At 64.7% G+C, this 57671-nt stretch carries 49 protein-coding genes and 1 pseudogene (2 of these 50 only partly in view); 35 read left to right on the top strand and 15 right to left on the bottom strand.

What is annotated here, in order from left to right:
- On the top strand, nucleotides 1-429 hold the 3' portion of the coding sequence (locus C1A35_RS20785) for a phosphatase PAP2 family protein (protein ID WP_104666135.1). Its footprint begins 369 nt before the window's first position; the window shows 429 of its 798 coding nt (coding positions 370-798); the start codon falls outside the window, past its left edge; it ends in the stop codon at nucleotides 427-429.
- Between the two features lie 24 nt (nucleotides 430-453).
- Here the strand turns inward: C1A35_RS20785 and C1A35_RS20780 are convergent, their stop codons facing one another.
- Both C1A35_RS20780 and C1A35_RS20775 read right to left on the bottom strand, forming a co-directional pair.
- Complete coding sequence (locus tag C1A35_RS20780; RefSeq protein ID WP_104666134.1) at nucleotides 454-2547, bottom strand: two-component system sensor histidine kinase NtrB; 2094 nt, start codon at nucleotides 2545-2547, stop codon at nucleotides 454-456.
- On the bottom strand, nucleotides 2544-3284 hold the full coding sequence (locus C1A35_RS20775; protein WP_104666133.1) for a response regulator: 741 nt from the start codon (nucleotides 3282-3284) through the stop codon (nucleotides 2544-2546). Before C1A35_RS20775 ends, C1A35_RS20780 begins: the two co-directional genes overlap by 4 nt.
- Nucleotides 3285-3501: 217 nt before the next feature.
- Between C1A35_RS20775 and C1A35_RS20770 the strand changes: the two genes are divergently transcribed.
- The 5 genes from C1A35_RS20770 (at nucleotide 3502) to C1A35_RS20750 (ending at nucleotide 9966) form a co-directional block, all read left to right on the top strand.
- On the top strand, nucleotides 3502-4524 hold the full coding sequence (locus C1A35_RS20770; RefSeq protein WP_104666132.1) for an ABC transporter substrate-binding protein: 1023 nt from the start codon (nucleotides 3502-3504) through the stop codon (nucleotides 4522-4524).
- Nucleotides 4525-4652: 128 nt separating this feature from the next.
- Complete coding sequence (locus C1A35_RS20765; RefSeq protein WP_104666131.1) at nucleotides 4653-5678, top strand: ABC transporter substrate-binding protein; 1026 nt, start codon at nucleotides 4653-4655, stop codon at nucleotides 5676-5678.
- 138 nt (nucleotides 5679-5816) lie between these two features.
- Entirely contained in the window at nucleotides 5817-8054 is a 2238-nt protein-coding gene (locus C1A35_RS20760; protein WP_104666130.1) for an ABC transporter permease, read from the top strand.
- A complete protein-coding gene (locus C1A35_RS20755) occupies nucleotides 8051-9124 on the top strand; it encodes an ABC transporter ATP-binding protein (protein ID WP_104666129.1) in 1074 nt (357 codons plus the stop codon). The genes C1A35_RS20760 and C1A35_RS20755 overlap by 4 nt, the downstream gene beginning before the upstream one ends.
- Nucleotides 9125-9156: 32 nt before the next feature.
- On the top strand, nucleotides 9157-9966 hold the full coding sequence (locus C1A35_RS20750; RefSeq protein ID WP_104666128.1) for an inositol monophosphatase family protein: 810 nt from the start codon (nucleotides 9157-9159) through the stop codon (nucleotides 9964-9966).
- Here C1A35_RS20750 and C1A35_RS20745 read toward each other — a convergent pair whose 3' ends face one another.
- Both C1A35_RS20745 and C1A35_RS20740 read right to left on the bottom strand, forming a co-directional pair.
- A complete protein-coding gene (locus tag C1A35_RS20745; protein WP_104666191.1) occupies nucleotides 9967-10752 on the bottom strand; it encodes a slipin family protein in 786 nt (261 codons plus the stop codon).
- A gap of 40 nt (nucleotides 10753-10792) precedes the next feature.
- Nucleotides 10793-12136: an NfeD family protein gene (locus tag C1A35_RS20740; protein ID WP_104666127.1), complete on the bottom strand. Its 1344-nt coding sequence runs from the start codon at nucleotides 12134-12136 to the stop codon at nucleotides 10793-10795.
- A 371-nt stretch (nucleotides 12137-12507) separates the two neighbouring features.
- On the opposite strand from C1A35_RS20740, the gene C1A35_RS20735 reads away from it, so the two are divergent.
- The 9 genes from C1A35_RS20735 (at nucleotide 12508) to C1A35_RS20695 (ending at nucleotide 21056) form a co-directional block, all read left to right on the top strand.
- Nucleotides 12508-13197 carry a DUF2161 domain-containing phosphodiesterase gene (locus C1A35_RS20735; RefSeq protein WP_104666126.1) on the top strand — a complete coding sequence of 230 codons (690 nt, stop codon included), beginning with the start codon at nucleotides 12508-12510 and terminating at the stop codon, nucleotides 13195-13197.
- A 19-nt stretch (nucleotides 13198-13216) separates the two neighbouring features.
- On the top strand, nucleotides 13217-13585 hold the full coding sequence (locus C1A35_RS20730) for a YbaN family protein (RefSeq protein WP_104666125.1): 369 nt from the start codon (nucleotides 13217-13219) through the stop codon (nucleotides 13583-13585).
- A gap of 476 nt (nucleotides 13586-14061) precedes the next feature.
- Entirely contained in the window at nucleotides 14062-14541 is a 480-nt protein-coding gene (locus C1A35_RS20725; RefSeq protein ID WP_104666124.1) for a GNAT family N-acetyltransferase, read from the top strand.
- A gap of 23 nt (nucleotides 14542-14564) precedes the next feature.
- Complete coding sequence (locus C1A35_RS20720; protein ID WP_104666123.1) at nucleotides 14565-15587, top strand: glycoside hydrolase family 3 N-terminal domain-containing protein; 1023 nt, start codon at nucleotides 14565-14567, stop codon at nucleotides 15585-15587.
- Nucleotides 15588-15627: 40 nt separating this feature from the next.
- A complete protein-coding gene (locus C1A35_RS20715; protein WP_104666122.1) occupies nucleotides 15628-17277 on the top strand; it encodes an ABC transporter substrate-binding protein in 1650 nt (549 codons plus the stop codon).
- Nucleotides 17278-17463: 186 nt separating this feature from the next.
- Complete coding sequence (locus tag C1A35_RS20710) at nucleotides 17464-18441, top strand: ABC transporter permease (RefSeq protein ID WP_104666190.1); 978 nt, start codon at nucleotides 17464-17466, stop codon at nucleotides 18439-18441.
- Nucleotide 18442: 1 nt separating this feature from the next.
- Nucleotides 18443-19333 (top strand): ABC transporter permease, encoded by an 891-nt coding sequence (locus tag C1A35_RS20705; protein ID WP_104666121.1) that lies wholly within the window; start codon nucleotides 18443-18445, stop codon nucleotides 19331-19333.
- Nucleotides 19330-20133, top strand: a complete 804-nt coding sequence (locus C1A35_RS20700; protein ID WP_104666120.1) for an ABC transporter ATP-binding protein — start codon at nucleotides 19330-19332, stop codon at nucleotides 20131-20133. The genes C1A35_RS20705 and C1A35_RS20700 overlap by 4 nt, the downstream gene beginning before the upstream one ends.
- On the top strand, nucleotides 20130-21056 hold the full coding sequence (locus C1A35_RS20695) for an ABC transporter ATP-binding protein (protein WP_104666119.1): 927 nt from the start codon (nucleotides 20130-20132) through the stop codon (nucleotides 21054-21056). The genes C1A35_RS20700 and C1A35_RS20695 overlap by 4 nt, the downstream gene beginning before the upstream one ends.
- Before the next feature lie 120 nt (nucleotides 21057-21176).
- Here C1A35_RS20695 and C1A35_RS20690 read toward each other — a convergent pair whose 3' ends face one another.
- Nucleotides 21177-22217, bottom strand: coding sequence for a glutamine synthetase beta-grasp domain-containing protein (locus tag C1A35_RS20690; RefSeq protein WP_104666118.1), 1041 nt, complete (start codon nucleotides 22215-22217; stop codon nucleotides 21177-21179).
- Between the two features lie 333 nt (nucleotides 22218-22550).
- A complete protein-coding gene (locus tag C1A35_RS20685; protein ID WP_104666117.1) occupies nucleotides 22551-23972 on the bottom strand; it encodes an aminotransferase-like domain-containing protein in 1422 nt (473 codons plus the stop codon).
- Between the two features lie 101 nt (nucleotides 23973-24073).
- Here C1A35_RS20685 and C1A35_RS20680 point away from each other — a divergent pair, with 101 nt between their 5' ends.
- Nucleotides 24074-24937, top strand: a complete 864-nt coding sequence (locus tag C1A35_RS20680) for a DMT family transporter (protein ID WP_104666116.1) — start codon at nucleotides 24074-24076, stop codon at nucleotides 24935-24937.
- Nucleotides 24938-24988: 51 nt separating this feature from the next.
- On the opposite strand, the gene C1A35_RS20675 is transcribed toward C1A35_RS20680, so the two are convergent.
- The gene (locus C1A35_RS20675) at nucleotides 24989-25882 is read right to left on the bottom strand and encodes a LysR family transcriptional regulator (RefSeq protein WP_104666115.1); all 894 of its coding nucleotides are present in this window, start codon (nucleotides 25880-25882) and stop codon (nucleotides 24989-24991) included.
- 111 nt (nucleotides 25883-25993) lie between these two features.
- Between C1A35_RS20675 and C1A35_RS20670 the strand changes: the two genes are divergently transcribed.
- The 9 genes and pseudogenes from C1A35_RS20670 to C1A35_RS20625 all read left to right on the top strand — a co-directional run bounded on the left by C1A35_RS20670 (nucleotide 25994) and on the right by C1A35_RS20625 (nucleotide 34936).
- Nucleotides 25994-26863: an NmrA family NAD(P)-binding protein gene (locus C1A35_RS20670; RefSeq protein ID WP_104666114.1), complete on the top strand. Its 870-nt coding sequence runs from the start codon at nucleotides 25994-25996 to the stop codon at nucleotides 26861-26863.
- A gap of 70 nt (nucleotides 26864-26933) precedes the next feature.
- Nucleotides 26934-27182 (top strand): DUF2798 domain-containing protein, encoded by a 249-nt coding sequence (locus C1A35_RS20665; RefSeq protein WP_104666113.1) that lies wholly within the window; start codon nucleotides 26934-26936, stop codon nucleotides 27180-27182.
- A 163-nt stretch (nucleotides 27183-27345) separates the two neighbouring features.
- Nucleotides 27346-28041 (top strand): helix-turn-helix domain-containing protein, encoded by a 696-nt coding sequence (locus C1A35_RS20660; protein ID WP_199772986.1) that lies wholly within the window; start codon nucleotides 27346-27348, stop codon nucleotides 28039-28041.
- Between the two features lie 158 nt (nucleotides 28042-28199).
- Complete coding sequence (locus tag C1A35_RS20655) at nucleotides 28200-28946, top strand: GntR family transcriptional regulator (protein WP_104666112.1); 747 nt, start codon at nucleotides 28200-28202, stop codon at nucleotides 28944-28946.
- Between the two features lie 138 nt (nucleotides 28947-29084).
- Nucleotides 29085-30577 (top strand): annotated as a pseudogene (locus C1A35_RS37355) (putative N-acetylmannosamine-6-phosphate 2-epimerase).
- Nucleotides 30574-31908 (top strand): ABC transporter substrate-binding protein, encoded by a 1335-nt coding sequence (locus tag C1A35_RS20640; RefSeq protein WP_104666110.1) that lies wholly within the window; start codon nucleotides 30574-30576, stop codon nucleotides 31906-31908. Before C1A35_RS37355 ends, C1A35_RS20640 begins: the two are co-directional and overlap by 4 nt.
- 237 nt (nucleotides 31909-32145) lie before the next feature.
- Nucleotides 32146-33033 carry a carbohydrate ABC transporter permease gene (locus C1A35_RS20635; RefSeq protein ID WP_104666109.1) on the top strand — a complete coding sequence of 296 codons (888 nt, stop codon included), beginning with the start codon at nucleotides 32146-32148 and terminating at the stop codon, nucleotides 33031-33033.
- Nucleotides 33030-33851: a carbohydrate ABC transporter permease gene (locus tag C1A35_RS20630; protein WP_104666108.1), complete on the top strand. Its 822-nt coding sequence runs from the start codon at nucleotides 33030-33032 to the stop codon at nucleotides 33849-33851. The genes C1A35_RS20635 and C1A35_RS20630 overlap by 4 nt, the downstream gene beginning before the upstream one ends.
- 17 nt (nucleotides 33852-33868) lie before the next feature.
- Nucleotides 33869-34936 (top strand): ABC transporter ATP-binding protein, encoded by a 1068-nt coding sequence (locus C1A35_RS20625; RefSeq protein WP_104666107.1) that lies wholly within the window; start codon nucleotides 33869-33871, stop codon nucleotides 34934-34936.
- A gap of 40 nt (nucleotides 34937-34976) precedes the next feature.
- Here the strand turns inward: C1A35_RS20625 and C1A35_RS20620 are convergent, their stop codons facing one another.
- Nucleotides 34977-35948 (bottom strand): quinone oxidoreductase family protein, encoded by a 972-nt coding sequence (locus C1A35_RS20620; protein ID WP_104666106.1) that lies wholly within the window; start codon nucleotides 35946-35948, stop codon nucleotides 34977-34979.
- Nucleotides 35949-36123: 175 nt separating this feature from the next.
- On the opposite strand from C1A35_RS20620, the gene C1A35_RS20615 reads away from it, so the two are divergent.
- On the top strand, nucleotides 36124-36993 hold the full coding sequence (locus tag C1A35_RS20615) for a LysR substrate-binding domain-containing protein (RefSeq protein WP_104666105.1): 870 nt from the start codon (nucleotides 36124-36126) through the stop codon (nucleotides 36991-36993).
- A gap of 51 nt (nucleotides 36994-37044) precedes the next feature.
- Here C1A35_RS20615 and C1A35_RS20610 read toward each other — a convergent pair whose 3' ends face one another.
- Nucleotides 37045-38085 carry a dipeptidase gene (locus C1A35_RS20610; protein WP_104666104.1) on the bottom strand — a complete coding sequence of 347 codons (1041 nt, stop codon included), beginning with the start codon at nucleotides 38083-38085 and terminating at the stop codon, nucleotides 37045-37047.
- Between the two features lie 241 nt (nucleotides 38086-38326).
- On the opposite strand from C1A35_RS20610, the gene C1A35_RS20605 reads away from it, so the two are divergent.
- The 4 genes from C1A35_RS20605 to C1A35_RS20590 all read left to right on the top strand — a co-directional run bounded on the left by C1A35_RS20605 (nucleotide 38327) and on the right by C1A35_RS20590 (nucleotide 42298).
- A complete protein-coding gene (locus C1A35_RS20605) occupies nucleotides 38327-39847 on the top strand; it encodes a serine hydrolase domain-containing protein (RefSeq protein ID WP_104666187.1) in 1521 nt (506 codons plus the stop codon).
- Nucleotides 39848-39935: 88 nt separating this feature from the next.
- Complete coding sequence (locus C1A35_RS20600; RefSeq protein WP_199772985.1) at nucleotides 39936-40835, top strand: LysR family transcriptional regulator; 900 nt, start codon at nucleotides 39936-39938, stop codon at nucleotides 40833-40835.
- Between the two features lie 135 nt (nucleotides 40836-40970).
- Complete coding sequence (locus tag C1A35_RS20595; protein ID WP_104666186.1) at nucleotides 40971-41441, top strand: carboxymuconolactone decarboxylase family protein; 471 nt, start codon at nucleotides 40971-40973, stop codon at nucleotides 41439-41441.
- A complete protein-coding gene (locus C1A35_RS20590) occupies nucleotides 41438-42298 on the top strand; it encodes a sigma-70 family RNA polymerase sigma factor (protein ID WP_104666102.1) in 861 nt (286 codons plus the stop codon). Before C1A35_RS20595 ends, C1A35_RS20590 begins: the two co-directional genes overlap by 4 nt.
- On the opposite strand, the gene C1A35_RS20585 is transcribed toward C1A35_RS20590, so the two are convergent.
- Both C1A35_RS20585 and C1A35_RS20580 read right to left on the bottom strand, forming a co-directional pair.
- The gene (locus tag C1A35_RS20585; protein WP_104666101.1) at nucleotides 42295-43161 is read right to left on the bottom strand and encodes a D-amino-acid transaminase; all 867 of its coding nucleotides are present in this window, start codon (nucleotides 43159-43161) and stop codon (nucleotides 42295-42297) included. The genes C1A35_RS20590 and C1A35_RS20585 overlap by 4 nt on opposite strands.
- Before the next feature lie 68 nt (nucleotides 43162-43229).
- Complete coding sequence (locus C1A35_RS20580; protein ID WP_104666100.1) at nucleotides 43230-44288, bottom strand: P1 family peptidase; 1059 nt, start codon at nucleotides 44286-44288, stop codon at nucleotides 43230-43232.
- Nucleotides 44289-44578: 290 nt separating this feature from the next.
- Here C1A35_RS20580 and C1A35_RS20575 point away from each other — a divergent pair, with 290 nt between their 5' ends.
- Genes C1A35_RS20575 through adiC form a run of 3 tightly spaced genes read left to right on the top strand, consistent with a single transcriptional unit; the run spans nucleotide 44579 to nucleotide 49906 of the window.
- On the top strand, nucleotides 44579-45961 hold the full coding sequence (locus C1A35_RS20575; RefSeq protein WP_104666099.1) for an amino acid permease: 1383 nt from the start codon (nucleotides 44579-44581) through the stop codon (nucleotides 45959-45961).
- Nucleotides 45962-46017: 56 nt separating this feature from the next.
- Nucleotides 46018-48318 (top strand): Orn/Lys/Arg decarboxylase N-terminal domain-containing protein, encoded by a 2301-nt coding sequence (locus tag C1A35_RS20570; RefSeq protein ID WP_104666098.1) that lies wholly within the window; start codon nucleotides 46018-46020, stop codon nucleotides 48316-48318.
- A gap of 22 nt (nucleotides 48319-48340) precedes the next feature.
- Complete coding sequence (adiC, locus tag C1A35_RS20565; RefSeq protein WP_104666097.1) at nucleotides 48341-49906, top strand: arginine/agmatine antiporter; 1566 nt, start codon at nucleotides 48341-48343, stop codon at nucleotides 49904-49906.
- Nucleotides 49907-49972: 66 nt separating this feature from the next.
- Here adiC and C1A35_RS20560 read toward each other — a convergent pair whose 3' ends face one another.
- Both C1A35_RS20560 and C1A35_RS37095 read right to left on the bottom strand, forming a co-directional pair.
- The gene (locus tag C1A35_RS20560; protein ID WP_104666096.1) at nucleotides 49973-50299 is read right to left on the bottom strand and encodes a hypothetical protein; all 327 of its coding nucleotides are present in this window, start codon (nucleotides 50297-50299) and stop codon (nucleotides 49973-49975) included.
- A gap of 127 nt (nucleotides 50300-50426) precedes the next feature.
- Complete coding sequence (locus tag C1A35_RS37095) at nucleotides 50427-51137, bottom strand: helix-turn-helix transcriptional regulator (protein WP_158665111.1); 711 nt, start codon at nucleotides 51135-51137, stop codon at nucleotides 50427-50429.
- Nucleotides 51138-51470: 333 nt separating this feature from the next.
- Here C1A35_RS37095 and C1A35_RS20550 point away from each other — a divergent pair, with 333 nt between their 5' ends.
- Complete coding sequence (locus tag C1A35_RS20550; RefSeq protein WP_158665110.1) at nucleotides 51471-54245, top strand: autotransporter domain-containing protein; 2775 nt, start codon at nucleotides 51471-51473, stop codon at nucleotides 54243-54245.
- 70 nt (nucleotides 54246-54315) lie between these two features.
- Here the strand turns inward: C1A35_RS20550 and C1A35_RS20545 are convergent, their stop codons facing one another.
- Nucleotides 54316-55254: an AraC family transcriptional regulator gene (locus tag C1A35_RS20545; protein ID WP_104666093.1), complete on the bottom strand. Its 939-nt coding sequence runs from the start codon at nucleotides 55252-55254 to the stop codon at nucleotides 54316-54318.
- Nucleotides 55255-55362: 108 nt separating this feature from the next.
- On the opposite strand from C1A35_RS20545, the gene C1A35_RS20540 reads away from it, so the two are divergent.
- A complete protein-coding gene (locus tag C1A35_RS20540) occupies nucleotides 55363-56565 on the top strand; it encodes an MFS transporter (RefSeq protein WP_104666092.1) in 1203 nt (400 codons plus the stop codon).
- Nucleotides 56566-56743: 178 nt separating this feature from the next.
- On the opposite strand, the gene C1A35_RS20535 is transcribed toward C1A35_RS20540, so the two are convergent.
- On the bottom strand, nucleotides 56744-57671 hold the 3' portion of the coding sequence (locus C1A35_RS20535) for a DUF930 domain-containing protein (protein ID WP_104666185.1). Its footprint extends 185 nt past the window's final position; the window shows 928 of its 1113 coding nt (coding positions 186-1113); the start codon falls outside the window, past its right edge — the gene reads right to left on this strand; it ends in the stop codon at nucleotides 56744-56746.

The following is a 57671-nucleotide window of genomic DNA, read 5'->3' as shown; positions in this document are numbered from 1 at the left end:
CTGACCTTCTTTGCCCTCGGTCCGGGGCTGCTCATTCAGGCGCTGAAGCGGCTGATCGGACGGGCGCGCCCCAATGAGATCACGGATTTCGGCGGCAGCATGCCCTTCACGCCGGCCTTTCAGGTCTCAGACGCCTGCTCGCGCAGCTGTTCCTTTGCGTCAGGCGAATCCGCAACCGCGATCGCGCTGGTGGCACTCACACTGCTATTGCCCGTTCAATGGCGGCGAACCGCGATCATCACACTCGTGCCCCTGGTCCTTGCCTTTTCGCTGAACCGCATCGTCTTCGGCGCGCATTTTCTGTCCGATGTCGTGCTTGCGTGGTGCCTGATGCTGTGGCTGATGGCGTGGCTCTGGGCCGTGTTTACCGACAACGGCGAGCGGATCGATGCCGCCCTGCTGCGCCTTTCGCGCCGAAGCACGCCATAAGCCGCTCAAGAAGCGGGCGCCGGTTCAGCGCGGAAAGACGAGTTCGACCGTCGTTCCGCGCCCCGGTTGCGAGACTATTCGGGCATCGCCGCCGCTTTGGCGGACGAAGCCATAGACGACGGCCAGACCGAGGCCGGCGCCGCCCTCCTCGTCGCGCGTGGTGAAATAGGGCTCGAACGCCTTGTCCACCGCCTCCGGCGACATGCCGATCCCCGCATCCGTCACGGAGACGACGACATCGGCCTCGAGGCTGCCGGCGCGGATCAGGATGGTTCCGCCAAGAGGCATGGCCGCGGCGGCGTTGAGGCAGAGATTGAGGATTGCCTGCTCGAAAAGGGCGGCATCGAGATGCACGTTGGGCAAGCCATCGGCGATCTCGAAGACGAGCCGGCATTTTTCGCCCACGGCGATTTCCAGCACGTCGGCCATGCCGCGCAGCACCGCGCCGATTTCGAGCGCACCCGGCTGCAGCGGATGCTGGCTGCCGACGGACAGCATGCTCGAGGCCAGCGAGCGCCCGCGATCGGCCGCCTTGCGGATGCGGGCAATGTGCCTTTTCTGCCGGTCGCTGAAGCCTGTTTCGCGCTCCAGCAGCCCGAGGCTGCCGGTGATGATGCCGATCATGTTGCCCACCTCGTGGCTGACCTGGTGCGTCATGCGCATGATCCCGTCCAGCCGCTGCGCCTTGGCCGCCTCGGCCTCCTGCCGGTCGATCTCCGTCACGTCCCGCGCCAGAAGCACGATGCCGCGATCCGGCTGCCGCGACAGGGAGACCTCTGTCACCCGACCCGCGTCGGATCGATGGCGCAGCACGAGCCTGTCGTCGAGCGATCCCGCGTCATGATCGGCGGGCAGGAGGGACGGGTCGATCTCCGGCATCGGGCTGACGAAACGGCGCAGCGGCAGCTTCCGCGCCGAGCCCGGCCAGCCGACGAGCTCCATGACGCGCCGGTTCATCGTGATCGGCCTGCCGCCCGGGTCGAAGAGCGCGATGCCCTCGTTCATGTTGCGGAAGGTCGAGCGAATCGTGCGCGCCGCCGCCTCGGCGGTGCGGCGCAGCCGCGATACGCGCTCGACACTTTCGCGGAACGCGCTGAAGGCTTCGAGCAGCCGGAGGAATTCCGTTTCCGTGCCCTTGTAGCTCGGCGTATCGACGTCACGGCGCCCCTGCGCGAGCGCGTTCATGCCCTTGGAGAGCGAGACGATGCCGCGCGACACCCGCATGACGGAGCGGATGGAGAAGATCGCCATGACGAGCACAAGCAACGCGGAGACCGCGACGATGACGAGCAGGCGGCTCAATGCGTCGGAGGTCGAGGCGAGATCCTCGTTAAGCCCGCGGGCGACGGCCTCGCTTTGTGTTTCCGTGGCGTGGGAAAGATCGCGCGAGACCGTGTGCAGCCGCGCCACCGCGGCGCGGATGGCGAACATTTCCAGAAGATAGTGGGTCTGCGCTTCGAACACCCGTTCATAGGGCGTCAGCTCGGCTGCCGAAATCCGGCTATCCGGCTCGGCGGGCGCCAGCCGGGGCGTCGTTACGGCAACGTAGCGGCGGCGCAGTTCGCCGAGCTGGAACAGGCTGTCGGAATTGGATGCCGATTGCACGATCGCGTTGAGGCTCTGGCGAATCCCGGCGTCCGCGATGCCGTTGCCGGTGGCGATCTCTCCGAGGGCTGCTGCCGCATCGGCCTTGTACTGCTGAGCCGAATCGGCGTCGGCCGCGAGCGTCACCGTCTGTGTGCGGATCGCGTCCAGCAACTCGACGATGTGGGCGCTGGCAAAGCCCTCGACCGCCGTCTTGCCGGTCTCCGGCGCCATGGTCTGAAGCAGGGCGTCGACCTGCGCGACGACCGAGCGGCTTTCGCTCGATACCCGATAGGGCGAGGTCGCATTCATCAGGAACGGCGCGCTCGAAACGAGATCGGAAACCTGGCGCGAAACCAGGGAGGCCTTGGCGAGGCTGGAAAAGGCCTGCAGCCCGTAGGCCGCCATTTCGTCACGCGCCCTTTGCAGCCCGAATACGGCAACCGTTGCCAGGCTGAAGACGAGCACGCAGATGAAAACGATCGCAAACGGCAGGCGGAAGGCAATCGACGAAAGGAACGGGCGGCTGATCACGGCCGGGCCTCGCCGTCGTCGGTATCCAGCACATAGCCCTTGCCGCGCCGCGTCTTGATGTGGCGCGGCAGGTCCGGATTGCGCTCGATCTTGCGCCGCAGGCGCAGCACGAGCACATCGACGTTGCGGTCGATGTAGCGATCGCTTTCGGCCCCCAGCCGGTCCAGGATATGCGCGCGGCTGACCGGCGCATTCGGCGTTTCCGCGAGGATTTCGAGCAGCGCGAACTCGGCGCTGGTGAGTGACCTGGTCGCGTCGGAAAGGCAGACCGCGCGCCGGCTCTTGAGGTCGATCGACCAGTCGCCGAGCTTCAGCGCGGCGGGCTCATGCGCGCGCTCTGCCTCCCGCTCCGGCTTCAGCGACGGGTAGGTGCGTCGAAGCACCGCCTTGATCCGGGCCGTCAGCTCGATCGGCTCGAACGGCTTGACGACATAGTCGTCGGCCGCCGTCTCCAGGCCCAGCACCCGGTCGGCCGCACTGCCGGCCGCCGTGACCATGACGATGCCGATATTGGTGCGCGCCCGCAGTCGCTGCGCAAAGGTCCGGCCCGAAGTTCCGGGCAGGTTGTGGTCGACGAGCACCAGGTGCACCGTTTCCCGCTCAAGGACGACGGCGGCCGCCTCCGCCGAAGGCGCCGTCAGCGGCATCCAGCCTTCGGCCTCCACCAGATCGGAAACGAGTTCCGCCATGTCCGGATCGTCCTCGACGATCAGAATCCGTATTCTCTCACTCAGCATGCAGGTCCTCCCGCCGCCATCATAGGCGGCGCTGGCTTAATGATCAAAGCGGCTCGCGTTATCCGCGTTGTCACATTTGTAATCTTTGTAATCTTGAAACGGCAAAGCCGCACCGGGACTGTAAGAACGGTAACCATTCTTCGATTGCGAGTGGCAGGGAATACCGACATCCTGACTGTGGAGATTGGGGCGGCAGCGCTCCAAATGGGAGGACATCGTGAGAGGCATCACCGCTATCGGCGCGGGCGTAGCCCTGTGGCTGTGCGCCGCCACGTCAGGCATGGCGGCACCGGCGCTCACCGTATTGTGCGGTGTCGACGAAGCATGGTGCGCGACGATGAAGGCCGCCTTCGAGGCGAAGTCCGGCATCGAGGTCGCCATGACCCGAAAGAGCAACGGCGATATCCTCACCCAGATCCGCACCGAAAAGGACGCCCCGACCGTCGATGTGTGGTGGGGCGGGACCGGCGACACCCATCTACAGGCCGGATCGGAAAACCTGCTTCAGCCCTACCGCCCGGCGCATGAGCGCGACATGCTGCCCTGGGCGCAGAATTTCTTCGCCATATCCGGTGGCCGCTCGGCGGGCATCTATGCCGGAGCGCTGGGCTTTGCCTACAATTCGGACCTTCTGCGTGCGCTGAAGCTGCCAGCTCCGACCTGCTGGAAGGATCTCGCCGACGGCGCCTATCGCGGCCGCATCCGCAGCGGCAATCCGAACTCGTCCGGGACCGCCTTCACCACGCTTGCGACGCTGGTGCAGCTCTTCGGCGAAGACGAGGCCTTCCGGTTCGTGGCGGCGCTCAACCGCAACATCGACCAGTACACCACGGCCGGCTCGGCGCCGGTCAAGGCGGCAGCGCGCGGGGAAACCCTGATCGGCATTTCCTTCATGCATGACGCGGTCACGCAGAAGCAGGCCGGCTCTCCGCTCGTCATCGTCGCGCCGTGCGAAGGAACCGGCTACGAAATCGGCGCCGTCAGCATCGTCAAGGGCGCGCGCCATCTGGAAAACGCCAAAAACTTCGTCGATTTCGCGCTCACTCCGGAAGGCCAGGCCACGGGTGCGGCCGCCGGCCAGAACCAGGTCCCATCCAACGCCCGCGCCGACCTGCCGCCCGGCGCGCCCGACATCTCGCTGATCAAGATGGTCGATTTCGACTTCGCCACCTTCGGTTCGCCGGACGAACGAAGTCGATTGCTCAAACGGTTCGACGCGGAGATCGCCGCCACGAACTGAAAGCTCCGCAGCAAGCTGGAAGAACCCGAAATTCCGAAATCGTGAACGTGCCGCCCGGCGGGCAGGCCGATGGCCGCGCCATGCCCGTTCACGCCCAAGTTTCACACAGGCAACAGGAGGATGCCCCAATGAAAACAACGACGCTTTCCCTCATGCTCTTTGCCGGCACGGCGCTTGCCGCCCTGCCCGCCCAGGCTGCCGGCAGCCTCAATCTCATCTGCTCGGCCGACGTGGTGATCTGCGAACAGATGACCGGCGACTTCCAGAAGGAAACCGGCATCAAGGTCAACATGGTTCGCCTGTCTTCGGGCGAAACCTACGCCAAGATCCGCGCCGAGGCGCGCAACCCGAAGACCGACCTCTGGTGGGGCGGCACCGGCGATCCGCACCTGCAGGCGGCCTCCGACGGGCTGACGCTCGAATACAAGTCGCCGATGCTCGACCAGCTTCAGGATTGGGCAAAGAAGCAGGCGGAAGGTTCCGGTTACCGCACCGTCGGCATCTATGCCGGCGCGCTCGGCTGGGGCTACAACACCGAGATCTTCTCCAAGAAGGGCCTGAAGGAGCCGAAGTGCTGGGCAGACCTGCTCGACGCCTCGCTCAAGGGCGAGATCCAGATGGCCAACCCGAACTCGTCGGGTACCGCCTATACGGCGCTTGCCTCCCTGGTACAGATCATGGGCGAGGACCAGGCCTTTGACTACCTGAAGAAGCTCAATGGCAACATCGCGCAATACACCAAGTCCGGTTCCGCGCCGGTGAAGGCCGCGGCACGCGGCGAGGCCGGCCTCGGTATCGTCTTCATGCATGACGCGGTATCGCAGACCGCCGAAGGCTTCCCGGTCAAGGCGATCGCGCCTTGCGAAGGCACCGGCTACGAGATCGGCTCGATGTCGATCGTGCGCGGCGCCAAGAACCTCGACAGTGCCAAGGCCTGGTACGACTGGGCGCTGAAGCCGGAAGTGCAGTCGCGCATGAAGGACGCCAAGTCCTTCCAGCTGCCGTCCAACAAGTCGGCCGAGGTGCCGAAGGAAGCGCCGCGCTTCGAGGACATCAAGCTGATCGACTACGATTTTGCCACCTTTGGTGACGCCGAGAAGCGCAAGTCGCTGCTCGAGCGCTGGGATCGCGAAGTCGGCGCCAGCGCCAACTGATAGCCACCGCCTCAAGCCGGTCGGACAACGGATCCGGCCGGCCTGAGCCCCGGCATCGACACCCGTTCGCCGTCTCCGATCAATGACCGGAGCGGCGCGACATCACATCGTTTCATTCCAAATCACGCGAGGGCCGTCATGGAACATCGCAACCGCAGGCTCGACCTCACGCTCGGGCTCGGGCTGGCCGCATTCTTGGCTGTCCCCTGGTATCGCATCGAAGGTGGTTTCTTCGGGCTCGGCTGGCTGGCCGATTTCCCATCCGACCCGGCCGTCGCCCCCGGCCTGATGCAGATTTTCGCCCATGGCCGGCCATGGCTGGTCGTCGCGCTGGCGTTGCTCGGCATCTGCGCGGCTGCGCGCTTTGTCCGCGACCCGGCCCGTCGCGGGCTTCTGCTTGCCGTCGCCGGCGCAACGGGCATCCTTTTCCTCGCCCTGCAAGGGCTGGCGATCGGTTTTTCCGGCTGGACCTGGACGATCAGCGAGACCCTGTTCGGTCCGCTCTCGGACGGTCAACCGTCGATGGGCGCCGGTGCCGTCCTTGCGGCACTCACCTTCGTTCTTCTGTTCGCCTTCGGGCTCGCCGAGCGCGGCGTGCTCAAGGGCGACGCCTTCATCGTCGCGGCGATTTCCCTGCTCGTGACCCTTGTCATCGTCTTCGTCTTCTATCCGGTCGGCAGCATGTTCGCAGCCTCCGTCCAGGATTTCGACGGCTCGTTCAAGCCGGACGGTTTTATCCGCAACATCCAGGACGCCTCGATCTGGAGCCTGAGCTGCGTCGTCGGCGAGGGCCGCTGCGGCGTCGCCTGGCGCACCCTGTGGCTGGCGCTGATGACCGCATTGGGCTCGACGCTGCTCGGCCTCGCCTTCGCGCTCGTCGCCACCCGCACGCGCTTTCCCTTCAAGAAGGGCATGCGGCTCTTGACGGTGCTGCCGATCATCACGCCGCCCTTCGTCATCGGCCTAGCGCTCACCCTGCTCTTCGGTCGCGCCGGCGTCGTCACCGAGTTTCTCTCCGATGCCTTCGGCGTCGAACCCGGACGCTGGCTCTATGGCCTCACCGGCATCTGGATCGCCCAGGTCCTTTCCTTCACGCCGATCTCCTTCCTGGTGCTGATCGGCGTCGTCGAAGGCGTCAGCCCCTCGATGGAAGAGGCATCGCAGACGCTCAGGGCGGACCGCTGGCGCACCTTCTGGACCGTCTCGCTGCCGCTGATGAAGCCTGGCCTCGCCAACGCCTTTTTGATCGGCTTCATCGAAAGCATGGCCGATTTCGGCAACCCGCTGGTGCTCGGCGGCAGCCATGGGGTGCTTTCGACCGAGATCTTCTTCGCCGTCGTCGGCGCGCAGAACGATCCGTCCCGCGCGGCAGTTCTCGCCATCATCCTGCTCTGCTTCACGCTCACCGCCTTCCTGGCGCAACGCTACTGGCTCGCCGGCAAGAACTATTCGACCGTGACCGGCAAGGGCGATTCCGGCGCCCACAGCGCGCTGCCTCGCTCCATTTCGATCGCGGTACATGCGGTCGTCATCCCCTGGATGGTCTTCACCGTCGTCGTCTACGGCATGATCCTCTTCGGCGGCTTCGTGAAGACCTGGGGTCTCGACAACTCGCTGACCTTCGACCACTACGCCAAGGCCTTCTCCGTCTCCTTTGCCGACGGAGCGATCGCCTGGACCGGCGTTGCCTGGAACTCGTTCTGGACGACCATGGAGATCTCGCTGATCGCAGCGCCACTGACCGCTATGGTCGGCCTGCTCACCGCCTATCTCATCGTGCGCCAGCGTTTTGCCGGCCGTGACGTCTTCGAGTTCGCGCTGATGCTGAGCTTTGCCATTCCCGGCACGGTCATCGGCATCAGCTACATCATCGCCTTCAACCTGCCGCCGCTCGAAATGACCGGCACGGCGCTGATCCTCGTCGCCTGCTTCGTCTTCCGCAACATGCCGGTCGGCGTGCGCGGCGGCATCGCGGCGATGAGCCAGCTCGACAAGAGCCTCGACGAAGCGTCGCTGACGCTTCGGGCAACGAGCTTCCGCACCTTGCGCAAGGTCATCCTGCCGCTGCTCAGGCCGGCGATCGTCGCAGCACTCGTCTATTCCTTCGTCCGGGCGATCACTTCGATCAGCGCCGTCGTCTTCCTCGTCAGCGCCGAATACAACATGGCCACCGCCTATATCGTCGGCCTTGTCGAGAACGGCGAGTTCGGCGTGGCGATTGCCTACTCCTCCGCCCTCATCCTGGTGATGATCACCGTCATCACCGGCCTGCAACTCCTCGTCGGCGAGCGCCGCCTGCGGCGGGAAAACCGCGTTCTCGGTGCCGCACCCGCTCGCCCGGCCGCCACCACCATCTCCCAGGAGAAAACCGCATGAGCACCCAAACCCAAACTCCGCGCACCGGCTCGGTCGTTTTCCAGAACGTGCGCAAGCAGTTCGGCGCCTTCACCGCCATCCACGACCTGTCGCTGACCATTGAACCCGGTACGCTGGTGACCCTGCTCGGCCCTTCCGGGTGCGGCAAGACGACGACACTGCGCATGCTGGCCGGGCTCGAGCATCCTTCCGCCGGCCGGATCCTCATCGGCGGCAAGGACGTCACCATGCTGCCGGCCAACGAGCGCGACGTCTCCATGGTGTTCCAGTCCTACGCGCTTTTCCCGCACATGTCGGCACTCGACAACGTCGCCTATGGGCTCGAATCCTCCGGCATCAAGAAGAAGGAGGCGCGTGAGCGCGCCGAAGAGGGCCTGCAGCTCGTCGGTCTCGGCGGCCTCGGCCAGCGACTTCCAGCCGAGCTCTCGGGTGGCCAGCAGCAGCGTGTGGCGGTTGCCCGGGCGCTGGTGCTCGAACCACAGGTGCTGCTGCTCGACGAACCGCTCTCCAACCTCGATGCGCGCCTGCGCCGCCGGGTGCGCACCGAGATCCGCGAACTGCAGCAGCGGCTCGGCTTCACCGCCGTCTACGTCACCCACGACCAGGACGAGGCGCTTGCCGTTTCCGATCGCATCATCGTCATGAAGGATGGTGCGATCGCCCAGCAAGGCGCACCGCGCGACCTCTACGAGCAGCCGGCCTCAACCTTCATCGCCGATTTCATGGGCGAGGCCAACGTGCTGCCCTGCGAGGTGACGGCAAGCGACGCCGGCCAGGCGACGATCCGCATCGGCGGCCTCGAGCATCGCCTGCCCTCCAAGGGCGCCCGACCCGGCCCGTCGAAACTGGCCGTAAGACCGAACGCGGTGACGCTGACGCCGGCCAAGGGGGCTGCCCTTGCCGGCACGATCAGCAGCGCCGCCTATCTCGGCGGCCACGTCGAATACGAAGTCGAAACGCCGGCGGGCCTCCTGTTTGTTGTCGATCAGGCGGTCGAGGAAATGTTATCTCCAGCCACAGAGGTCGCCATCGGCTTTCGCAACCGCGGCCTCGCTTTGATTGACGGATGATTTTTATAGCTGGATACGAGAAGGACACTTGCATGACTGCTGAAATTGCCGGCCTCGACGCCCGGTTCGCGCTTGCCAAATCCATGGCCGAGGAGGCCGGCCGGGTCGCCTATGATTATTTCCTGAAGCGGGACACGCTCGTCATCGAAACCAAGCGCGATGCCCACGACGTCGTGTCGATCGCCGACCGCAACGTCGAGACCCTGATCCGCGACAAGATTGCGGCCGCCTTTCCTGACGATGGCGTGCTTGGCGAAGAGCATGGTCTCCTTGCCGGCACGTCCGGCTTCACCTGGGTGCTCGACCCGATCGACGGCACCACGCCCTTCGTCAACGGCATGCCGAACTGGTGCGTCTCGATCGCCGTCGTGCATGCGGAAAAGCCGGTGATCGGCGTCATCCACGCACCCTGCCACGAGGAAACCTATGCAGCGGCAACCGGCCGGGGCGCGACGCTGAACGGAAAACCGCTTCGCCTCGACGGCACGCGCACGATCCGCAACGCCGTCACCGGGCTCGGCGCCAACGACAAGGTGAAACCCGGCGAGATGGGCGCGATCGTCGAGCGTCTGCTTTCGAATGGCGGCAACTTCATGCGCAACGGCTCCGGCGCGCTGATGATCGCCTATGTCGCCGCCGGCCGGCTCGTCGGATATTACGAGCCCTACATGCATGCCTGGGATTGCCTTGGCGGCTATTGCCTGGTGAACGAGGCCGGTGGCTGGACCTTGCCCTTTCCGGTGCGCGGCGAGGCTCTCACCGACTGGGCGCCGGTCGTGGCGGCCGCACCCGGTGCTGTCGACGACCTGCTGAAAGTCGCCAGGCTCGACAAGGCGGCCTGATCAGCCCTGCGGCTCACCGGCGGGCTTGTCGGCCTTGAGGCCGAAGAGCCCGCCGATTTCCATCGGGAACGGGAAGACGATGGTCGAGTTCTTCTCGCCGGCAATGACGTTGAGCGTGCTGAGATAACGCAATTGCATGGCCTGGGGCTGCTGCGACAGGATTTCGGCGGCCTCGAGCAGCTTTGCGGCCGCCTGCTGTTCGCCTTCGGCATTGATCACCTTGGCGCGCCGCTCGCGCTCGGCTTCAGCCTGCCGGGCGATCGCGCGGATCATGCTCTCATTGATGTCGACATGCTTGATTTCAACGGTTGCGACCTTGATGCCCCAGGCGTCCGTCTGGCTGTCGAGGATCTTCTGGATGTCCTCGTTCAGCCGGTCGCGCTCGGCCAGCATCTCGTCGAGGTCGTGTTTGCCGAGCACAGAGCGCAGCGTCGTCTGCGCCAGCTGGCTGGTCGCCATCATGAAATCCTCGACCTGGATCGTCGACTTCTCAGCGTCGATCACCCGGAAATAGATGACGGCGCTGACACGCACGGACACGTTGTCATGGGAGATGACGTCCTGGCTCGGCACATCCAGCACACGGGTACGGAGATCGACCCGCACCATCTGCTGGACATAGGGAACGAGGAGAATCAGGCCGGGCCCCTTGACCCCGGTGAAACGGCCGAGCGTGAAGACCACGCCGCGTTCGTATTCGCGCAAAATGCGGATCGAATAGGCGATGACGAGAATGATAAGCACCAGCAACGCGGCAAAAGGAGCAAGGCTCCCGAACATGTCCATGATCATTCCTCCATTCCGCTCGTCCACGCCGCTCCGGCTTCTACCCGTCGCGGATCACTTCGAGCGTCAGTCCGTTCCGCCCGATGACCTTTACAGCCTCGCCCTTCGACAGCGTCTCCGCACTGACGGCCTGCCAGCGCTCGCCATGGGCAATTACGTAGCCGGCCGCCCCCGTCCAGCTCTCGACCTTGCCGGCAAGGCCGATCATCTGTTCTCCGCCGGTCACCACCGCATGATGGCGTGAACTGAAGGCGAGGCGCGCGACGAGCAGGCTGAAGCCGAGGCTTGCGGCGGCAAGCGTCGCCAGCACGGACCAGGAGACCTCAAGGCCCGGCGTATCCGTGTCGAAGAGGATTGCGGCGCCAAGCACGAGCGCAATGCTGCCGCCGGCGCCGAGCACGCCGAAGGTTGGCGAATGCGCCTCGGCGACCATCAATCCGATCCCGAGCAGGATCAGGCCGATGCCGGCGTAGCTGACGGGCAGCACCGAGAGCGCATAAAGCCCGAGCAGCAGGCAGATGCCGCCGACGGTGCCCGGCGCAACCGACCCCGGTGACAGGAACTCGAAGATCAGGCCGTAAATGCCGATCATCATCAGGATCACCGCGATGTTGGGATCGGTGATCACCGACAGAAGCCGGGTGCGCCAGTCGGGCACGAAGTCTTCGGCGACAAGCCCTGTCGTATCGAGCGCGACGTCGTGCTGCCCGACGCGCACCGTCCTGCCGTTCGCCTGTTTCAGGAGATCGGCGACATCCGCTGCAGTGAAATCGACGACCTTCTCACGGATCGCTGCTTCGGCCGAAAGGCTTGCGGCCTCGCGCACCGCTTTTTCGGCCCAATCGACGTTGCGCCCGCGCAACTCCGCCAGCCCGCGGATATAGGCCACGGCATCATTGACAAGCTTCGCCTCGGCGGCGCTTTGCGCCGGCGGTTGTTTGCCGCCGTCCTTGCCGGTATCGCCGTCCTTACCCGGGCCGAACATGTCGCCGCCGATCGCAATCGGCGTCGCCGCCCCGAGATTGGTTCCCGGCGCCATGGCGGCCACGTGGCTGGCATAGAGGATATAGGTGCCGGCGCTCGCCGCCCGCGCCCCGCTCGGCGCGACATAGCTGGCAACGGGCACGGGGGAGCCAAGGATCGCGCGGATGATCTCGCGCATCGAGGTGTCGAGACCGCCGGGCGTATCCATCTGCAGGATGACCAGTGGAAGGCGGCGCTGCTCCGCCCTTGTCAGGCCGCGCCGCACATATTCGGCGGTCGCCGGACCGATGGCGCCGTTGACATGCAGCACCAAGGCGACGCGATCGTTTTCGGCCCGCGGCGAAGCTGGAAACGCGAAGAACGAGATCAACACAAGCAACAGCGTGAGGGTTCGCAACATCCGTCGTCAGAACCTCGCATGCCCGACGCCTCTCGAAAGAAGGCCTCTCGACGGATAGTATAGCACAACACAAGGTTAGGACGAAGCAAAGGCTGCTACTGTGTCCGCGGACCGGCTAGTCCGGGAACCACCAGATGTCGATGATTTCAACCCACCGGCAAAACCAGTCGAGGGCCCAGGAGGCCTTCCGCAGCCATGTCGCCGCCTACGATTTCTCGCTGATGTCCGCAGGCACGGCCTAGCGGCGCTGCGACGTGATGACAACGCCGGCGATCGGCATTATCTGCTAGTCCTATCCGCCAAGGTGCGTCGCCACCGATTTGAGCAGCCGTTGCCGCCACTCGCTTTCGACAAGGACAGGATCCACAGGTTTGGAGACGACCCTCTATCAGCCGATCAAGAACTTCCTCGAAACCCGCGGCTATAGCGTCAAGGGCGAGATCGGCGGCTGCGATATCGTCGCGCTCAGCGATGACGAACCGCCGCTGGTGGTCGTGTGCGAGCTGAAGCTGACCTTCAATCTCGAACTGATCCTCCAGGCGGTCGACCGGGCCAGCGCCGGTGACGAAGTATGGGTCGCCGCCCGCGTCTCGGCCAAGGGAAAGGGGCGCGAGAGCGACCGCCGTTTCCGCGATCTCTGCCGGCGGCTCGGATTCGGCATGCTTTCGGTCGCCGACAACGGCATGGTCGACGTCATCCTCGCGGCCTCCGCCATAATGCCGCGCAAGAACAACCGGAAGCGGGCGCGCCTGATCAGCGAGCATCGCCGCCGCAAGGGCGATCCGACCGCGGGCGGTGCCACCCGCACGCCGATCATGACCGCCTATCGGCAGCAGGCACTTGCCTGCGCTGCCGCCCTGCAAGCGGGCCAGCAGCGCCCACGCGACCTGCGCCCGATCGCGCCGGATGCCGCCAGGATCCTGCTCAGCAACGTCTACGGCTGGTTCGACAAGATCGACCGCGGCGTCTACGCGCTGTCGGAACAGGGCGCCGAAGCGCTTCGCCGCTGGCCGCCAATGGAGGTGGCAACGGGCACAGCCGTCGAGGCATCCGAAGCATGACGCAACCTGGAGCCGTCCGGTGAACCCAGCGCTTCGCCTACTCTACCTTTGCCTCGCATGGCTGATGGTCGGCCTCGGCGTCATCGGCGCCTTCCTTCCGATCCTGCCGACGACACCGTTCCTGCTGCTGGCAGCCGGGCTTTTTGCCCGCGCCTCGCCGCGGCTCGAGCAATGGCTGCTCAACCACCGCGTCTTCGGCGCTTCCTTGCGGCTCTGGCGTGAAAAGGGAGCGATCTCCCGGCGGGCCAAGACCACCGCCGTGAGCCTGATGGCCGCTAGCTTCGGCCTCTTCCTCTTCTTCGGCAATCCGGGCTTCTCGCTCGCCGCGATCGTCGCCGCCGCGATGGCGCTTCCCGCCGTCTTCGTTCTGACGCGCCCGGCTGAGTAGCCGGTCGGCACGGACGAACAAACCAGGCTCGCCCGAGCGGGAAACGATACTTTTATTCTCAAGAAATACTTGATCGCGCTCCAAATAGTCGAAATATTCTCGGCGTTCACACGCTATGAGCGCATCCATCGATAGTTAGTGTTTTTGTAAATCAAAATATACTTCGAACAACTCAAGAACAAAGCTGTACAAATGTGCAATTTCTGCGTCCGGGGCACCTGCTCGCTCGTTTGCCCGGCCGTCTTCCCGGCCCGACCCGCGATCCCGCGATCCCGCGATCCCGCGATGCGCAATCCTATGGTTTCGCACAGCGGCAACGGCGCCGGAAACGTTTCGCGGGCCCGATACACCCGGCTGCGAAACGCAGATAGCCCCCCAAATCTGACGATTGGCGATTGACAAGCCGGTCCCGTTGCCTCCATCTATTGCATTACAAAGGCAGCAATTCCTTAATAAAGGAATATGTGGAGGAGCATATGCCTGACATGCTGGTGAGCTTGTATGCGCCGATCCTCGGCGAACTCAAGCGCAGAACCGAAACCGACAAGGTGACGATCCGTCCTGCCTTGCCGCCGGAAATGGGCCTGGTCGTCGGCTGGGTTCGGGAGAATTTCAGCGAGAACTGGGCGAGCGAGGTGGCTGTCGCCTTCACGCGCCGGCCGGTCGCCTGCCTGATTGCCGTCGACGACGGCAAGCTCCTCGGCTTTGCCTGCTACGATACGACCGCGCCCGGCTTCTTCGGCCCGACCGGCGTCGACCCCGCAGCCCGTGGCAAGGGCATCGGCGTCGCCCTGCTTTCCGGCTGCCTCGACACCATGAAGACGCTTGGCCACGCCTACGCCTTCATCGGCGATGCCGGCCCCGTCGATTTCTACGCAAAGACCGTCGGCGCCGTGCCGATCCCCGCCCCGGACAAGGGGATCTACCAGGGCATGCTGCGCCGCCCTTCCAAATAATTCCCATTATCGGAGCCTCCCAAATGTCATCGACACCCCTCGCCCTTTTTGTCGGCCTTCCGAACCCTACGCTTTCGGACGACGAGTTCGCCCTATTTCGCGAAACCAACCCGCTCGGCCTCTTCGTCGGCCGCCGCAACCTGCGTGATCCGCACCAGGCGAAGGTCCTGATCGAACGCTTCCGCGAAGCGGTCGGCCGCGAAGACGCCCCCGTCTTCACCGACCAGGAAGGCGGACGCGTCCAGCATCTGGACGCCGGCCCCTGGCCGCTGTTCCGCTCCTTCGGCGAATTCGCCGAACTGGCACGCCACGACTTCGCCCTCGGCAAGAAGGCGCTGCGCCTGTCGAGCCAGGCCATGGGCACGATGATGACCGATCTTGGTCTGACGAGCGGCTGCTCGCCGGTGCTCGACCTCGTTTTCGCGACGACGAGCTCCGTCATCGGCGCCCGCGCCTTCGGCGCCGACCCGGACTTCATCGCGGCGCTCGGCCGCGAAGTGATCGACGGCCTGCTCGAGACCGGCAACATGCCTGTGATGAAGCACATTCCCGGCCATGGCCGCGCGACGCTCGATTCGCACAAGGAGCGCCCGGTCGTCGACGCCTCGCGCGAATTGCTGACCTCCACCGACTTCAAGCCCTTCGTCGCCCTGCGCGACACGCCGTGGGCCATGGTCGCCCACGTCGTATACTCGGCCTTCGACAAGGAACTACCCGCGTCGATCTCGCCGGTCATGCACGACGTCATCCGCAACAACATGGGCTATGACGGCGTGCTCGTCTCCGACTGCATCTTCATGGAATCGCTGCGCGGCACCCTGCCGGAGCGTGTTCGCCAGGTGCTCGATGCCGGTTTCGACATCGCGCTCCACAGCCATGGCGATCTCGCCGGAAGCGAAGCGGCGGCCAAGGCCGCAAGCCCGCTGACCGCCGCCGCCCAGAAACGCATCGACGCCGCCAACGCCCGGCTCGGCACGCTCAAGGTCGACGTGCGCGCCGTGCATGCGGAAGTCGAGGACATATTCAACAGCGCCCTCGTTGCCTGACCGAAACAAGAAATCCTAGCGATCTAAAAGGGGAACTACCGTGAAAAAATCGCTTCTCGGCGCAGCCACCGCGCTCGCCCTTCTCGCCGGCCCGGCCGCGGCACAGACGGTGCTGACGGCGAACATCGAACCGGCGACCACCTGGGTTCGCAACTTCAACCCGTTCAACCAGACCTCGGCGCGCCAGAGCACGCTCGATTTCATCTACGAGCCGCTCGTCGTCTTCAACCGCTTCGACGGCAACAAGCCGGTCTTCCGTCTTGCCGAAAGCTTCAAGCTCGCCGACGACCTGAAGTCGATCGAAATCAAGCTCCGTCCGAACCTGAAATGGTCGGACGGCAAGCCGCTGACGGCAACCGACGTCAAGTTCACCTATGACTACCTGAAGAAATTCCCGGCGCTCGACTTCGTCAGCATCTGGACCTTCATCACCGGCGTCGAGGCCGTGGATGGCCAGACCGTCCGCTTCACGCTCGCCAATCCGAGCTCGCTTGCGGCCGAACAGCTGGCACAGCTGCCGATCGTGCCGGAGCACGTCTGGAAGGACATCGCCGAGCCGGTGACCTTCGCCAACGAAACGCCCGTCGGCAGCGGTCCGCTGACGGAAATTCCGCGCTTCACCGGCCAGACCTACGACCAGTGCCGCAACCCGCACTACTGGGACGCAGCCACGCTGAAGGTCGACTGCGTACGCTTCCCGCAGCTTGCCGACAACAACCAGATCCTGACGGCGACCGCGTCGGGCACGCTCGACTGGGGCGTCTCCTTCATCCCCGATATCGAGAACGTCTACGTCGCCAAGGACCCGGAGCACTTCCACTTCTGGTATTCGCCGAGCAGCATGGTCGCCTTCCTGTTCAACCAGGAAACCGCGAACGAAAACAACCGCAAGGCCTTCAATGACGTGAAGTTCCGCCGTGCCGCCTCCATGGCGCTCGATCGCGGCACCATGGTCGACGTTGCCGGCTACGGCTACCCGACGCTCAACGAGGACCCCGCCGGCATGGGCGAGCTCTACAAGAGCTGGGCCGATCCGTCGGTTGCCGCCGATTTCGGCAAATACGGCAAGTACGACGCGGATGCCGCCAAGGCGCTGCTCGACGAGGCCGGCTACGTCGACAAGGACGGCGACGGTTTCCGTGACAATCCGGACGGCAGCAAGATCTCCTTCTCGATCATCGTTCCGAGTTCCTGGACCGACTGGATCGACACCGTGACGATCGCCGTCGAGGGCCTGCAGGCCGTTGGCCTCGATGCCAAGATCGAAACGCCCGAGGAAGCGGTCTGGACCGGCAACCTCATCAACGGCACTTTCGACGCGGCGATCAACAGCCTGCCGGCGTCGGCCTCGCCCTACTACCCCTACAAGCGCGCCTTCAGCGCGTCGGACAAGGGCAAGACCCGCTTCACCTCGCAGCGCTGGTTCAATCCGGAAGTCGAAGCGCTTCTGACCGAGTTCACCCAGACCGCCGACCCTGCCAAGCAGAAGGAAGCGATGAACAAGGCGCAGCGCATCGTCGCCGAAAACATGCCCATGATGCCGGTGTTCAACAACCCGAACTGGTACCAGTACAACACCAAGCGCTTCAAAGGCTGGGCGACGGCGGAAAACCCCTTCGTCAACCCGTCGATCACCCGCAACAACCCGGCGCGTCTCCTGCACCTGCTGGCGCTTGAACCGGTGAAGTAATCCCTGATCGAAGGCGCGGCGCCCTCGCGGACGACGATCCGCGAGGGCGCCGCGTCTCGCAACAGTGGCGGGCGGCCTTCGTCCGCCACGCGATCGTCCTGGCCCTTGCACGGCCGGCCGATCCGACAAGAAGACAGCCCTGCCGCCTGACGCCACACGTGGCGGCCGCAGTCGATGGAGTTCCCGATGGCCTTTCTGCTACGCCGCCTGTGCTTCTACCTGGCGGCCTTCGTCGCGGCTGCGACGATCAATTTCTTCCTGCCGCGGCTGATGCCCGGCGATCCGGTGCAGATCATGTTTTCGAGCGCCGGCGCCGAGCTGCCGCCCGAAAGCCTGCAGGCCCTGAAACTCACCTTCGGCTTCGTCGACGGCCCGCTCTGGCAGCAGTACCTCACCTATCTCGGCAGCATCTTCAGCGGCGATCTTGGCCGCTCGATCAAATATTTCCCGCTGCCGGTGACCACGGTGCTCGGCAATGCGCTCGTCTGGACCGTCGGCCTGATGGGCACCGCCACCATCGTCAGCTTCGCGCTCGGCACCTTCCTCGGCATTCTCGCCGCCTGGCGGCGCGGCAGCCTGTTCGACGTCATCGTTTCCGTCGGCGCGATATTCGCGACCTCGGTTCCGGCCGTCGTCACCTCGCTGATCGTCGTCTTCACCTTCGGCTTCACGCTTGGCTGGTTCCCGACCGGCTATTCCGCCGACCCGGCGCTCGACCCGGCCTTCACCTTCGAATATCTGGGCAGCGTGCTTTATCACGGCATCCTGCCGATGCTGACGCTCTGCGCCGTTCTGACCGGCGGCTTCGCCGTGACCATGCGCAACAACATGATCAATCTGCTTGGCGAGGACTACATCGTCATGGCCCGCGCCAAGGGGCTCTCCGACACCCGCGTCATGCTCTGGTACGCCGCGCGAAACGCGCTGCTGCCGACCGTGTCGAGCCTTGCGATCGCCATTGGCACCGTGCTCGGCGGCTCGCTGGTGACCGAGGTGGTGTTCAACTATCCGGGTCTCGGCAACATCCTCTACCAGGCGATCCTCGCCCGCGATTACCCCGTCATCCAGGGACAGCTCTTGATCATGACCGCCACCATGCTCATCGCCAACTTCGTCGTCGATGTCAGCTACGTGCTGCTCGACCCGCGACTGAAGAGGGCGTGATATGAAGACTTCCTCCTTCCCGCTCATCCATAACCGCAAGGCCATGGTCGGGGCGCTGATCGTCGCCTTCATCTTGGCTGTGGCGATCGCAGCACCTCTCTTGACCTCCTACGATCCGAGCGCCCGTGTCGGACGGCCGCACCAGGCGCCGTCGCTCGAACACTGGCTCGGCACCACCCGCATCGGCCAGGATGTCTTTGCCCGTCTCGTCTACGGCGCCCGCACCTCGCTTGCCGTCGGCTTCGGCGCCGGGCTGCTGATCACGATCGTGGGCACGGCGCTCGGCATCATCGCCGGCTATCGCGGCGGCAAGATCGACGAGATCATCAGCTTCTTCACCAACATGGTGCTCGTTGTGCCGAACCTGCCGCTGCTGCTGGTGCTTGCCGCCTTCATCGGCCAGGCAAGCCCCTGGGTGATCGCCCTCATTCTCGGCTGCACGTCCTGGGCCTGGGGCGCTCGCGTCACCCGCGCCGAGACGCTTTCGGTCAAGCAGAAGGACTATGTGAAATCGGCCGAAATGATGGGCGAGCCGCGCTGGCGCATCATGACCTTCGAGATCTTCCCCAACCTGATCTCGATCGTCGGCATCAACTTCATCGGCAGCGTGATCTTTGCGATCATCACCCAGGCGACGCTCGAGTTCCTCGGCCTCGGCGACCCCAAGGTCGTCTCCTGGGGCACCATGCTCTACGCGGCGCAGAAGGCGTCCGCCCTTTCCGTCGGCGCCTGGTGGGACATTCTGACACCCTGCTTCGCGCTTGCCTTCCTCGGCATCGGCCTGTCGCTGCTCAACTTTGCCGTCGACGAAATCGCCAATCCGCGACTTCGCACCGGCAACCGGCTCGGCCGCTGGTCCGCGCTCATCCGCTCCGGGGAGGGCCGCCTGTGACCGCACCTCTGCTTTCCGTCAAGAACCTGACCATTGATTACATTGGCGAGACCAACGATTTCCGCGCCGTCGACAATGTCAGCTTCGACGTTGCACCCGGCGAAGTCTTCGGCCTCGCCGGTGAGAGCGGCTGTGGCAAGAGCACGATCGCCTTTGCCATCAGCCGCCTGCACAAGCCGCCGGCGCTGATCCGCAAGCACAGCGCCATCCTGCTCGATGGCCGCAACGTGCTCGATCTCGATCAGAAGGATCTCGCCGACTTCCGCTGGCGCGAAGTGGCAATGGTGTTCCAGAGCGCGATGAATTCGCTGAACCCGGTCCTGCGCATCGAGCAGCAGTTCTACGACGTATTGAGAACGCACAAGCGCATCACCCGCGCGCAGGCGCGCGACCGCACCGCCGAGATGCTCAGGCTCGTCGATATTTCGCCGGACCGGATGCGCGACTATCCGCACCAGTTTTCCGGCGGCATGCGCCAGCGCATCGTCATTGCCATCTGCCTGGCGCTCGATCCGCGGCTGATCGTCATGGACGAGCCGACGACGGCGCTCGACGTGGTCGTGCAGCGCGAGATCCTGCAGCGGATCAACGAACTCCGGCGCAAGCTCGGCTTTGCCGTGCTCTTCATCACCCACGACCTCGGGCTGATGGTGCAGTTCTGCGACCGCATCGGCATCATGCTCGGCGGCAAGCTGGTCGAACAGGGCACCGCCGACGCCATCTACCGGACACCCGAGCACGACTATACCAAGAAGCTCTGGGCCTCCTTCCCCTCGCTGCACGGAGGCGTTCTTCGATGACCGGTCCATCCGCACCCACCCTGACCCTGGACCCCATCCTCACCCTGGACAAGGTCAGCAAGACCTTCGGCAACGGACCGGGCGCCGTGCGCGCCGCACGGTCCATCTCGTTCTCTCTGCATGCGGGACGAGCACTCGCCGTCGTCGGCGAATCCGGCAGCGGCAAGACCACCTGCGCCCGCATCGCGATGCGCGAATACGAGCCGAGCGAAGGACGGCTGCTCTACAAAGGCAGGCCTGTCGATGCCGCCGGCGCCAGGGAAATCGCCGACTATCGCCGCTCGGTGCAGATGATCTTCCAGGATCCCTTCGCCTCGCTCAATCCGGCCCACACGATCGCCTACCACCTGAAGCGGCCGCTGATGCTGCATCGTCCTGACATCAAGGGTGCGGCCGTCGCCGAGGAGATCAAGGCGCTGCTGAGGCAGGTGAAGCTCGATCCTGACATCGTCGCGCCGAAGTATCCGCACGAACTCTCCGGCGGCCAGCGCCAACGTGTCAACATCGCCCGGGCGCTCGCCGCCAAGCCCGAGGTCATCGTCGCCGACGAGCCCACCTCGATGCTCGATGTGTCCGTGCGGCTCGGCGTGCTCAATCTCTTGAGTGAAATGAAGCGCGAGATGAACCTCGGCCTGCTCTACATCACCCACGACATCGCGACCGCCCGCTACGTCGCCGAGGACATCGCGGTGATGTACGCCGGGCAGATCGTCGAATGGGGCAACACCGGCAAGGTCATCGACAATCCGGCCCATCCCTACACCAAGCTGCTGCTCTCGGCCGTACCGGACCCGGACATCCGCTTCGACGACCCGAACGCCCACGTGAGTTCAGCGCACGCGGATGAAACGCGCCGCCGGTCGGCCGCAGATCAGGCGACGATCCGCGAGGTGGAACCCGACCACTTCGTGCGCGCGGCCTGAACGCTCGCCGATAGGACCAACAAAAAACGCCCCGCAAGCCGCGGGGCGTTTTTTGTTGGTCGCGAAAAGCGCAACCCCGTCGATTTGGCCCGGCGCACGCAGGCGCGCCGGGCCATAAAATCAGGCGGCTTCGCGCTTTTCGACGTCGGTCGGAACCGTCGAGATCGTCTTCAGGATCTGCGAGGCGATCTGGTAGGGGTCGCCCTTGGAGTTCGGGCGGCGATCTTCGAGGTAACCCTTGTAGTCGTTGTTGACGAAGCTGTGCGGAACGCGGATCGACGCGCCGCGGTCGGCCACACCGTAGCTGAACTGGTGGATCGAGGCGGTTTCGTGCTTGCCGGTCAGGCGCATGTGGTTATCAGGACCGTAGACGGCGATGTGATCGGCGCGAGCCTCGGCAAAGGCAGCCATCAGCTCTTCGAAGTATTCCTTGCCACCGACTTCGCGCATGTAGGCGGTCGAGAAGTTGGCATGCATGCCCGAGCCGTTCCAGTCGGTGTCGCCGAGCGGCTTGCAGTGGTATTCGACGTCGATGCCGTACTTTTCCGTCAGGCGCTGCAAGAGGTAGCGGGCAAGCCAGATCTCGTCGGCAGCCTTGCGCGAGCCCTTACCGAACACCTGGAATTCCCACTGGCCCTTGGCGACTTCGGCATTGATGCCTTCATGGTTGATGCCCGCAGCCAGGCAGATGTCGAGGTGCTCTTCGACGATCTTGCGAGCCACGTCGCCAACGTTGCTGAAGCCGACGCCGCAGTAATAGGGGCCCTGCGGCGCGGGGTAGCCGGCGTCCGGGAAGCCGAGCGGGCGGCCGTTCTGGTAGAAGAAGTATTCCTGTTCGAAGCCGAACCAGGCGCCATCGTCTTCAAGGACCGTAGCGCGGGTGTTGGACGGATGCGGCGTCTTGGCATCCGGCATCATGACTTCGCAGAGAACCAGAACGCCGTTCTTGCGCTCCGGATCCGGGTAGACGGCGACCGGCTTCAGCACGCAGTCCGAGCTGCTGCCTTCGGCCTGCATCGTGGAGGAACCGTCAAAGCCCCAAAGCGGCAGCTGCTCAAGCTGCGGAAAAGCGTCGAATTCCTTGATCAGGGTCTTGCCGCGCAGGTTCGGGGTGGGCTTGTAACCGTCGAGCCAGATGTATTCGAGCTTAAACTTTGTCATTTCGTTCTCTCACATGACGCCAGGAATGGCTTGGTTCCGAAGCGGCTGGGCAATCCAGAGTGGCTGCCCGACGACCGTTGTCAGTTAAGAAGCATTAATCGTGCCAAGTCGGATTCACGGCCGAGAATCCACGAAAACTGCCTTTGCCCGTAGGCAAGCGCGCCGGCGGACAGCTGCGATAGCGCAAGGAAGAAGCGTGTTGCGCAAAAAATAGGCAAAACCTGCCCGACTCCGCGGCACAACAGATCGGCGAGGCTCGGATCAACCTCCCCTTCTCCACAATGGCCGGAGATTGCCTCCAAAACGTGCAATCGCCATCAGCGGCCGATCCGCTCAGCCCAGCCGCGCGACACCGCATTGGCGCATGATCGAAGGCAGAAGCTTGAAGAGCCTTTCGTCATCGCATTGGGAAACGTTGAAGCGCATGAAGCCGTTGGCCGTGCCGGCATGGGAAAAGACGTTTCCGGGCGCCAACACGATCTCCTGCTGCAGCGCTTTTTGCGCCACGTCGGCGGCATCGATACCACCAGGCAGGCGACACCAGAGAAACATGCCGGCCTGTGGCTCGATCCATGGCGTGATGCCGAGGTCGCCGAGCCGCGCCGTAGTCTCGCTCATCGCCCGCGCCAGGCGCTGGCGCAGCGCCTCCATATGCTTGCGATAGCTGCCGTCCTTGAGCATCACGTAGACGAGTTCGGCCGAAAGGCTCGGCCCGCCGAAGGTGGTGGCGATTTTCAGGTCGATGAGCCCCTCGATCCAGTCTCGCGGTGCGGCGATGAAGCCGCAGCGGATCGAGGCCGAAAGGGTCTTTGAAAAGCTGCCGATCTGCACGACACGATCGAGCCCGTCGAAGGCGGCAAGCCGCGGCGCCGGCGCATGTTCGAAATCGGCGAAGATGTCATCCTCGACGATCGTCAGCCCGGCCTGTTCGGCAAGCTTCAGCAGGCGGTGAGCGACGACAGGCGAGAGCGTGGCGCTCGTCGGATTGTGAAGGCCGGAGTTGGTGATGTAGAGGCGCGGCCGATGCGTCGTCAGGACTTCGGCGAATTTCTCGAGGTCGGGCCCGGACGGCGTATAGGGCACGCTCACCACCTCGGCCCTATGGGCGCGCAGCAAAGCGTGGAAATTGAAATAGCAGGGGTCGTCGACCACGACCGTATCGCCGGGCTCGAGCAGGAAGCGGCAGAGAAGGTCGATCGCCTGGGTGCCGGATTCCGTCAGGATGATCTGGTCGGGCGACGCTTCGACGCCATGCTCGCCGAGGCGGCGCGCCAGAAGCTGGCGCAGCGGCCGGTGGCCGAGCGGCGTTCCGTAATCCGTCAGCCCGCTCGCCTCCAGCCGCGCCGCGGATTTGAGCGCGCGTCGAATGGCGGCCTCCGGCATCCAGTTCGGCGGCAGCCAGCCGCAGCCGGGCTTCAGTACGGCACCGCCCGTTTCCAGTGCCTGGCGCGACACCCAGAGCGGGTCGACCGCGCGATCGAGCCGCGGTCCAATTTCGGCCAGTGACAGGGGTGCCAGTGGCGCCGACACGAAGAAGCCGGCGCCCGGCTTCGAACGGATGACCCCTTCGGCCACCAGCCGCTCATAGGCTTCGACCACCGTGGACTTCGATACGCGCATCGTGCTGGCGAAGGCGCGGATCGAAGGAAGCTTGGCGCCGGGCGTCAGGACGCGTCCCGCGATCCGTTGCCGGATCGTCGCCATCACGCCTTCGAGCAGCGTTTCGCCGCCGATCTCCAAGTCCTGAATCGTCATCCGTACTGCTCATCTATCCAATACAGTTTTGCAAAACTGTACCGCATTGTCTCTGGCAGAGCGAGACCTTTCGACCGATACAGGCGAAAAAGGAGCCTATCATGGACAAGACGGCAGACGGTTGGGTAAGCGGTTTTCTCGGGGTGTTGATCTTCAGCGGATCACTGCCCGCGACCCGCGTCGCGGTGATGGATTTCGATCCGGTGTTCCTGACGGTGGCGCGTGCGGCGATCGCCGGCCTGCTCGGCCTCCTGCTGCTCCTCGTTTTCCGCCAGCCGCGCCCGGCGAAGGCCGACCTGGTGTCACTCGCAATCGTCGCCTTCGGCGTCGTGCTCGGCTTTCCTCTGCTGACCGCCCTCGCCTTGCAGCATGTCACCTCGGCGCATCTGATCGTCTTCGTCGGCCTTCTGCCGCTGGCAACGGCGATCTTCGGCGTCATGCGCGCCGGCGAGCGGCCGCGCCCGGCCTTCTGGCTCTTCTCCTCGCTCGGCAGCGCTGCCGTCGTCGGTTTTGCGCTGGTGCAGGGCTTTGCCGCATCGCCCGTCGGCGACCTCTTGATGCTCGGCGCCATCATCGTCTGCGGTCTCGGCTATGCCGAAGGTGCCAGCCTGTCGCGGAAACTTGGCGGCTGGCAGGTGATCTGCTGGGCGCTCGTGCTTTCGCTGCCGATCATGCTGGCGCTCACGCTCTTCACGCTGCCGGCCTCCTTCGCAAGCGTCACGAACGGCGCCTGGGCGGGTCTTGCCTATGTCTCGCTCTTCAGCATGCTCGTCGGCTTCGTCTTCTGGTATCGCGGCCTTGCGCTCGGCGGCGTCGCCGGCGTCGGACAGTTGCAGTTGCTGCAGCCCTTCTTCGGTCTTGCGCTCGCCGCGACGCTTCTCGGAGAACCGGTCAGCTGGAGCATGCTGGCGGCGACCGGCGCGATCGTTCTCTGCGTCGCCGGCGCCAAGAAGTTCGCGAAGTAGGCGGCGTCACACATCGCGAGGGATGCCGTAACGAGCGACTCCTCTTTCCGCCTAGAGGCGATCGAGCTTCAGCCGCTCGCCGAGCAGATCGAGAAAGCGGCGGATCTTTGCCGAAGGGTTCCGCCCTTCCAGCCAGAGCGCGTGGATCGGCACCGCCGCAGGCTCGAAGTCTTCAAGCACGGTTTCGACCTTGCCCGCGTCGATCAGGTGCTTGATCTGCCAGAGCGGCGAAAAGCCGAGGCCAAGCCCCTCTTCCACCGCCGAATAGATCGCGTTCATCGAGTTGGTGCGAAACGCGCCGCTCACCTTGACCGCACGCGCGCGACCGTCGACGGTGAACATCCAGACGCCGGGTCTCTCGTCCCCGGTGCGCGTGACGCAACGGTGCTCGGTCAGTTCCAACGGGTGCGACGGTCGTCCGAAGCGGTGGAAATAGGCGGGTGAGCCGAAGACCACCCGGCGAAGCGCGCCCAAGCGCTTGCCGGTCAATCCGGAATCCTGGAGATCCCCGATCCGCACGACCAGATCGAGGCCGCTCACAGCGAGGTCGACGAAGGCATCGGAAAGGTCGAGGTCCACCTCGACCTCCGGGTACTTCGCCATGTATTCGGCGATCAAAGGCATCAGGAAACGCGGGGCAAACAGGACGGGCGCTCCGAGGCGCAGGACACCTGACGGTTCGGATCGACGCTGCGCCGCCTCCGCGCGCGCCTCGTGGATCTCCTCCACCGCCGGCTTGACGCGCCGGTAGAAGCTCTCGCCCGCCTCGCTCGGCATCGAGCGGCGGGTCGTGCGATGCACCAGCTCCACGCCGACTTCCGCTTCGAGCATGGCGAGCGACCGACTGACGGTCTGCAGCGGTCGACCCAGCCGCTTGGCGGCGGCCGTCAGGCTGCCATGTTCGACGATGGCCAGGAAGGCTTCCAGATCTTCGATGCGGCTCATGACATAATCCCGTTTTTCGGCATAATAAATCACAATCGGCGCCGATTGTCCGCATTCTTATGTGTCATTAACTTGAAGCCATCACTCCTCGCGGCATCAAGGGCAGATCAGATGAACCAGCGTTCCAACACCATCCTCGTTGTCGGCGCCACCGGCCGCTTCGCCGGTCTCGTCGTTCCCGAGCTTTCGCGACGCGGCGCAACAATTCGCGCCCTCGTTCGCGACGAAACGCAGGGCGCGCTTGCAAGGTCTCGTGGTGCATCCGAGATCGCGATCGGCGATCTGCGCGAACGCGGCAGCCTCGACCGGGCGCTCGAGGGTGCCGCCGGCGTCTTCCATATAGGTCCCGCCTTTGCGCCGGACGAAACGGCGATGGGTGTGTCGATGGTCGAAGCGGCCGTGCGCGCCGGCGTCCGGAAGTTCGTCTTCTCCTCGGTGATCCAGCCGACCCATATCCGGCTGAAGAACCATGCTGCCAAGATCCCGGTTGAGGACGCGCTCTATTCCTCGACCCTCGAATACACCATCCTGCATCCGGCAAACTTCATGCAGAACCTTCGCCCCGCCTGGGCGAACGTGCTTACAACCGGCACCTTCGCCGAGCCGTTTCCGACGACAACGCGCATCGCCCGTGTCGACTACCGTGATGTTGCCGAGGTCGCGGCCATCGCGCTCACCGAGGACCGGCTCGCCCATGCGACGCTGGAACTCAGCGCCGAGGGCCGGCACAACCGCGAAGAAATCGCCCGCATGATGAGCGCCGCGCTCGGCCGGCCGATCGTTGCGGCCGACATCGGCTTCCACGAATGGGCAAAGCCGATTGCGGCAAAATACACCGACCACCAGCTGGAATTGCTCGCCAGGGTGCACGCCCACTATGCCGAAGTCGGCCTCGGCGGCAACAGCCTAACCCTTCGTGCAGCCCTTCAGCGCGAACCCCGCAGCCTCGAGAGCTTCATCCGCGAGCTGGCGCAGGCCTAGCGACGAAAACCGCCCGACGCGGGCGCTCGACAGCCATTCCCTTCTCCTCAAGATCCCGGAGTTCACCCGCATGCCAAAGAAGCTTCCTCACCGCTATCAGGCGATCGTCATGCCACTTGTCCTTTCGGTGCTGATGTCCGCTATCGTCTCCTTCGTCTCTACCGCGAGCGGCAGCGGTTTTCAGCCGGGCTTGCTCTCCCTATGGCTCCAGGCTTGGGCCTTCTCCTGGCTGGTCGCGTTCCCGAGCCTGCTCCTTGTTCTGCCGGTCGTGCGCCGGATCGTGGCGGCGACGGTGGAGCAGCCGCGCAGCAGTTCTTGAGACGGCAGCGTCGTGCTTACCCTCGTCCTCGGCGTCCGTCCGCCGGAAGCTGCCATTGCCGCCCCGACCGCCGCCGTCGTCGAGTTTTTTAGGATACCTAAAAACGATTGACAGGAATTCGGCGTGCACCCTAGCTTGAGGAGAGACGAGAAGGGGACAGACAGTGACGACGGACCATGCCAGCGGCGCATCGACCGGCGAGGCAGAGGCGCCGTCGCTCGGCGATCGCCTGCGCCAGAGGCGCAAGGCGCTGAAAATGACGCTTCAGGAGGTCGCCGACGAGGCAGGCTTTTCCGTCGGCTTCATCTCGCAGATCGAACGCGGCATCACCGTTCCGTCGCTGACCTCGCTGATCGCCGTCTGTCGGACGCTGAAGGTCGAGGCCGGCAGCTTCCTCAACCCGCCGAAGGTGGCGACGCCATTCACCCGCCGCGAAGACCGGCCCGTCTACGGCCTCGGCGGAGACAGCGGTAAGGCGGTCTCCTACGAGCGGCTCTCCGCGTCGTTTCCGGGCAACGTGCTCAGAAGCACCATCATCCACGAGCCGCCCGGCCATCGCAGCGAGCCGATGTCGCATGAGGGGGAAGAGATTTTCTTCATCCTGGAGGGCGCGCTGACGCTGGAAGTGGACGGCGAGCCGATGGTTCTCGAGGCGGGCGACTCGGCCCATTTCCCGTCGCTGCGCGTCCATACGATGTGGAACCACACCAGCGAGCCGACCACGATCCTGCACACCTGCACCATGGATGTCTTCGGCGATGGCGCCCCGTCGGGAAGCCCTGCCGACAGCCTTGCGGTGACGCGCGCCGAGAACCGGCTGAGCGCATCCGGCAAGATCGAAAGCGGGCAAGGAAACTGAGTGGAGATTGGCGGTGGCCCGCGCGGAACGCGCCGGCGCTCGCCGCCGGATGCGGCGCTGAGGCGACAAATCGGCACTCGCATGAACCCAGCTGATAATACCAGTTTAAAACCGACAAAAAATTTTGCATAAGGACTCATCTCGAAAAGGTGGTCCTCATGAGCGATCAAGCAACTCTCGATTTTCTTGCACGCGCCATGTCGGGCGACAGCGGCGAGCCGCTCTACCGTCGCCTGGAAGAGGCGATCAAGCAGGCGATCAATGCGTCGACCCTTCGCCGCGGCGCGGTCATTCCCAGCGAACGGGACTTGAGCGAGGGCCTTTCGATCTCGCGCGTCACCGTGCGCAAGGCGATCGAAGGGCTCGTCGCCGACGGCCTGCTCGACCGTCGCCAGGGCGCAAAGACCGTGGTTTCCTCACGCGTCGAGAAGTCGCTGGCGACGATGACGAGCTTCTCCGAAGATATGCGCTCGCGTGGCCTTGAGCCCGGCTGCACCTGGATTTCGCGCGAAATCAGCCGTCCATCACCCGCCGAAATGATGGCACTCGGCATTCCCGCGGGAGAAAAAATCGTACGCCTCCGGCGCTTGAGAACGGCCAACGACACCCCGATCGCGATCGAAACGGCGTCGCTTCCCGCCCGCTTCGTGCCGGATCCCGACGCAATCGGCGCATCGCTGTACGAATATCTGGCCGCCCACGGGGCGCTTCCCGTTCGGGCGCTGCAGCGCATGCAGGCAAAGCCTGCGAGCGAGGAGGAGCGGCGCCTGCTCGCAACGCCCGAGGATACGAGCCTGCTCGTCATGGAGCGGCGCTGTTTCTTGGCCGACGGGCAGATCGTCGAGTTCACCCAGACCAAGTACCGGGGCGACGTCTACGATTTCGTCATCGAACTGATGCGATAATACCAGTATAATTCCTGTTGCAATCTGGTCTTACACTGATACCGTGAGGCCTCCATTGGGAGAGCCTGCGTGACCTTCGACATCCATAGCCTCAAGCACGGCCTGATCGTTTCCTGCCAACCGGTGAAGGGCGGCGTGATGGACAATGCCGCCATGGTTGTCGGTTTCGCGCTGGCAGCACTCGACGGCGGCGCAACGGCCCTTCGCATCGAATCCGCGGACTATGTTCGCGCCGTGCGCCAGGCGACCGATCGCCCGATCATCGGTCTCGTCAAGCGTGACCTTGAGACCTCGCCGATCCGCATCACCCCCTTCATCGAGGACGTCGATGCCCTGGCGGAAGCCGGCGCCGATATCATCGCCTATGATGCCACCGCCCGCGAACGGCCGGTCGCGACCAGAACGCTGATCGAGCGCATCCACGCAGCCGGCAAGGTCGCCATGGCCGATTGCTCGGTTTTCGCCGACGCCGAGCGGGCCCTTACCGAAGGCGCCGACATCGTCGGCTCCACCCTTGCCGGTTACACCGGACCGGTCGAGCCGACCGAACCGGACTTCGCCCTCATCGCCGCCATGTCCAGGCTGACCCCTCACGTGGTCGCCGAGGGCTGCGTGCGCACGCCCGAACAGGCCGCCCAGGCGCTACAGGCCGGGGCCTTCACCGTCGTCGTCGGCTCCGCGATCACGCGGCCAGAGCACGTGACGTCTTGGTTCAGGCAGGCGCTCGACCAGACGCTTGCCGGAAGCGAGGTCTGAAAATGGCTGAGCCCCGGACCGTTCTCGCGATCGACGTCGGCGGCACGAAGATGCTGGCCGCCCTCGTCCGGGGGACAGAGATCGTCGACACGCTGCGGATGCCGACCCCCCGCGCAGGCGATCCGGGGCAGTGGCTCACCGCCCTTTTCGGCGCGATCGAGCCCTGGCGCGGCGCCTACGGCGCGGTCGGCGCCGCGGTCACCGGTATCGTCGACGACGGCCATTGGTCGGCGCTCAACCGCAAGACCCTCGACATCCCCGATCGTTTTCCGCTGACGGAGACGATCGGGCAGCTGGCAGGCGTGCCGGTGCTGGCTGCAAACGATGCCCATGCGGCAGCCTGGGGCGAATACGCCTTTGGCGCCGGCAGTCGCGAAGACATGGTCTTCCTGACGATCTCCACCGGCATCGGCGGCGGCATCATCCTGAACGGGCGCCTGCTCGAAGGACTCGCCGGACACTTCGGCCAGTCGCGCAGTGTCGAATGGCCCGATGACGTGCTCGAAGATCGCGTATCCGGCCACTGGATCGCCAGGGAGGCTGCGCCCCACCAATCGGGCGCCACGGCGCGCGACGTCTTTGCCGCGGCCCGAAATGCCGAGGCCTGGGCCAAGCGCATCGTTACAACATCCGCGGAGCGAACCGCTCTGCTCTGCCGCAACATCCAGCTGACGTTGGACCCGAAACGCATCGTCATCGGCGGCAGTATCGGCCTGGCCGAAGGCTATCTCGCCGCCGTCGAACGCGCACTGGAGCCAGTGCCGCTACGCCTTCGGCCATCGTTGCATGCCGCCGCCCTTGGGGAGAATGCGGGGGTGGTTGGCATCGCTGATCTTGCAGAGCGTCAACAAAACTTGAGGGAGAACCAAAAATGACATTTGCGACCACGAAACGACGCGCGCTGCTTGCGGCGGCGAGCATTGCGGGCCTGCTGGCGGCCACGCCAGCCCTTGCGGAAGTAACGGTGCTCGGCTGGCCGGGCGGCCCGGAAGAGACGGCGCTGCGCGCCGCGGCCGATGCCTACAACGCCAAGTCCGACGTTGCCGAGAACGACAAGGTCGAACTTCTGTTCTTCAACCGCGACGGTTTCTGGGACAAGCTGCAGGCCGATCTCGCCGCCGGCTCGAAGGCCTTCGACCTCAACCTGCTCGCCACCTATTCGATCGGCCGCTACGCGCCGTTCATGGAGCCGGTCGAGCTTTCAGGCGAAGCAAAATCGGTCTACGGCGACTCCGTGCTGTCGACCATGCAGTACGAGGGCAAGCAATATGGCGTGCCGACCGATCTCTCGCTGCATTTCATGTACTTCCGCAAGGACCTGATCGAGGCGCTGCTGAAGGATGACGCCGGCAAGGCGAAATATGCCGAGATCTCGGAAAAGCACCTCGGCAAGAAGCTGGAGCCAAAGACCCCGGACGAATGGACCTGGGACGATTACGCCGCCACCGCGCTCTATTTCACACAAGCCGTCAACCCGGACAGCCCGACGCGCTACGGCACCGTGCTGCAGCTCAAGAACCTGCTGTTCAACATCATGGTCTGGCAGTCGGTGCCGCGCGCCTATGGTGCGAACTGGATGGACGACAGCGGCAAGATCACCGTGAACTCCGATGCCTACCGCAAGGGCCTCGAGATCTACAAGCTGCTCTATGACAACGGCGCGACGCCGAAGGACTCGCTGTCCTACGAGTTTGCCGAGGCGAATGCCGCCTTTGCCTCCGGACAGGTGGCCGCCATGCTGCAGTGGAATGCGGCCGCCAGCGATCTGACCAGCAAGGAGAAGTCACCGGCTGTTGCCGACGTCACCGAAACGGTGGCGCCGCCTGCAGGTCCGGAAGGGCGCTTCACCCATATCCACGGCCTCGGCTTCGGCCTCAACAAGAATGCCGAAAACAAGGACGGTGCGGCCAAGTTCCTGAAGTGGCTGTCGTCCAAGGAAGCCGCCCTGACCTACGCCAAGAACAACGGCGCACCGGCCCTGACGCCGGAGGTGGTCGCCGAGGTTGCGGAATCCCGGCCTGACCTCGTCAAGCTCGGCGAATTCGCCGGCAAGTATGGTTACGTCATGAGCGGCGCCACCTCGGCCAAGGCACTGTCAGTCTATGAACTGCAGGCCAAGGAGTTCACCGGCTACTGGTCCGGCCAGCAGTCGATCGACGATGCGCTCGCCAACACCGAAAAGGGCATGGCGGACCTGCTGAAGTAAGGGACGGGGTTGCGGCGTCCTCGCGGAGGCCGCAACCCCGCACCAAGCACGCGTAATGGGAATGCTTCTCCGCCCTCATCCCGGTGCTTTGCACGGGATCCGCGTGCGCCGCCTCCGCAGCGCGGAATGCCTTCAGTCCGGGATCTGGGCTGGGTGGTTTCCTGCCAAGGCACGGGGGGACCGAAAAAAGTACCTGCCGTTCCTTTGCCCTCCGGACAACAGACACAGATCGGTGCCATGACGATAGCCAGACCGCAAACCAATGCCCCCGAGTTCCGGCTGCTCGCCACGCCGCTCGTCCTCTTCCTGCTCGTGTTCCTGGGGTTCCCGGCCCTCGTCAATCTGATCTATTCGGTCTCCGAGGTTACCTTCGAGACGCTCCGCCAGCCGAGGTTCACGGGGCTTGCGAACTTCCTCTCGGTCTGGAGCGACGCAGCCTTCTGGCAGGCGAGCTGGTTCTCTCTGCGCTTCGGCCTCTTGACCGCTGTTCTCGAATGCCTGCTCGGTCTGTTTCTCGCGATCTTCCTGTCACCGCTGATCGAAAGGCGGAGCTGGCTGATGGCGATCCTGATGCTGCCGCTGATGGTTGCGCCAGCGCTGGTCGGGCTCATGTACCGGCTCGTCCTGCACGAATTCGTCGGCCCCGTGCCCTACTATCTCTGGACCTATTTCGGCGCCAGCATCTCGTTCCTCGGACCCGGCTCCGCCTTCTGGACGCTGGTCGTCGTCGAAACGCTGCAATGGACACCGTTCACGCTGCTGCTTTTCTACATGGCCTATCAGGCGATCCCCTCCGAGATTGCCGAAGCATCCGCCATGGACGGGGCACGAAGCCTGCAGCGCCTGTGGTTCATCGAGCTGCCGATGATGGGACCGACGATTGCTGCCGCCCTGCTCATCCGCTTCATCGACGGCTTCCGCGTCTTCGACAACGTCTATGTGCTGACCGGCAGCGGCCCGGGCGGTTCGACGGCGTCGCTGTCGATCTACATCTACGAGGCCTTCTTCAAGCAGGGTGCCATCGGCAAGGCCGTCGCCGCCTCGGTCGTCCTGTTCGTCGCCTCCTTCGCCGTGCTCTACGGTCTCAATGCGCTCGCCAGCCGGCGGAAAGGAGCCAAGCGATGATCACGATACTCCGTTGGTTCGTATTCGCTGTTGCCGCCATCGCCTTGAACTTCCCGGTGCTGGTGACGCTTTCCACCTCGTTCAAGAGTGCACGCGAGCTTTCCGGCAATCCCGGTCTCTGGGTCCAGGCTCCGACATTTGAGAACTACCGCACCGTGTTCGAGGTCTCCGACCGGCTGAACATCTTCCTCTATCTGTTCAACAGCCTCACTGTGGCGCTGATGGGAACCGTGCTTGCCGTGGCGCTGGCGCTTCCCGCCGCCTACGCGATCGCCCGCGGCCGGATCGGCGAACGCACGCTTCTGCCCTTCATCGTCAATCTGCGCGCCGTGCCGCTGATCATCTTCGCCATCCCGCTCTACATGATGTTCCAGTGGCTGGCGCTGCTCGACACGCGCCTAGGCCTGGGGCTGATCCTGACGATCGTCAACCTGCCGTTGGCGCTCGTCATTCTCGTCAATGCCATCCGCGACCTGCCCGCGGAACTGGACGAGGCAGCCCTCATGGATGGTGCGAACCGCACGCAGATCCTCATCAAGGTCGTGACGCCGCTCTGCCGTCCGGCAATCGTCACCAGCCTGATCTTCGGCTTCATCACCGCGTGGAACGAATTCCTCTTCGGCCTGATGCTGACGACCTCAAAGGCGGTTCCAGTCACCGTCGGGGCGTCGTTCTTCTTTGCCGCAAGCGGCGGCGGCGTGCAGTGGGGCGTTGCCTCCGCCGTGATGATCGTCGGCGCCCTGCCGCCAATGCTGCTCGGCCTCGTCATGTACCGCCAGATCAGCGGATCGATGACCGCCGGCGCGGTCAAGGGTTGATATTTGAGGAGACATGCATGGGAACGATTTCGCTCAAGAAAGCCGGCAAGCGCTATGGCGCAGTGGAGATCATCCGGGAGCTCGACCTCGAGATCGCCGACGGTGAATTCGTCGTCATCGTCGGGCCCTCCGGCTGCGGCAAGTCAACGCTGTTGCGCATGATCGCCGGCCTCGAGGCGACGACCGACGGCCAGATCCTGATCGATGGACGGGACGTGACGTCGGCTTCGCCGGTCGATCGCCAGCTGGCCATGGTTTTCCAGTCCTATGCGCTCTATCCGCACATGACCGTGCGGCAGAACATGGGCTTCGGCCTGCGGCTCGCCAAGGTGCCGTCGGCAACCGCCAGGGCCAAGATCGAGGCGGCGGCGGAAACGCTGAAGCTCACGCCCCTGCTCGACCGCTATCCGAAGGAGCTCTCCGGCGGCCAGCGCCAGCGCGTCGCCATCGGGCGGGCGATCGTGCGCGAGCCGGTCGGCTTTCTCTTCGACGAGCCGTTGTCAAACCTCGATGCGGCGTTGCGCGTCGATATGCGGCTTGAGATCGCCAAGCTGCATCGCACGCTCGGCGCCACCATGATCTACGTGACCCACGACCAGGTGGAGGCGATGACGCTGGCCGACAGGATCGTGGTGATGAAGGACGGGCGGATCATGCAGCAGGGTCGCCCGAGAGACCTCTACGAAAGGCCGGCGAACCTGTTCGTTGCGCAGTTCATCGGCAGCCCGAAGATGAACCTCTTGCCCTGCCGACGCGATCAGGGCGACCGTCTCGACCTCAGCGGCGAAGGCAATCTGACGCTTGCCATGCCGGGCATGGCCGCGCCCGAGCAGCTCGGGGCAAGACCCGAACACCTGGCGCTGGTTGCGCCGGAAAGCGGTCATTGCCGCGGCGTCGTCGAGGCAAGCGAGTATCTCGGCGGCAATATGAGCGTCTTCGTTCGTGCCGGCCGGCTGGGTCTCATCAATGTCAGCGCGCCGGCCGACACGCCGTTCCGCGTCGGCGAGGCCGTCGGCATCCGGATCGACGAGAGCCGGTCCTCGCTGTTCGACGGTGCGGGCGCCGCAATCGGCGCCCATCCCTAAGGTCCCGTCGCGAATACGAAGATAGCTGGCGTGGCACGCACTAAGGCAGCAGCACCATGGCGCCCGTCGTCTGGCGGTCTTCGAGCCGACGATGGGCTTCGGCTGCCTCTGCCAGCGGCAGGCGTGCGTGCACGGGGATCGTCACCACGCCGCTTCCCACGACGTCGAGCAGATCCTTGCTCATCGCGGTCACGTCCTCGCGCCGCGAAAGATGCGCCGGCAACAGCGGCCAGGTGGCATAGAGCGATCCCTTGCGCGCCAGCGTCGTGATGTCGAAGGGCGGGATCGGGCCGGAGGCGGCGCCGAAGCTGACGAAGTGACCGAAGGGACGCAGACTGTCGAGCGACCCTTCGAACGTCGCCTTGCCGATGCCGTCGTAGACGACATCGGCCCCCTCGCCCTTGGTGATCTCGCGAACACGGGCGGCGAAATCCTCCGCGCTGTAATCGATCACGTGGTCGGCGCCATGGGCCCGCGCCAGCTCGGCCTTTTCGGGCGAGCCGACGGTGCCGATGACCGTTGCCCCCAGGTGCTTCGCCCATTGCGTCAGGATGAGGCCGACGCCGCCCGCCGCCGCGTGGACCAGGATCGTGTGCCCGGCCTTAACACGGAACGTGCGGCGCAGGAGATATTGCGCCGTCAGGCCCTTCAGCATCATCGCGGCCCCCGTCTCGAAATCGATACCATCAGGCAGATGCACCAGGAAATGCGCCGGCACATTATGCTCGTCCGCATAGGCGCCGAGCGCCTCGGCATAGGCGACGCGGTCGCCCGGCTTGAAGCCCTCGACACCCGACCCGACGGCGATGACCTCGCCCGCTCCCTCCTTGCCGGGAATGAACGGCAGTTGTGGCGGCGGATAGGAACCGCGGCGGAGATAGATGTCGACGAAATTGACGCCGATTGCCCGGTTGCGCACCCGGACCTCGCCGGGGCCGGGATTACCCAATTCGACATTTTCATAGGCGAGCACATCAGGCCCGCCATGCTGATGCACGCGGATTGCTTTCATGGATTTTTCCTCTGGTTGGGTTGGCTTGCCCCGGCAGGCTCCAGCCGACGGTCGATGCCGATCTGCCTGATGCGGCCATGTCGCTTCGAGCCTTCCTCGCTGGTCACATCTGAAAGATAGCCACACGGCAGTTCCCGTTGTAGACTGATATCACTGACAACAGAGTTCAGGATTCATGATATCAGATCAGATCGGCATCGACCTCTTGCGCAGCTTCGTCGCGGTCTGCCGGCAAGGCAGTCTGAACCGCGTCGCCACTCAAACCGGCCGCACCCAATCGGCGCTGAGCATGCAGATGCGACGGCTTGAGGACCTGCTTGGGCGCCAACTCTTCAACCGCACCGGTCGCGGTGTCGTGCCGACGCCGGAGGGCGAATTGTTCCTGGGATACGCGACCCGCATGCTGGCGCTTGGCGACGAAGCGGCGGCACGTTTGCGACAGGCGGAGTTGAGCGGTGGCGTGCGGGTCGGGCTTGCCGAGGAAGTGGCAACGACCACGTTGCCCGAGGCGCTCGGGCGGCTGCGTCGCGGTTATTCGCAGATCCGGCTCGACGTGGTCGTCGAGCAATGCGTGACGCTCGGCAAGACCTGGCCCGAAGGCGATCTCGACATCATGGTCGTGCCGACGTCGGTGGTTACTGCCGACGCGCTGACCACCTGGAATGTCGAACTGCAATGGGCCTGCGCGACGGACTACGCTTTCGACGAAACGCAGCCGGTCGACCTCGTTGCCTTCGCAGCCCCCTGCCTCTGGCGCCGGCGCATGATCGAGACGCTGGCGGACGAGGGCCGGGAACACCGGATTACCTTTACCAGCCAGAGCATCACGGCGCTTCAGGCCGCGATCGAGAACGGGCTCGGCATCGGCCTGCTGCCGCCGGAAGCGATGCGCGCCGGCACGATGCGGGCGCTGCCGGCTTCATCGGGCGTTCCGAAGCCGCTTGCCGTGCAATACGGGCTTTTCGCGCGGGATCGACGCTCGGCCACCGTCGATGCGGCGATCGCCGTACTGCTCGAAGCCCTGCCGATCGCTTCAAGGACATAGCCGCGGCTGACGCGGCAAAACGCGCCCGCTTCGACCGAAACGACCTCGGGCTCATTCGCCCCAGGTCGTCTCCAGCACGCGGATCCAGTTGCCGTGGCAGATCTTGGCAAGTGCTGCGTCGTCGTAGCCGCGGTCACGCAGAAGCTCGACGAGCAGCGGCAAATCGGCCGCGCTGCGCATCGCCTCCGGGATCGTCGTGCCATCGAAGTCCGAGCCGAGCGCGACATGCTCGATGCCGATACGATTGACGATATAGTCGATGTGGTCGGCAAGCAGCGTCAACGGCGTATCCGGGTTTTTGACCCCATCCGAGCGCAGGAACAGCACGCCGAAATTGATGCCGGCGAGACCGCCCGTGTCCCTGATCGCGTCGAGCTGGCGGTCCGTCAGGTTGCGGCTGTGCGGGCAGAGCGCGTGAACGTTGGAATGCGAGGCGACGAGCGGCGCCTCCGACAACCCGGCAATATCCCAGAAGCCCTGTTCGTTCATGTGCGAGAGATCGAGCATGATCTTCAGCTCGTTGCAGGCGCGCACCAGGTCCTTGCCCGCCTCACTGAGGCCCGGGCCGATATCGGGCGAGGAGGGAAAGCGGAAGGGAACGCCATAGGCGAAGATGTTCGGCCGGCTCCAGACGGGGCCGAGCGTGCGCAGGCCCGCGGCGTGAAGCACATGGAGCGCGTCGAGATCGGCGCCGACGGCCTCTATGCCCTCGATATGCAGCACCGAGGCAAAGGCGCCGCTCGCCATGGCGTCACGGATATCGGCCGCACTTCGGCAGATCTTCAGCCGCCCTTGCGACTGGCGCTCGATCCGCATCAGCAGGCTCGCCATGCCGAGGGTCGCTTCGAGTGCGCTACCCTCGTCGGGCGTTGCGAACTCGCCGCTGCCATCCTTGGCAAGACCGGGCGACGCCACGTAGACGGCGCAGAGACCGCCGGCAAGGCCGCCCGCCTCCGCCTTGTCGAGATCGATATGCCCGGTATCGACGCCATCGAGGAAACGGCGTTCCGGTGCTGCGCCCGGCGAGCGCCAGAGCCGCGACAGCACGTCGTTATGACCGTCAAAGACCGGGATTTTCACTTGCGTCGCCAATTCTGGATCGCTTTCTCAACCTGTTGTCCTGCGCGCGACTCATGAATAGTCGCAGGCGGACCATAGACACTGAAGACGGGAACCGCACCCCTTTTCCCCGCTGCCCTAACCCGGCGCGAGCCGGCCGGGCAAATGCAAACCGTGCATAGGCCCTGCCGGAATCGGAATTGGCGGCGGCCCGGCTGTCGTGCTTAGTCGGAGAATGCGCGGGGACGCTCCGCGAACGGGACGGAGAATGAACATGACGAAGCCGGCAACGCTTGATTGGCACGCCGCCGAAGCAACCGCAAAGCGGCTGACCGCAGCATGGGCGACGTACGAGCCGGGAGGCGCCGTCATCGGTTTCGACGCATCCGGATTGCGCTTCTCGCATGCGGGCGGCGTCGAGAGCCTCGCGACGTTCGCCCCGTTCACGGCCGACAGCGTCGTGCGTTATGCGTCCCTCACCAAACATGTCTTCTCGGCGATGGTGCTCGCACATGCCGACATCATTGGTCTTGACGATCCACTCGGCCGGCACCTTTCGGAACTGCGTTCGCCGCTCGCCGAGGTGACGGTCGGACAGGCGCTCGACATGAGTAGTGGCCTGCCGGATACCCGCGAATGCCTGTCGCTGCTGGGCCTGTCCGTCTATACGGAAACCAAGGCTGGGCCGCTGCTCGACTACATCTCGCGGCTCGAGCGGCTGAATTTCACAGCCGGCACCGAGGTCTCCTATTCGAACACCGGCTATCGCCTCGTCGAAGCGGCGCTGGAGCGCAAGGGTTTTCGCTTCGACGATTTCATCCAAAGGGAAATCGCCGGGCCGCTCGGCATCGCGCTGAAGGCACCTGATGTCTGGAACGATCCGGTGAAGGACCTCGTTCCCGGTTATTGGCACTCGGGCGAAAGCTGGCAGCTCTCGGCCGCCGGGCTGCACATTTCCGCCTCGGGCAGCCTGACCGGCAGCGCTCGCGCGCTTGCCACCTGGCTGCAGGCGCTCGCCAGCGGCGAAGGCCGTTTCGCCGGTCTTTTGCAGAAACTGCTGGCGACCCGGTTTCTTGCCGACGGTCGACCGACCGGCTACGGCCTCGGCTTGCGCAAATCCTTTCTCGGCGGACATGAATTCGTCGGTCACGGTGGCTCGCACCCCGGCTACAAGAGCTATTTCCTGCTCGACCCCGAAACCCGCGCCGGCTTCGTCGTCGTCTCCAACCGGGAGGACACCAACGGCTACAAGATCGCGCTCGAAAGCATGGCGACGCTCACCGGACTTCCGTTGCCGACCCCGGCTACCGGCCTCGGCGACGGCCTCTACGTGACGGAGAGCGGTCCCTGGTGGATCGAGGTCAAAGGCAGCACCTGCACCTATCTCGACGCCGAGGAGACGCTCTATGACGACGGCGACGGCCGGGCCTCGTCTCGCTCCGCCTCATCCCCCCTCCGGCTGCATCGCGACGGCCCGGCCCTTGCCGGCGAAGTCGGCCATGCTGCACGGCGTTTCCTTCCGGCCGTCACCGACGGGCCGGTGCCGACGGCTCTGTCCGGTGTCTGGCGCTCGGCCGAAGGCGCGGAGTTCACCATCGAGGATGGTGCGGTCTTGATGGGCATCGGCCCCACCCGCCAGACCATGAGGCTGACGGCACTCGGCAACGGTCGTTTCCTGTTCACACTGAACGACGGCCCCTGGGTCAAGCGCGTCTGCCTGCATCAGCTTGGTCCCGATCGGCTCGAACTGGTGTCGAGCCGCGCTCGCATGATCGAATATCGTCGCCACGCCTGATTTTTCTTGATGACGCGCGGGCGCTGCCGCAAAGAAGCCCGTTCCCCGGCGAATGGCTGTGCGGACCGGACTTCTGGAGTGCATGCCCGTGGAAATCAAATGGCTTGAGGACTTTCTGGCGCTTGCCAGCACGCTGAACTTTTCCAAGGCGGCGGACGAGCGGCACGTGACCCAATCCGCCTTCAGCCGCCGCATCCGGCAGCTCGAGGCCTGGCTCGGGGCAACGCTCGTCGACCGGGCGACCTATCCCTCGCGCCTTACAGAGGCGGGCGCGAAATTCGTGCCGGTGGCGCAGGAAACGCTGAAGCAGCTCTATCAGGCGCGGCGCAACTTGCAGCAGGAGGAGGGCTCCGATGCCCGCACCATCAAGCTGACGGCGCTGCACACGCTTTCCTTCACCTTCTTTCCGGCGTGGATGAGCCGCGTCAACGCCAAGGCCGGCCCGCTCTTCTCACGGCTTCGCCCGGACTCCGGCAGCATGGAGGAAAACCTCAACTCGCTGGTCGACGGCGAATGCGACTTCCTGCTCACCTATGCACACACCCAGGTCCCGCACCTGCTCGACCCCGAGGCCTTCGAACACCGCGTGCTCGGGCACGAGCGTATCCTCCCCATCTCGGCCGCGAGCGAGACAGGTGCGCCCATGCATCTGCTCGAAGGCGGAGCGAAGCCCTTTGCGCATCTGAGCTACGAAAAGTCCTCGTTCTTCGGCCAACTCCTCGAGGAGTTGATAGGCCCCGACCTGCCGCCGGCGCAAAGGGTGCACGAAGGCAGCATGTCGGTCGGGCTGAAAGCCATGGCAGAGGCCGGCTGGGGCATCGCCTGGGTTCCCGAGAGCCTGATGACGAACGAACTCGCAAAGGGCGCGCTGGTGAGAGCCGCCGAACCGCGCTGGGACGTCAGCGTCGAGATCCGGCTCTATCGCGCCAAGGATAATCGCCGCCCCGTCGTCGGCCGCGTCTGGCAGAGCCTGGAGGCAATTGCCTGAGCGGATAGCCCAGACTCGCAAGGACGAACTGCGAACGATCCCGAACCTAAGTATCGGTGAGTTTCTTCTGGCCGGATGTCACTTTCGGCGCGGCTCAATCGTCATGACATTGCGGAAACCAAAAAGGAACGCGCAATGACCGTAAGACTCGATCCCCTTGCTGCCGCCCCTACGCTGATGAAACAGTGGTACGGCAGCTCAGTCAGCCTCATCGAAAAGGCTGATCCCGACCTCGCGGAACTCATCAAAATCCGCGCGTCGCAGATCAATGGCTGCGCCAATTGCATCAACATCCATACGTACATGGCTCGCCAGAACGGTGAAACCGAACAACGCATCAACCTTGTTGCTGCCTGGCGTGATGCACCCTGCTACAGCGAACGGGAACGTGCCGCGTTGGGCTGGACGGAAGCGCTCACTCGGCTCTCCGAGGGCCATACCCACGTGGAAGCCTATGAGGAATTGAAGAAGCACTTCTCGGACGAGGAGCAGGTGGTCCTCACGATGACGATCATCGTCATCAACGGCTGGAACCGCATCGCCGTCGGCTTCGGCGGCTGGGCTGATCCGGCCGCACTGAAGGCTCAAACGGCCGCCGCCGCTTGAGCGCGATTGGAAATATTGCGGATGCGGCAGCGACATTTAAGCTGCTGCATCCCAAACTCGTCCGCGTTGCATATCGCATGCTCGGCTCAGTCCATGATGCGCAGGACATCGTGCAAGAAGCGTTCGCTCGCTGGATTGCGATCGACCGCAGCGATATTCGCGAGCCCGAAGCCTTTATGCGCCGGACAGTCACACGGCTCTGCCTGGACCAGCTTAGATCCGCACGCCGCCAGCGCGAGACTTACCTCGGACCTTGGCTTCCTGACCCGATCGTTGGCGACAACGAAGAGGACGACGTCACGCTCCCGCTTATGTTGGCTCTTGAGCGGCTCACGCCGCTCGAACGTGCAGCGTTCTTGCTGCACGATGTCTTCGGCCTCGCTTTCGATGAGATTGCACAAACTCTCGAACGAGACATCGCGGCCTGCCGGCAACTCGCGGCGCGCGGTCGTAGGCATATCCGCGAGGCTCGGCCGCGATTTCAGGTTGAGAAGCAGCGCGGCCTTGAGATCGCGCAGGCATTCTATACCGCTTCCCGCAGCGGCGATTTAACAGCGCTCCGGGAAATGCTCGCCGCCGACGTGAGCGTACATGCAGACGGTGGTGGTAAGCGCCCTGCAGCAGCAGCGCCCATCGTGGGACACGAAGCGGTTATGAAGCTTCAGGCCGAACTCGCGAGGCTGTTCGGAGTAAATGAATCGCGACTTGTTCGTCTCGCTTTCATTTGCGGACTACCTGGGTTCATCACACAAGAGGCCGACGGCGAATTCTCGACGACAGCCTTGGATATCCAGGGGGACAGCATTACGGCAATTTACATCGTTCGAAATCCCGACAAGCTTAAGCACCTGCACTAGATCGCCGTCCGCCGCGCGTGCTCCAGATAGAGTTCACGCAGACGTTTGACGACCGGCCCCGGCTCGCCGCTTCCAACGGGCTTGCCGTCGATGCGGGTGATCGGCGCAACGAAATTCGAGGCGCTGGTGAGGCAGGCTTCGCGGGCGTTCAACGCCTCGTCGAGGGTGAAAGGGCGCTCTTCGAGCGTCATTCCCTGCTCGCGCGCCAGCGCCAGCGCGGCAAGCCGCGTGCAGCCCGGCAGCGTCTTATGGCTGTTGCCTCGCGTGACGATACGGTTGTCCGCGGTGACGATATAGGCGGTGGAGGACGCGCCTTCGGTCACGAACCCGTCCTCGATCATCCAGGCCTCGTCGCAGCCCGCCTCCTTGGCGATGCGCTTGGCGATCACCTGCGGCAGCAGGCACACGCTCTTGATGTCGCGGCGCTCCCAGCGCTGGTCGGGCACGGTCTTGACCGAAAGGCCCTTTGTGGCGGCGGGCACGTTCACCAGTGTCTTGGCCTGGGTGAAGAGCACCAGTGTGGGCTTGATATCCTCGGAAAACAGGAAATTGCGGTCCTCGGCGCCGCGGGTGAGCTGCAGATAGACCATGCCCTCGACAAGGCCGTTCTCTTCGACCAGCCGCTTCTCGATGGCAACGATCTCGTCGGTCGATACGGGCAGCGGCACATCGATTTCACGCGCCGAGCGTTCCAGCCGCGCCATGTGCGATGCGCTGTCGATCAGCTTGCCGTCGAGCACGGCGGTGACCTCGTAGATGCCGTCGCCGAAGAGGAAGCCGCGATCGAAGATCGAGAGGCGGGCCTCGTTCTCCGGCAGGAACTCGCCGTTGAGATAGACGATGCGGATGGGCGACTGGGACATATGGGCTCCGTGGACGTTGGCTTTTGGCATAAGCTTATGGACAGCGACTGCGATCCACGAGCGCAAGTTCAGTGTTCGCTAAGCGCGCGAAGCCGTTCGAGCGAGATCGCCTCGACCGTGCTCGGCTTGCCGTTCGCGGCGTTGAAGCCCTGCGTCGTGCACGCCATGGTCAGCGAATTGAGGATCGCCTCCTCGGTCGCCTCGATCGCCGCTTCGAACAGCGGCGACATCAGGTCGTTCGGGAGGTCGGGGAAATCGGTGATCGCGGCCCGCCGTGCCTTGGTGCGGCGGACGGCTGGGGCCGTCGAGAAGGCAAGCGCGTAGTCGCCGGAGCCGTTGCTGAGTGCCGCCCCCGTGCGGGCAAGGCCGCCGAAGGCGCGCTCGGCGAGACGCTTGAGATTGCGAGCCGAAAGCGGCGCGTCGGTCGCGACCACGATGACGATCGAACCGTCGCGATCGTGTGTCGCCGGCGCCTCATAGGCGCGGCCGCAGACACTGAGCCGCCCGCCATAGTTGGATTGGACGAGCACGCCGAGGGTGAAGACCGCGCCTGCCGCCTTCACGAGACGCGAGCTCGTGCCGATGCCGCCCTTGAGGCCGAAGGCAACCGTGCCGGTTCCGGCACCGACAGCCCCCTCTTCCACGGCACCGGCCTTCGCGGCGGCAAGCGCGGCGCCGATCTCGTCGACCGTCGGTCGACCGGCGCGGATGTCGTTGAGGCGGGAATCGTTGGTCTCACCGACGACCGCGTTCAGCGACACGACCTTCTCGTTTCCCGGCTGCGCCAGGGTCCAGCGATTGATCGCCTCGATGGCGCGCCCGGTCGCCAGCGTATTGGTGAGAACGATGGGCGTTTCCAGCTCACCGAGCTCCTCGACCTGGGTCGAGCCCGCGAACTTGCCGAAGCCGTTGAGCACGGCGAATCCGGCCGGCACCTTGTCCTGAAAGAGGTTGCCGTCATGCGGCAGGATGGCGGTCGCGCCGGTGCGGATTCGGTCCGCGTCGAAGACGGTGGCGTGGCCGACGGCGACGCCCGAGACATCGGTAATCGCGTTGAGCGGACCCGGCTCGTAAACACCCGGCCGGAAACCGAGGTCCCGAAGCCGCAAGCGATTGATATTTGTCATTTTTTCGTCATTTCCCCCGCCGATCGCCCCGGTCGCGAAGCAGTCATTTCGTCGCAGGCGACCCTACCTCCATCGGCGGCAAAACGGCATCGCAAAAATGGAATAGTTTCATGAGAAGCCTGCAACGCCAGCCTTCGCGGTCGGTCGTGAAGCTATGTTCCGAATGCGGCTTTCCGCATGAGCACATGGAGCCAGCGTGGCGACTGATAGTCGAGTGAAATAAAGCAGTTGCAACCATAAGAAACAGTTCATAAGTTCGCCTCGTCTTTGGCAAGGGAGCATCCCCATCCATGACGAAGCCGCTTGATGCAACCTCAGGCAGGACTGCGCAGACCACCCCCGAAGCGACCGTACGGCCGAGCCTCGGCATCTGGGCCTGCTCCGCGCTCGTCGTCGGCAACATCATCGGCTCCGGCTTCTACCTCTCGCCCGCAGCTCTCGCGCCCTATGGCGCCGCCGCTCTCGTCGGCTGGATCGGCATGGCGGTCGCAGCCATGTGCCTCGGCCTCGTCTTCTCCAGGCTCGCCAGCGTCAGGCCCGCCACCGGTGGCCCCTATGCCTATAGCCGCATGGCCTTCGGGCCGTTCGCGGGCTTTCTGGTCGCCTGGGCCTACTGGATTTCGATCTGGGCCTCTCTTCCGGCGATCGCCATGGCCTTCACCGGCTATCTCGGCGTGTTCTTCCCGCATCTGCGGCATGTTCCGGGCGGCTTCACAGCGGTTTCGCTCGCCGCCATGTGGCTGGTGGCCGCCATCAACATGTTCGGCGTCAGCAGCGCCGGCCGTTTCCAGATCGTGACCGTCGGCCTGAAGCTCGTGCCCTTCATCGCGATTGCCCTCCTCGGCCTCTTCTGGGTCGAGCCGCAGAACCTGACCCCCGTCAACCCGAGCGGCCTTTCCATCCTCGGTCTGATCTCGGCGACCGCGCCGCTGACAATGTTCGCTTTCCTCGGGATAGAATCGGCGACCGTGCCGGCCGGCGATGTCGATGATCCCAAGCGCACGATCCCGCGGGCGACGGTGCTCGGCACGCTCTGCTGCGGCCTGATCTTCATCCTCGGCACGCTTGTCGTGATGGGGACAGTCCCGCGCGAGACGCTTGCGCGTTCCGCCGCTCCCTTCTCCGATGCGGCCTTCATGATGTGGGGCTGGTGGGGAAGCACGCTGGTTGCGGCCGCCGTCGTGCTTTCGTCGATCGGCGCACTCAACGGCTGGACGCTGCTGATGGCACAGGTGCCGATGGCGGCGGCCCGCGATGGATTGTTCCCGCCGGTTTTCGGTCGCCTCTCCGGCCGCGGCGTGCCGCAATGGGGCATCGTCGTCTCGATGCTGCTCGCCTCGGCGCTTCTCGTGCTGCAGACCTCGGGCGTTTCGGGGCTGATGGCCGTCTATCGCTTCGCCGTCGACCTTTCGACCACGGCGGCCATGGTGCCTTACGTGTTCTGCAGCCTTGTCGAAGGCGCGCTGTTCCTGGCACTCACGCGTCCACGGGACAATGAGTGGGCCGGCATCCGCCTTGGCCCCTACAAGCCCTACGCGCTGGTCGCCTTCGTCTTTTCGCTTTGGACAGTCTACGGCAGCGGACCTCAGGCAGGCCTCTGGTGCCTGCTGCTGCTGCTCGTGGCACTGCCCGTCTATCTGTCAGTCGAGAGGAAGGAGCCATCCAAAGGCTGACGTCAAAAACAATACCCCCACCTGCACCTAGCACCGAACTAGAGAGAGGATTGGATATGAGCACGTTGAACAGGGGTCACCGCCGTCTCGGCATGAAAGCACTCGTTCTGGATGACGAGATCAGCGAGGAAAGTGCGGCAGGCCGCGCCGTGCGGTCGCTGATCGCTGAACTCGAGCGCCGCCAGATCGAGGTGGTGACCGCAGAAAGCGCCGATGACGGCATTGCGGTGATCAGGTCCGACCCCGCTCTCCAATGCGTCCTCATCGACTGGGACCTCGGCCCGGAAGGTCACGAGCAGTCCATCGAAGTCGTCGAGGCGCTGCGCAGGCGCAACGGCACCGTTCCGCTGCTCCTGCTTGCCGACCGCAGCGCCGCCTCGTCCGTTCCGGCCGAAATCATGGCGAAGGTCGACGACTTCGTGTGGATGCTTGAGGACACGATGGATTTCGTCGGCGGCCGCATCCAGGCGGCAATCGAGCGCTATCGTTCAACCGTGCTGCCGCCGATGTTCAAGGCGCTCGCCCAGTTCTCGCAGGTGCACGAATATTCCTGGCATACGCCGGGCCATACCGGCGGCACGGGCTTCCTCAAGTCGCCGCCCGGCCGCGCTTTCTTCGAATTCTTCGGGGAACCGCTGCTGCGCTCGGACCTCTCGATCTCGGTCGGCGAACTCGGATCGCTGCTCGACCATTCCGGACCGATCGGCGCCAGTGAGAAATATGCCGCCCGCGTCTTCGGCTCGCACCGCAGCTATCACGTCACCAACGGATCCTCGACCTCCAACCGCGTGATCCTGATGGCAAGCGTCAGCCGCGACCAGATCGCGCTGTGCGACCGCAATTGCCACAAGTCGGCGGAGCACGCGATGACCATGTCGGGTGCCGTGCCGACCTATCTGGTGCCGACCCGAAACCACTACGGCATCATCGGCCCGATCCCGCCGGAACGACTGACGGCCGTGGCCATCCGCAAGGCGATTGACCAGAACCCGCTTGCAGCCGATCTCAAGGACCGGGAGCCGAAGCACGCCATCATCACCAATTCCACCTATGACGGGCTTTGCTACAACGTCACCCGCGTGGAAGAACTGCTCGGCGCCAGCGTCGACCGGCTGCATTTCGACGAGGCCTGGTACGGCTACGCCCGCTTCAACCCGATCTATCGTGATCGCCATGCGATGCACGGCGACCCGAAGGCGCATACCGCCGACAAGCCCACGGTCTTTGCCACCCAGTCGACGCACAAGCTCCTGGCGGCGCTTTCGCAGGCATCCTTCATCCACGTGCGCGACGGCCGCAAGCCGATCCCGCACGGGATCTTCAACGAGACGTTCATGATGCACGCCTCGACCTCGCCGAACTACGCGATCATCGCCTCGAACGACGTCTCGGCGGCAATGATGGACGGCCCTGGCGGGGCGGCGCTCACCAACGAATCGATCGAGGAAGCGGTCGCCTTCCGCCTGATGATGTCGCGGCTCGCCAACGACGCGGCCGAACGTGGGGACTGGTTCTTCGATTGCTGGCAACCCGACACCGTGCGCGACCCGAAGACCGGCCGCACCAGCGCCTTCCACGAGGCTTCGCCGGAAGCGCTTACGAGCGATCCATCCTGCTGGGTGCTGAAGCCGGGCGCCGCCTGGCACGGCTTCGGCGAGATCGAGGACGGCTATTGCATGCTCGACCCGATCAAGGTGTCGATCGTCACCCCGGGCGTTGCACCGGGCGGCGGGCTGATGCCGGTCGGCATTCCCGCAAGCCTCGTCACCGCCTATCTCGATGCCCGCGGCATCGTCGTCGAGAAGACGACCGACTTCACCATTCTCTTCCTCTTCTCGCTCGGCATCACCAAGGGCAAATGGGGCTCGCTCGTCAGCGCGCTTTGCGACTTCAAGCGCGACTACGACGCCAACCTCACCCTCGAAGTGGCGATCCCGTCGCTGATCGAGGACCACCCGGAACGTTACGCCGGCATGGGTCTCAAGGATCTCGCCGACACGATGTTTTCGGCGATGGACCAGCTGAAGACCACGGCCTCCATGGCCGCCGGTTTCTCCGTGCTGCCGCATCCGGACCTGAGCCCCGTGCGCGCCTATGAGCGGCTGGTGCGCGGCGAGGTGGAACAGGTGACGCTCGACCAGCTGGCCGGCCGCACGGTCGCAACCGGTGTCGTGCCCTATCCGCCGGGCATTCCGCTTCTGATGCCGGGCGAAAATGCCGGCCCGGCCGACGGGCCGGTCCTCGGCTATCTCAAGGCGCTGGAGGCCTACGATCTCCGCTTTCCGGGCTTCACCCACGACACGCACGGGGTGGAGGTCGAGGACGGCCTCTACCGTGTCTATGTCTTGACCCGTTGAACCGGCCTCAGGAGCAACGAACATGGCTGCTGTCGATACCGCATCCAAGGCCACATCTTCGGGTGTGGCGGACTCCGCCAAGATCGGCCTTGTGCCCGCGACCCTGATGGTTGCGGGCAACATGATGGGCTCCGGCGTCTTCATGCTGCCGGCAAACCTTGCCGCGGTCGGGTCCATCGCCGTCTTCGGATGGCTGATCACCATTGCCGGCGCGATTGCGCTGGCGCTCACCTTCGCCAAGCTGGCGGCGATCGATCCCGCCGCCGGCGGGCCCTATGCCTATACGCGCAAGGCCTTCGGCGACTACATGGGCTACCAGACCAACCTCATCTACTGGCTCGCCAACGTCGTCGGCAATGTCGGCCTGGCGGTCGCCGGTCTCGGTTACCTCACCGCCTTCTTCCCGATGCTGCGCGATCCGCTGGTGTCCGCGCTGGCGCAGGTGGCGCTGATCTGGTTCTTCACCTACGCCAACATCCTCGGACCAAACGTCGTCGGACGGCTGCAGTCCTTCACCACCTCCTTCGCGCTGGTGCCGATCCTCGGCATGGCGATCTTCGGCTGGTTCTGGTTCTCGCCGGCAACCTTCTCCGAGGGCTGGAACGTGTCGGGCAAGGACAGCTGGGCGGCGATCATGGCGACGCTCAACTTCACGCTCTGGGCCTTCATCGGCGTTGAAAGCGCGTCGGTGTCGGCCGGCGTCGTGCGGGACCCGCAGCGCAACGTTCCGATCGCGACCGTCGGCGGCGTCATTCTCGCCGCCGTCGCCTATATCCTGTCGTCGACAGTGATCATGGGCATGATCCCGAACAAGGAGCTGATTGCATCCTCCGCCCCCTTCGCAGACGCCGCACGCCTGGCGCTCGGCGATACGGCGGGTGCCGTCGTTGCGATCTGCGCAGCACTCGGCTGCCTCGGCTCGCTTGCCGGCTGGACGCTGCTCGTCGGGCAGACGGCAAAGGCTGCGGCCGATGACGGGCTCTTCGGCTCGATCTTCGCCAAGGTCAATTCCAAGGGTGTTCCCTCGGCCGGCCTGGCGATCGTCGCAGTGATCATGACCGTGCAGGTCTTCGCGACAATGTCGCCGACGGCCAGCGAGCAGTTCGGCAAGATCGCCTCGATCGCGGTGATCATGACGCTCTTGCCCTATATCTACTCGGCGATCTCCATCAAGGTGCTCGGCTACAAGAAGATGCCGGCAAGCACCTACAACTGGTACGTCGTCATCGGTCTCGCGGCGGCGATCTACAGCCTCGTTGCGCTGATCGGCTCGGACGGCGAGCAGACGCGCTGGTCGCTGATCTTCGTGATCTCGACGATCGTGTTCTATTCGGCCGCGATCACCCGCAAGCGCGAGATCGACGAGAAGCACATCGACCCGGGCGGCCACGCCCCGACCTGGATCCGCTATGTGACCGTGACGGTGACGGTCGCAGCGCTCGTCGCGCTGTTCTGGGTATCCGTCGGCCGTCACCGCGCCGAGAGCCTGCGCACCCGCTCGCCGGTGCCGCCGGTGGAAAGCACCACACAGCCGGCTGCCGGATCGCCGGCGGCCGTGCTGCCTGCCGAAAGCCGGCCGGCGCAGTAAAGACAGCGGAGGGGCGCTGGATGGGATCCACCGCCCCTCTTCGACGCTTTCGCAACCGTCCTGCGATCAGTCGCCCGCACGTGTTGTTCGCACTCGGGTGCCGGGGCCGGATATGCCGGAGAAGGTTACCAGCGCCATGCTCCAGGAGGCGATCATCATTCCGAAGATGGTCAAGCAGCGGACCAGCGCGACCTCGCCCGCTGTTTCGGCATGGCGCAAGACCCGCGTTCCCGTCGTAGGCTGCTCAAGCGTCGCAGCAGTGCGCAACATACGGACTTCGGTTGCCGGCACAATGTTGGCGAGCGCTGGAGCAATGAACACGGGCGATGCGGCCAGGACGACGATGCCGACCAGCGCCAGAGATCCGACGAAAAGCCTGGAAAGTGCTCGCATGTGCCACCTCCATTGGTTGCGCTCGAAGCGCCCTGCGGCGCCCGCGACCAACGGCTAACAGCCGCTCAGAACCCGGGCTACTGTCAAAATTGACAGCGGCCCGGCCAGGTTGCGGCGGTGGCTGAAACTACGGATGAATGAGGCCGAGCGCCGTTGCCCGCGCGCAAGCGGCCCTACGGCCTTTCACGTCGAGTTTGCGCGCTGCCTGGTAGAGGTGAAAGTTCACGGTTCTCTCGCTGACGCCGATGATCATCGACATTTCCCAGGATGACTTGCCGACGGCGGCCCAATGCAGCACTTCAATCTCGCGCTGCGACAGATCCGGCCGCTTCTCGTCCCAGCCCTGCAGCCGCGCCATCGCGACATGCAGGCAGCTCGCGAAATAGGTGAGCGATGGCAGTGTCGGCAGAAGATCGCGAAGATCCTTCGTCGCATCGGTCGTAAACGTCATGAACGACCAGGAAAGGCCGGGGGCGCCGACGGGAACCGTGATGCCGGAGGTGATCCCGTGCTCACCGGCACTGCGCAGGATGCCACCGGCCAGTTGGCCGATCATCCGCTCGGTGAAGCCGACACGCCCGTCGACATTCCACGCCGTCGACGGCATGCCGGCGCGCACGTGCAGAACGCGCGCGTCACGGTCGGCGATCCGATCGTCGTCGAGGACTTCGTATGTCCGCCCCCATTCCGGCGCGAAATCGTTGAAGCTGTGGTAGTTCGGTCTGCCGCTTCCCGGCCGGCTGCGGAGCCTGGCCGCATAGGCGGAGTGGTTGAAGCCGTGCCGCCCCGAAACCTGGGACGCGATCCCGGTCAGCTCACCGAGGGTCGTCGCAGCCAATGCTCTATCGATATCGTCGAAATATTGCATGGTGGGGATGGGGGGAGCGGCGTTGATTGTCAGGCAGAATGGGACGAGAGGCGATTACCGCCACCGCGTGCCGGCGCGGTCAAGCAAACAAGAACGGCGGCCGCGGCCTTTTCGATGAACGGCTCGATCTGACGGACAAACGGCATGCAGGCGCCATATCCGCCTGACGAAATACGACACCTGCCGTATTTTCCGCGCCAAGACCCCGGGCTAGCTTCTGCGCGCCCACGCTCGCGAATATCCGTTTTCTTTCAACACCCTGCGCCATGGATGCGCCGCCATGCCGGGCGCTGGGGAAGTGTTTTGATCAAGAGCCGCACCGCCGTCCATCTCGCAGCGCTGACGCTGTCGACCGCCTTGTCATCCGTCGCGCTCGCCGCCGACAGCGGCGATCCCCGCGATCCCGCGACATGGCGCACGCCGGAATTCTACGCACAGTGGGGACTGGCTGCGATCGGCGCGGAATATGCCTATGCAAGAGGTCTGGACGGAACCGGAATAAGGATCGGTTTTATCGACTCTGGCCTCGACATAACGCATCCCGAATTTGCAGGCCGCTATGAAACAGGGATCGGCTACGGCGCCGACAGCCCGTGGTTCGTCGACCTGCGTGACCATGGAACGCCCACCAGCTCGGTTGCGGTTGGCAACCGCGATGGTGTCGGCATGCATGGCGTGGCCCCGGGGGCGACCGTCGTGATGGCTCAGGATGGCGACCGATACGGCCTGGAGGATCACCTGATTGTCCAGTCTCTGAACGGCCTGATCGACAGAGGGGTCAAACTCATACTCAACGAGTACGGGAGAATCGATTCATCCGTCATGGATTTTTCAGCCGAGGACGTTCTGTACTGGGCAGGGGACTATCTCGCTGCCTCCAGGAGAGCCGTCTCTGAGGGCACTCTGATGATCGTGCCCACCCACAACTATTCGCGTGCCGATCCCAGCCTAGAGGCAGGGCTGCCTTACCTCTTCCCGGAACTGGAACAAAACTGGCTGGCGGTTACGTCGGCGGATCCGCTGGGGTGGATCCCAGGCTACGCGAACCGCTGTGGCGTCGCCAAGAACTGGTGCCTGGCGGCACCGGGCGGTGGCGACTGGTACAACACCGAATACCCCAACGATCCGATCTACGTCGCGACCAGTGCCGGGGGCTACACCTGGGTCACAGGCACGTCGTTCGCCGGCCCACACGTCGCCGGCGCCGCCGCCCTTGTGATGCAGGCATTTCCTTACATGACGATGGAGCAGATCCGTCAGGTCCTGCTCGGCACCGCGACCGACGTCGGGCCGACGGGACCGGACGAGTACTGGGGATACGGCCTGCTCAACGTCGCGATGGCGGTGGGCGGCCCGGGCAAGTTCGATTGGGGCGATTTTCACGCGGTTGTCCCCGAGGGCCAAACGAGCTGGTATAACGATATTACGGGCGCTGGCGGGCTCATCAAGTCCGGCGACGGCGTGCTGGCGTTGTACGGCGACAGCACATACATGGGCGACACGCGGATCGATGGCGGGGTTCTGGCGCTCGCCGGCACCGTCACCTCCGACACATTCGTCGGAAAAAGCGGCACGCTTTCCGGTGACGGCGTGATCCATAGCAACGTCGACAATGGCGGCACGATCTATCCGGGATGGGGCGGACAAGGAGGCACCCTCACCGTTCGCGGTAACTATCGCCAGTCGGCCGATGCCTGGTTCCTCGTCAATCTCGACGCGCCCGACGGCACCAGCCGGCTCGATGTCACCGGCACAGCCGAAATTGCCGGTTCGGTCGATGTCATGATCAGGCCGGAAAACTATAAAGGCGATGGCCGTCACACCATCCTTTCCGCCCTTGGCGGGGTCACCGGGCGTTTCGAGGATGACTGTGGCTGCTACGCGTTCCTCGACCTCTCCCGGTCCTACGACCCGAACGCCGTTTACCTCGACGTTGTCCGCAACGGCGTCGCCTTCGCGGATCTGGCGACGACCCGCAACGGTGCGGCGGCCGCTGCCGCGATCGAGCGCCTCGGCGTCGGCCGGTCGCTCCACGATCTTGCCGTCACGCTCGATGGCGGCGCCGCCGCCGACCTCTTCGGACAGTTGCCGGGCGAGGTCCACGCCTCGACCGTGACGGGTCTTATCGAGAACAGCCAGCTTATCGGCAGCCAGATGAACGACCGGCTGCGCTCGGCCTTCGAGACCGTCGGCGCGAAGGCCCCGCCGATCGTGGCAACGGACGATCTCATCACCGGGTCGATCGCGGCATCCGAACGCTACGGCGCCTGGGGCTCGGCCTTCGGTTCCTGGGGGCATACGGATGGCGACGGCGACACCGCCGACCTCTCGCGCTCGACCGGCGGTTTCGTCGCCGGTCTCGACGGCCTCGTCAACGACGACTGGAGGCTCGGTTTCCTCGGCGGCTACAGCTCGTCGCGTTTCACGATGCATGACCGCCGCTCGTCAGCCTCGAGCGACAACTTTCACCTCGGCGTCTATGCCGGGACGCAATGGGGCGCCCTGTCGTTCCGCTCGGGCCTTGCCTATACTTGGAGCAATATCGACAGCAGCCGCAACATCCTCTCGCCGGCACTTATCGACAGCCTGAGTGCAGACTACCGCGCCGGCACCACCCAGGTGTTCGGCGAACTCGGCTACGGCTTGCAGGCGGGCGATCTCTCTTTCGAGCCCTTTGCCAATCTCGCCCATGTCAACCTGCATACTGACGGCTTTACGGAGAAGGGTGGCGCCGCGGCGCTCACTGTGCGTGGTGGCTCCGACGACCTGACCTTCACCACGCTCGGCCTGCGCGTGGCGGCCGATTTCGCACTTGGGACGGCGAAGGCGACGGCCCGCAGCCTCGTCGGCTGGCGGCATGCCTATGGCGACGTTAGCCCCGCGGCCGTTCAAGCGTTTTCGGGCAGCGACGCCTTCTCCATCGCCGGCGCGCCGATCGCCCGCGACAGCGCCCTGATCGAGGCGGGCATCGACTTTGCGGTCACCCCGGCGGCAACGCTTGGAATCGCCTATCAGGGACAGATTGCGTCCTCGGCCCGGGACCACGGCGTCCGGGCCGATCTCGCCGTCAGGTTCTAGAGCATGTCGCGCAAGCGTGCGCAGCGGTCTTGCGATCACGATAGGAGCGATCACTTAAGCGCCGCCCTGTTCACGAAGCGATCTGCTCTGGCGCCGGCATCAGGCTGCGCGAGTGGCTCGGCGGCGCACCCATGATCTTGCGGAAGGCGCGGCTGAACGAGGCCTCGGAATCATAGCCGAGGCGATTGGCGACATGGGCGACGCGCTTTCCTTCGCGCAGCCATTGATGCGCCTGGTGCATGCGCATGCGGGCGACATAGCGGGCGGGCGTTTCGCCGACCGTGTCGGCGAAACGCTGGGCGAAGCCGGAGCGCGACGCGCCCATGAGCTTGGCAAGCTCCGGCACCGTCCAGTCCTTCGTCGGATCGAGATGGATGGCGGCAAGCACCCGGCCGACCTCCGGGTGGCGCACCGCGGCGAGCCAGCCGGTCGCCGTGCCGCAACCGTGCTCCACCCACGCGCGGATGATCGTGGCGGTCAAGACATCAGCAAGCCGCGCCAGGATGCCACCGGAGCCGACGCGCTGCATCGCCGCCTCGCGCGTCATGGTATCGAGCAGCGACGGGATCGACGGTTCGCTCTTCGCTAGGTCGCTGGTGCGCATGACCGACGGCATCAGCTGCAAGAGCGGGTGCAGCCGGTCGACATTGAACTGCATCACCGCGAAGAAAAGCAGGTTCTGGCTGTCCGAATTGGGGCACTGCACGTCGACGATCCCGTCGCAGAGCTGCCGCTTCGGCAGATCGCGGATGGAGATCGTCGGCAGACCGGGCTTGCTGGCGAGCACATGCGCGTCGCCACGAGGCAACAGCACCGCATCCCCCGGCGCCAGTTCCGTCCAGGTGCCGTCTGGCATCTGGAGATGAGCCGAACCGGACGCCAGAAAATGAAACCGCGCCGGTTCCTGTGCGGGATAGGAGGTTGCCCATGGCGCACAGGGCTGGCAACGCCCATATTCCACTCCGTCCAGTCTCAGGCCGCGCAGGATATCGGTCAGCGCATCGGTCATGGGCCACTCCAGCTTTGGACAAACGGCATAGTGTTTTGGATTTTCTAGCATAGAAACTCCATCTGGCCATGCATATTTTCATCACTACCTGCAATGGAGATGAAAATTATGGATGGCATCGTCGCACGGCCTACGGGCGAGGCGGATGAACAAGACAAACCGCTATGGGCTGCAGTCGTGTCCCTGTCGCTCGGCGTTTTCGGCCTGGTCACGGCGGAATTCCTGCCGGCAAGCCTGCTGACGCCGATGTCGGCAGATCTCGGCGTCACGGTCGGTGCGGCCGGACAATCGGTGACGACCACGGCCGTCGTCGCGGCCATCGCCGGCCCGGCGATCGTCGTCTATACCGGGCGCTTCGACCGGCGAAACGTGCTCTTGAGCCTGACCGCGCTTCTCATCGTTTCCAGCCTGATTGCCGGCTTCGCATCCAGCCTTTCGATGCTGCTCGTCGCCCGCTTCCTGCTCGGCATCGGCCTTGGCGGTTTCTGGGCGCTGTCGCTGGCGCTCGCCATGCGGCTGGTTCCCGGCCGGCTGATGCCGCGGGCGATGGCGATCGTGATGTCCGGCGTATCGATCGCAACGGTCTGCGCGGCACCCGTCGGCGCCTGGATCGGCGCGACGCTCGGCTGGCGCTATGCGTTCCTGCTTGCCGCCGCCGTCGGCATTGTCACCTTCATCGTCCAGGCGCTGACCGTTCCGCGCCTGCCGCCGAAGGGAACGACCGGCCTCAACACCATCCTCAACGTCTTGAAGCGCCCGGCGATCCGGCTTGGCCTTGCAACGATCCTGCTCGTCGTCACGGGTCATTTTGCCGGCTTCACCTATGTTCGCCCGTTCCTTGAACAGGTGCCCCAGTTCGGCGTCGAGGCGATTACCGCGATCCTGCTTGCCTTCGGCATCGGCGGCTTCTTCGGCAACATTGCCGGGGGCTTCCTGGCGGAACGCAGCACGCGGCTGTCGATGATGTCGGCCGCAGCCGGCGTCGCCGCCACCACCCTGATCCTGGCGCTTGCAGGTGCGCTTCCGGCCGTCGCGGTCATTGCGACCGCCGCCTGGGGCTTTGCCTTCGGTGCGCTGCCGGTCAGCGTCCAGTCGTTCCTGAGCCGGGCGGCCGGCGACGAGGCCGAAGGTGCCGGTGCAGCGACGCTCACCACCTTCCAGATCGCGATCTCCACCGGTGCAATCCTCGGCGGCCTGCTCGTCGAACTGCAGGGTCCGGCCGGCGTCTTCCTCTTCGCCGCGGTGGCCGCGATGTTCGGGACCTCGCTGGTCTCGGTCTACCGCGAACGGACGCTGCAGCCCGCCGAGTAACAACACGTCCGTGCGGGAGTGGCAACTCGCACCTGCGCCTGCCGGGCCCAAAAGGTCCGGCAGGCAAACGTCCAGGCGCAGCGCGGTGTCCGGTGACCTCCGGCGACAGGCGCTCTACACAGTAGGACGTTGATTGCGGAACGAGGCTTTGCATGCGCCACGATCCATGGCGCAGGGATCAACCTCCCGGAAGCCGCCGCTCCTTCCAGGCCGCCTTCGGCACTTCGCCGCCGATGGCGATGCTGAAGGAGGTCACTTCTGTCGCGTCTTCGTTGACGACGCATTTGAAGTCGACGTCGTACCAGGTCGATTTGTTCTGGTAGGCGCCACCGCTGGCGTCCATGCGGTTTTTTGTGATGAAGCCACCCATCGGACCGAAGGGCACCAACCCTTCGGGCGGGGTATCCGGCCGTTGGCTGCGGATCTGCTCCAACGCCTCGAGATTGCACAGTTGCAGGATCCGCCGTTTGACCGGCAGGTTGATCAGCGCTTGCTTCACCCGCGGATCGGCGATCGACTTTGCCGAGTAGAGTTCCTTTGCCTCGGTCATCTTGCTCGGAACCGGCTTGAGTTCGACCTTTGCCGCGGCATCGGCCGGCTTTGCCTTTGCGGCGCCCTCCTCCGACTTGACCGTCTGCGGCTTGGCGTCTGGCGTTTCCTTTGACTCGGGCTTGGCCTCGGCCACCGCCGCCGCCTTTTCATCCGCCTTCTGCGTGGCGCTGTCAGAGGATTTCGCAGGCACGGCGAGCGTTGACGGCGGCTTCGGCTCCTTGACCGGCTCCTTTTTCTCGGCCGCGGGCGCCTTGATCGGCGCAGCCGCCGGCTTTGCCTTGTCGTCCACGGCTTTTTCCGGCTCGGAAGGCTCGGTCTTCTTTACCGTCTCGCGCGCGGCTGGCGGAAGCTCTGCCTCCTTGTTGTCCTGCTTGGTCTTGGCCATGGCCGAGGCGAAGGACTGGGGCAGTTGCGGCACCGGCTTGGGTTGCGGCTTCGGGTCTGCCTTCGGCTGGGGCTTGGGTTCGGGCTGCGGCTTTGGCTGCTCGGCCTTCTTCTCCTCGCCCTTTTTCGGTCCCGCCTTCTTCTGCTCTGCCTGTTTCTGCTCGGCCTTC

Source organism: Ensifer adhaerens (assembly GCF_002940685.1).
Taxonomy (GTDB): Bacteria; Pseudomonadota; Alphaproteobacteria; order Rhizobiales; family Rhizobiaceae; genus Ensifer; species Ensifer adhaerens_E.
This window is presented reverse-complemented; position numbering and strand designations above follow the sequence as displayed.

What these genes read in the sequence shown, in the direction of transcription:
- C1A35_RS20775 (WP_104666133.1), bottom strand. Translation starts at nt 3,284, where the DNA reads ATGCTGAGTGAGAGAATACGGATTCTGATCGTCGAGGACGATCCGGAC.
- C1A35_RS20765 (WP_104666131.1), top strand. Translation starts at nt 4,653, where the DNA reads ATGAAAACAACGACGCTTTCCCTCATGCTCTTTGCCGGCACGGCGCTT.
- C1A35_RS20760 (WP_104666130.1), top strand. Translation starts at nt 5,817, where the DNA reads ATGGAACATCGCAACCGCAGGCTCGACCTCACGCTCGGGCTCGGGCTG.
- C1A35_RS20755 (WP_104666129.1), top strand. Translation starts at nt 8,051, where the DNA reads ATGAGCACCCAAACCCAAACTCCGCGCACCGGCTCGGTCGTTTTCCAG.
- C1A35_RS20750 (WP_104666128.1), top strand. Translation starts at nt 9,157, where the DNA reads ATGACTGCTGAAATTGCCGGCCTCGACGCCCGGTTCGCGCTTGCCAAA.
- C1A35_RS20745 (WP_104666191.1), bottom strand. Translation starts at nt 10,752, where the DNA reads ATGGACATGTTCGGGAGCCTTGCTCCTTTTGCCGCGTTGCTGGTGCTT.
- C1A35_RS20740 (WP_104666127.1), bottom strand. Translation starts at nt 12,136, where the DNA reads ATGTTGCGAACCCTCACGCTGTTGCTTGTGTTGATCTCGTTCTTCGCG.
- C1A35_RS20725 (WP_104666124.1), top strand. Translation starts at nt 14,062, where the DNA reads ATGCCTGACATGCTGGTGAGCTTGTATGCGCCGATCCTCGGCGAACTC.
- C1A35_RS20720 (WP_104666123.1), top strand. Translation starts at nt 14,565, where the DNA reads ATGTCATCGACACCCCTCGCCCTTTTTGTCGGCCTTCCGAACCCTACG.
- C1A35_RS20710 (WP_104666190.1), top strand. Translation starts at nt 17,464, where the DNA reads ATGGCCTTTCTGCTACGCCGCCTGTGCTTCTACCTGGCGGCCTTCGTC.
- C1A35_RS20705 (WP_104666121.1), top strand. Translation starts at nt 18,443, where the DNA reads ATGAAGACTTCCTCCTTCCCGCTCATCCATAACCGCAAGGCCATGGTC.
- C1A35_RS20695 (WP_104666119.1), top strand. Translation starts at nt 20,130, where the DNA reads ATGACCGGTCCATCCGCACCCACCCTGACCCTGGACCCCATCCTCACC.
- C1A35_RS20690 (WP_104666118.1), bottom strand. Translation starts at nt 22,217, where the DNA reads ATGACAAAGTTTAAGCTCGAATACATCTGGCTCGACGGTTACAAGCCC.
- C1A35_RS20685 (WP_104666117.1), bottom strand. Translation starts at nt 23,972, where the DNA reads ATGACGATTCAGGACTTGGAGATCGGCGGCGAAACGCTGCTCGAAGGC.
- C1A35_RS20680 (WP_104666116.1), top strand. Translation starts at nt 24,074, where the DNA reads ATGGACAAGACGGCAGACGGTTGGGTAAGCGGTTTTCTCGGGGTGTTG.
- C1A35_RS20675 (WP_104666115.1), bottom strand. Translation starts at nt 25,882, where the DNA reads ATGAGCCGCATCGAAGATCTGGAAGCCTTCCTGGCCATCGTCGAACAT.
- C1A35_RS20670 (WP_104666114.1), top strand. Translation starts at nt 25,994, where the DNA reads ATGAACCAGCGTTCCAACACCATCCTCGTTGTCGGCGCCACCGGCCGC.
- C1A35_RS20665 (WP_104666113.1), top strand. Translation starts at nt 26,934, where the DNA reads ATGCCAAAGAAGCTTCCTCACCGCTATCAGGCGATCGTCATGCCACTT.
- C1A35_RS20655 (WP_104666112.1), top strand. Translation starts at nt 28,200, where the DNA reads ATGAGCGATCAAGCAACTCTCGATTTTCTTGCACGCGCCATGTCGGGC.
- C1A35_RS20640 (WP_104666110.1), top strand. Translation starts at nt 30,574, where the DNA reads ATGACATTTGCGACCACGAAACGACGCGCGCTGCTTGCGGCGGCGAGC.
- C1A35_RS20635 (WP_104666109.1), top strand. Translation starts at nt 32,146, where the DNA reads ATGACGATAGCCAGACCGCAAACCAATGCCCCCGAGTTCCGGCTGCTC.
- C1A35_RS20630 (WP_104666108.1), top strand. Translation starts at nt 33,030, where the DNA reads ATGATCACGATACTCCGTTGGTTCGTATTCGCTGTTGCCGCCATCGCC.
- C1A35_RS20625 (WP_104666107.1), top strand. Translation starts at nt 33,869, where the DNA reads ATGGGAACGATTTCGCTCAAGAAAGCCGGCAAGCGCTATGGCGCAGTG.
- C1A35_RS20620 (WP_104666106.1), bottom strand. Translation starts at nt 35,948, where the DNA reads ATGAAAGCAATCCGCGTGCATCAGCATGGCGGGCCTGATGTGCTCGCC.
- C1A35_RS20615 (WP_104666105.1), top strand. Translation starts at nt 36,124, where the DNA reads ATGATATCAGATCAGATCGGCATCGACCTCTTGCGCAGCTTCGTCGCG.
- C1A35_RS20605 (WP_104666187.1), top strand. Translation starts at nt 38,327, where the DNA reads ATGACGAAGCCGGCAACGCTTGATTGGCACGCCGCCGAAGCAACCGCA.
- C1A35_RS20595 (WP_104666186.1), top strand. Translation starts at nt 40,971, where the DNA reads ATGACCGTAAGACTCGATCCCCTTGCTGCCGCCCCTACGCTGATGAAA.
- C1A35_RS20585 (WP_104666101.1), bottom strand. Translation starts at nt 43,161, where the DNA reads ATGTCCCAGTCGCCCATCCGCATCGTCTATCTCAACGGCGAGTTCCTG.
- C1A35_RS20580 (WP_104666100.1), bottom strand. Translation starts at nt 44,288, where the DNA reads ATGACAAATATCAATCGCTTGCGGCTTCGGGACCTCGGTTTCCGGCCG.
- C1A35_RS20575 (WP_104666099.1), top strand. Translation starts at nt 44,579, where the DNA reads ATGACGAAGCCGCTTGATGCAACCTCAGGCAGGACTGCGCAGACCACC.
- C1A35_RS20570 (WP_104666098.1), top strand. Translation starts at nt 46,018, where the DNA reads ATGAGCACGTTGAACAGGGGTCACCGCCGTCTCGGCATGAAAGCACTC.
- adiC (WP_104666097.1), top strand. Translation starts at nt 48,341, where the DNA reads ATGGCTGCTGTCGATACCGCATCCAAGGCCACATCTTCGGGTGTGGCG.
- C1A35_RS20560 (WP_104666096.1), bottom strand. Translation starts at nt 50,299, where the DNA reads ATGCGAGCACTTTCCAGGCTTTTCGTCGGATCTCTGGCGCTGGTCGGC.
- C1A35_RS20545 (WP_104666093.1), bottom strand. Translation starts at nt 55,254, where the DNA reads ATGACCGATGCGCTGACCGATATCCTGCGCGGCCTGAGACTGGACGGA.
- C1A35_RS20540 (WP_104666092.1), top strand. Translation starts at nt 55,363, where the DNA reads ATGGATGGCATCGTCGCACGGCCTACGGGCGAGGCGGATGAACAAGAC.